The sequence below is a fragment of the Pseudomonas sp. CROZ-RG-20F-R04-15 genome, assembly GCF_022662375.1.
Lineage (GTDB): Bacteria > Pseudomonadota > Gammaproteobacteria > Pseudomonadales > Pseudomonadaceae > Aquipseudomonas.
On record NZ_JAKNQL010000002.1, the window covers coordinates 113032 to 169500 of the forward strand.

General features: G+C 59.2%; 61 protein-coding genes (2 of these 61 cut by a window edge). 49 read left to right on the forward strand and 12 right to left on the reverse strand.

Annotation, left to right across the window (positions count from 1 at the left end; all coding sequences use genetic code 11):
- The 26 genes from rpmF to L8H52_RS04985 all read left to right on the forward strand — a co-directional run.
- Positions 1-160: the 3' portion of a 50S ribosomal protein L32 gene (gene rpmF / locus L8H52_RS04860; protein WP_003179396.1), read on the forward strand. 23 nt of this gene lie to the left of the window's left edge; 160 of the gene's 183 nt are visible here — the last part of the coding sequence; its start codon lies off the left edge, out of view; the stop codon is at positions 158-160.
- A 4-nt stretch (positions 161-164) separates the two neighbouring features.
- Positions 165-1175, forward strand: a complete 1011-nt coding sequence (gene plsX, locus L8H52_RS04865; protein ID WP_277930286.1) for a phosphate acyltransferase PlsX — start codon at positions 165-167, stop codon at positions 1173-1175.
- 123 nt (positions 1176-1298) lie between these two features.
- Positions 1299-2237, forward strand: a complete 939-nt coding sequence (gene fabD, locus L8H52_RS04870; protein WP_242205863.1) for an ACP S-malonyltransferase — start codon at positions 1299-1301, stop codon at positions 2235-2237.
- Between the two features lie 16 nt (positions 2238-2253).
- Positions 2254-2997, forward strand: coding sequence for a 3-oxoacyl-ACP reductase FabG (gene fabG, locus L8H52_RS04875; RefSeq protein ID WP_008086267.1), 744 nt, complete (start codon positions 2254-2256; stop codon positions 2995-2997).
- A gap of 196 nt (positions 2998-3193) precedes the next feature.
- Complete coding sequence (acpP, locus tag L8H52_RS04880) at positions 3194-3430, forward strand: acyl carrier protein (protein ID WP_003175607.1); 237 nt, start codon at positions 3194-3196, stop codon at positions 3428-3430.
- Positions 3431-3538: 108 nt separating this feature from the next.
- Entirely contained in the window at positions 3539-4783 is a 1245-nt protein-coding gene (fabF, locus tag L8H52_RS04885; protein WP_242205861.1) for a beta-ketoacyl-ACP synthase II, read from the forward strand.
- A complete protein-coding gene (gene pabC, locus L8H52_RS04890; protein ID WP_242205859.1) occupies positions 4783-5598 on the forward strand; it encodes an aminodeoxychorismate lyase in 816 nt (271 codons plus the stop codon). Before fabF ends, pabC begins: the two co-directional genes overlap by 1 nt.
- A 3-nt stretch (positions 5599-5601) precedes the next feature.
- Entirely contained in the window at positions 5602-6783 is a 1182-nt protein-coding gene (gene mltG / locus L8H52_RS04895) for an endolytic transglycosylase MltG (protein ID WP_242205857.1), read from the forward strand.
- A gap of 19 nt (positions 6784-6802) precedes the next feature.
- Positions 6803-7435, forward strand: coding sequence for a dTMP kinase (tmk, locus tag L8H52_RS04900; RefSeq protein WP_180699707.1), 633 nt, complete (start codon positions 6803-6805; stop codon positions 7433-7435).
- Entirely contained in the window at positions 7428-8411 is a 984-nt protein-coding gene (locus tag L8H52_RS04905) for a DNA polymerase III subunit delta' (RefSeq protein ID WP_242205856.1), read from the forward strand. The genes tmk and L8H52_RS04905 overlap by 8 nt, the downstream gene beginning before the upstream one ends.
- A 42-nt stretch (positions 8412-8453) precedes the next feature.
- Positions 8454-8810: a PilZ domain-containing protein gene (locus tag L8H52_RS04910; protein WP_007950801.1), complete on the forward strand. Its 357-nt coding sequence runs from the start codon at positions 8454-8456 to the stop codon at positions 8808-8810.
- 15 nt (positions 8811-8825) lie between these two features.
- On the forward strand, positions 8826-9617 hold the full coding sequence (locus tag L8H52_RS04915) for a TatD family hydrolase (RefSeq protein ID WP_242205853.1): 792 nt from the start codon (positions 8826-8828) through the stop codon (positions 9615-9617).
- Positions 9618-9968: 351 nt separating this feature from the next.
- Positions 9969-10607 carry a TetR/AcrR family transcriptional regulator gene (locus L8H52_RS04920; protein WP_160059005.1) on the forward strand — a complete coding sequence of 213 codons (639 nt, stop codon included), beginning with the start codon at positions 9969-9971 and terminating at the stop codon, positions 10605-10607.
- Positions 10608-10744: 137 nt separating this feature from the next.
- Entirely contained in the window at positions 10745-11713 is a 969-nt protein-coding gene (locus L8H52_RS04925) for a radical SAM protein (protein ID WP_007908278.1), read from the forward strand.
- 171 nt (positions 11714-11884) lie between these two features.
- Entirely contained in the window at positions 11885-12490 is a 606-nt protein-coding gene (locus tag L8H52_RS04930) for a DUF4823 domain-containing protein (protein WP_064120365.1), read from the forward strand.
- 15 nt (positions 12491-12505) lie between these two features.
- Positions 12506-13066, forward strand: coding sequence for a DUF1285 domain-containing protein (locus L8H52_RS04935; protein WP_242205851.1), 561 nt, complete (start codon positions 12506-12508; stop codon positions 13064-13066).
- A gap of 195 nt (positions 13067-13261) precedes the next feature.
- A complete protein-coding gene (locus L8H52_RS04940) occupies positions 13262-13978 on the forward strand; it encodes a FadR/GntR family transcriptional regulator (protein WP_242205850.1) in 717 nt (238 codons plus the stop codon).
- Positions 13979-14113: 135 nt separating this feature from the next.
- Entirely contained in the window at positions 14114-14989 is an 876-nt protein-coding gene (locus tag L8H52_RS04945) for an SMP-30/gluconolactonase/LRE family protein (protein WP_242205849.1), read from the forward strand.
- Between the two features lie 271 nt (positions 14990-15260).
- Positions 15261-16079: an SDR family oxidoreductase gene (locus tag L8H52_RS04950; protein ID WP_242205847.1), complete on the forward strand. Its 819-nt coding sequence runs from the start codon at positions 15261-15263 to the stop codon at positions 16077-16079.
- Between the two features lie 136 nt (positions 16080-16215).
- Entirely contained in the window at positions 16216-17220 is a 1005-nt protein-coding gene (locus tag L8H52_RS04955) for a substrate-binding domain-containing protein (RefSeq protein ID WP_122842546.1), read from the forward strand.
- Between the two features lie 53 nt (positions 17221-17273).
- Positions 17274-18821, forward strand: a complete 1548-nt coding sequence (gene araG, locus L8H52_RS04960) for an L-arabinose ABC transporter ATP-binding protein AraG (RefSeq protein ID WP_242205845.1) — start codon at positions 17274-17276, stop codon at positions 18819-18821.
- A 12-nt stretch (positions 18822-18833) separates the two neighbouring features.
- On the forward strand, positions 18834-19802 hold the full coding sequence (gene araH / locus L8H52_RS04965) for an L-arabinose ABC transporter permease AraH (RefSeq protein ID WP_034155398.1): 969 nt from the start codon (positions 18834-18836) through the stop codon (positions 19800-19802).
- Between the two features lie 297 nt (positions 19803-20099).
- Positions 20100-20813 (forward strand): GntR family transcriptional regulator, encoded by a 714-nt coding sequence (locus tag L8H52_RS04970; RefSeq protein WP_242205842.1) that lies wholly within the window; start codon positions 20100-20102, stop codon positions 20811-20813.
- Positions 20810-21808 (forward strand): ADP-ribosylglycohydrolase family protein, encoded by a 999-nt coding sequence (locus L8H52_RS04975; RefSeq protein ID WP_242205840.1) that lies wholly within the window; start codon positions 20810-20812, stop codon positions 21806-21808. The genes L8H52_RS04970 and L8H52_RS04975 overlap by 4 nt, the downstream gene beginning before the upstream one ends.
- Positions 21809-22010: 202 nt before the next feature.
- Entirely contained in the window at positions 22011-23477 is a 1467-nt protein-coding gene (locus L8H52_RS04980; protein ID WP_242205838.1) for a cytosine permease, read from the forward strand.
- Positions 23470-24399: a PfkB family carbohydrate kinase gene (locus L8H52_RS04985; RefSeq protein WP_242205836.1), complete on the forward strand. Its 930-nt coding sequence runs from the start codon at positions 23470-23472 to the stop codon at positions 24397-24399. Before L8H52_RS04980 ends, L8H52_RS04985 begins: the two co-directional genes overlap by 8 nt.
- Positions 24400-24521: 122 nt before the next feature.
- Here the strand turns inward: L8H52_RS04985 and L8H52_RS04990 are convergent, their stop codons facing one another.
- From L8H52_RS04990 to L8H52_RS05010, 5 genes are all read right to left on the reverse strand, one after another.
- Positions 24522-24902 (reverse strand): Rho termination factor N-terminal domain-containing protein, encoded by a 381-nt coding sequence (locus L8H52_RS04990; protein ID WP_242205834.1) that lies wholly within the window; start codon positions 24900-24902, stop codon positions 24522-24524.
- Positions 24903-24964: 62 nt separating this feature from the next.
- Positions 24965-25222, reverse strand: a complete 258-nt coding sequence (locus L8H52_RS04995) for a hypothetical protein (protein WP_016986009.1) — start codon at positions 25220-25222, stop codon at positions 24965-24967.
- A 44-nt stretch (positions 25223-25266) separates the two neighbouring features.
- Positions 25267-25605 (reverse strand): hypothetical protein, encoded by a 339-nt coding sequence (locus L8H52_RS05000; RefSeq protein ID WP_242205832.1) that lies wholly within the window; start codon positions 25603-25605, stop codon positions 25267-25269.
- Between the two features lie 82 nt (positions 25606-25687).
- Entirely contained in the window at positions 25688-26884 is a 1197-nt protein-coding gene (locus L8H52_RS05005) for an MFS transporter (protein ID WP_242205830.1), read from the reverse strand.
- Between the two features lie 110 nt (positions 26885-26994).
- Entirely contained in the window at positions 26995-27648 is a 654-nt protein-coding gene (locus tag L8H52_RS05010; protein WP_242205828.1) for an HD domain-containing protein, read from the reverse strand.
- A gap of 227 nt (positions 27649-27875) precedes the next feature.
- Between L8H52_RS05010 and L8H52_RS05015 the strand changes: the two genes are divergently transcribed.
- The 9 genes from L8H52_RS05015 (at position 27876) to L8H52_RS05055 (ending at position 36458) form a co-directional block, all read left to right on the forward strand.
- On the forward strand, positions 27876-28355 hold the full coding sequence (locus L8H52_RS05015) for a GNAT family N-acetyltransferase (RefSeq protein WP_053122551.1): 480 nt from the start codon (positions 27876-27878) through the stop codon (positions 28353-28355).
- A 159-nt stretch (positions 28356-28514) separates the two neighbouring features.
- Positions 28515-29177, forward strand: a complete 663-nt coding sequence (locus L8H52_RS05020; RefSeq protein ID WP_242205826.1) for a hypothetical protein — start codon at positions 28515-28517, stop codon at positions 29175-29177.
- Complete coding sequence (locus tag L8H52_RS05025) at positions 29174-29668, forward strand: PAAR domain-containing protein (RefSeq protein ID WP_122842539.1); 495 nt, start codon at positions 29174-29176, stop codon at positions 29666-29668. Before L8H52_RS05020 ends, L8H52_RS05025 begins: the two co-directional genes overlap by 4 nt.
- 6 nt (positions 29669-29674) lie before the next feature.
- Positions 29675-30415 (forward strand): alpha/beta hydrolase, encoded by a 741-nt coding sequence (locus L8H52_RS05030; RefSeq protein WP_242205824.1) that lies wholly within the window; start codon positions 29675-29677, stop codon positions 30413-30415.
- Positions 30416-31276: 861 nt separating this feature from the next.
- Entirely contained in the window at positions 31277-32266 is a 990-nt protein-coding gene (locus tag L8H52_RS05035) for a 2-dehydro-3-deoxygalactonokinase (protein ID WP_242205822.1), read from the forward strand.
- A gap of 19 nt (positions 32267-32285) precedes the next feature.
- On the forward strand, positions 32286-32906 hold the full coding sequence (locus L8H52_RS05040) for a 2-dehydro-3-deoxy-6-phosphogalactonate aldolase (RefSeq protein ID WP_242205820.1): 621 nt from the start codon (positions 32286-32288) through the stop codon (positions 32904-32906).
- A 46-nt stretch (positions 32907-32952) separates the two neighbouring features.
- Positions 32953-34101 (forward strand): galactonate dehydratase, encoded by a 1149-nt coding sequence (gene dgoD / locus L8H52_RS05045; RefSeq protein WP_008085519.1) that lies wholly within the window; start codon positions 32953-32955, stop codon positions 34099-34101.
- 181 nt (positions 34102-34282) lie between these two features.
- On the forward strand, positions 34283-35593 hold the full coding sequence (locus L8H52_RS05050) for an MFS transporter (RefSeq protein ID WP_242205818.1): 1311 nt from the start codon (positions 34283-34285) through the stop codon (positions 35591-35593).
- Positions 35594-35654: 61 nt separating this feature from the next.
- Entirely contained in the window at positions 35655-36458 is an 804-nt protein-coding gene (locus L8H52_RS05055) for an IclR family transcriptional regulator (RefSeq protein ID WP_158960093.1), read from the forward strand.
- On the opposite strand, the gene L8H52_RS05060 is transcribed toward L8H52_RS05055, so the two are convergent.
- Positions 36455-37507 (reverse strand): NAD(P)-dependent alcohol dehydrogenase, encoded by a 1053-nt coding sequence (locus L8H52_RS05060; protein ID WP_242205817.1) that lies wholly within the window; start codon positions 37505-37507, stop codon positions 36455-36457. The two genes, L8H52_RS05055 and L8H52_RS05060, sit on opposite strands and share 4 nt — an antisense overlap.
- A 192-nt stretch (positions 37508-37699) precedes the next feature.
- On the opposite strand from L8H52_RS05060, the gene L8H52_RS05065 reads away from it, so the two are divergent.
- Positions 37700-38590 carry an AraC family transcriptional regulator gene (locus L8H52_RS05065; protein WP_110720362.1) on the forward strand — a complete coding sequence of 297 codons (891 nt, stop codon included), beginning with the start codon at positions 37700-37702 and terminating at the stop codon, positions 38588-38590.
- A gap of 184 nt (positions 38591-38774) precedes the next feature.
- Here the strand turns inward: L8H52_RS05065 and L8H52_RS05070 are convergent, their stop codons facing one another.
- Complete coding sequence (locus L8H52_RS05070; RefSeq protein ID WP_016985998.1) at positions 38775-40439, reverse strand: electron transfer flavoprotein-ubiquinone oxidoreductase; 1665 nt, start codon at positions 40437-40439, stop codon at positions 38775-38777.
- A gap of 550 nt (positions 40440-40989) precedes the next feature.
- Between L8H52_RS05070 and L8H52_RS05075 the strand changes: the two genes are divergently transcribed.
- From L8H52_RS05075 to L8H52_RS05120, 10 genes are all read left to right on the forward strand, one after another.
- The gene (locus tag L8H52_RS05075) at positions 40990-41739 is read left to right on the forward strand and encodes an electron transfer flavoprotein subunit beta/FixA family protein (RefSeq protein ID WP_007908338.1); all 750 of its coding nucleotides are present in this window, start codon (positions 40990-40992) and stop codon (positions 41737-41739) included.
- Positions 41740-41741: 2 nt separating this feature from the next.
- On the forward strand, positions 41742-42671 hold the full coding sequence (locus L8H52_RS05080; RefSeq protein ID WP_127929312.1) for an FAD-binding protein: 930 nt from the start codon (positions 41742-41744) through the stop codon (positions 42669-42671).
- Between the two features lie 81 nt (positions 42672-42752).
- Positions 42753-43574 carry a transporter substrate-binding domain-containing protein gene (locus L8H52_RS05085; RefSeq protein WP_242205815.1) on the forward strand — a complete coding sequence of 274 codons (822 nt, stop codon included), beginning with the start codon at positions 42753-42755 and terminating at the stop codon, positions 43572-43574.
- Between the two features lie 9 nt (positions 43575-43583).
- Positions 43584-43940 carry a DUF4398 domain-containing protein gene (locus tag L8H52_RS05090; RefSeq protein ID WP_077574046.1) on the forward strand — a complete coding sequence of 119 codons (357 nt, stop codon included), beginning with the start codon at positions 43584-43586 and terminating at the stop codon, positions 43938-43940.
- Positions 43937-44749, forward strand: coding sequence for an OmpA family protein (locus tag L8H52_RS05095; RefSeq protein WP_242205813.1), 813 nt, complete (start codon positions 43937-43939; stop codon positions 44747-44749). The genes L8H52_RS05090 and L8H52_RS05095 overlap by 4 nt, the downstream gene beginning before the upstream one ends.
- 202 nt (positions 44750-44951) lie before the next feature.
- Positions 44952-46391, forward strand: coding sequence for a PLP-dependent aminotransferase family protein (locus L8H52_RS05100; RefSeq protein ID WP_007908347.1), 1440 nt, complete (start codon positions 44952-44954; stop codon positions 46389-46391).
- A 78-nt stretch (positions 46392-46469) separates the two neighbouring features.
- Positions 46470-46940: a translation initiation factor 2 gene (locus tag L8H52_RS05105; protein WP_242205811.1), complete on the forward strand. Its 471-nt coding sequence runs from the start codon at positions 46470-46472 to the stop codon at positions 46938-46940.
- A gap of 166 nt (positions 46941-47106) precedes the next feature.
- A complete protein-coding gene (locus tag L8H52_RS05110; RefSeq protein WP_150648308.1) occupies positions 47107-47361 on the forward strand; it encodes a YkgJ family cysteine cluster protein in 255 nt (84 codons plus the stop codon).
- 41 nt (positions 47362-47402) lie between these two features.
- Positions 47403-48008 (forward strand): START domain-containing protein, encoded by a 606-nt coding sequence (locus L8H52_RS05115; protein ID WP_242205809.1) that lies wholly within the window; start codon positions 47403-47405, stop codon positions 48006-48008.
- 300 nt (positions 48009-48308) lie between these two features.
- Positions 48309-50402, forward strand: coding sequence for an LTA synthase family protein (locus tag L8H52_RS05120; protein ID WP_242205806.1), 2094 nt, complete (start codon positions 48309-48311; stop codon positions 50400-50402).
- Positions 50403-50478: 76 nt separating this feature from the next.
- Here the strand turns inward: L8H52_RS05120 and L8H52_RS05125 are convergent, their stop codons facing one another.
- A complete protein-coding gene (locus L8H52_RS05125) occupies positions 50479-50637 on the reverse strand; it encodes a DUF3309 family protein (protein WP_169432680.1) in 159 nt (52 codons plus the stop codon).
- Between the two features lie 299 nt (positions 50638-50936).
- Between L8H52_RS05125 and L8H52_RS05130 the strand changes: the two genes are divergently transcribed.
- The 3 genes from L8H52_RS05130 to csrA all read left to right on the forward strand — a co-directional run bounded on the left by L8H52_RS05130 (position 50937) and on the right by csrA (position 52471).
- A complete protein-coding gene (locus L8H52_RS05130; RefSeq protein WP_242205805.1) occupies positions 50937-51752 on the forward strand; it encodes an SDR family oxidoreductase in 816 nt (271 codons plus the stop codon).
- A 63-nt stretch (positions 51753-51815) separates the two neighbouring features.
- Positions 51816-52148, forward strand: a complete 333-nt coding sequence (locus tag L8H52_RS05135) for a YnfA family protein (RefSeq protein ID WP_008088571.1) — start codon at positions 51816-51818, stop codon at positions 52146-52148.
- 137 nt (positions 52149-52285) lie between these two features.
- Positions 52286-52471 (forward strand): carbon storage regulator CsrA, encoded by a 186-nt coding sequence (gene csrA / locus L8H52_RS05140; RefSeq protein WP_064391466.1) that lies wholly within the window; start codon positions 52286-52288, stop codon positions 52469-52471.
- Positions 52472-52478: 7 nt separating this feature from the next.
- On the opposite strand, the gene L8H52_RS05145 is transcribed toward csrA, so the two are convergent.
- From L8H52_RS05145 to L8H52_RS05160, 4 genes are all read right to left on the reverse strand, one after another.
- Positions 52479-52706: a YheU family protein gene (locus L8H52_RS05145; protein WP_003236706.1), complete on the reverse strand. Its 228-nt coding sequence runs from the start codon at positions 52704-52706 to the stop codon at positions 52479-52481.
- Between the two features lie 170 nt (positions 52707-52876).
- A complete protein-coding gene (locus tag L8H52_RS05150) occupies positions 52877-54067 on the reverse strand; it encodes an osmoprotectant NAGGN system M42 family peptidase (RefSeq protein ID WP_242205803.1) in 1191 nt (396 codons plus the stop codon).
- Positions 54068-54223: 156 nt separating this feature from the next.
- On the reverse strand, positions 54224-55969 hold the full coding sequence (gene ngg / locus L8H52_RS05155; RefSeq protein ID WP_242205801.1) for an N-acetylglutaminylglutamine synthetase: 1746 nt from the start codon (positions 55967-55969) through the stop codon (positions 54224-54226).
- 3 nt (positions 55970-55972) lie between these two features.
- Positions 55973-56469, reverse strand: partial view of an N-acetylglutaminylglutamine amidotransferase gene (locus L8H52_RS05160; protein WP_242205798.1) — the 3' end only. It continues 1276 nt past the right edge of the window; 497 of the gene's 1773 nt are visible here — the last part of the coding sequence; its start codon lies off the right edge, out of view; the stop codon is at positions 55973-55975.

Below are 56469 nucleotides of genomic sequence, written 5' to 3' on the forward strand. Positions count from 1 at the left end.
ATCCCGCTCTGCCCGTGACATGCGCCGTTCGCACGACGCTCTCGAGGCTAGCACCCTGTCTGTAGAAAAAACCACTGGTGAAGTTCACCTGCGTCACCACGTATCGCCAGAAGGCGTATACCGTGGCCGTAAAGTGATCGACAAGGGCGCTGACGAGTAATCACTTGTCCGCTCAAGTCATCGCGATTGACGCAATGGGCGGGGACTTCGGTCCCCGCAGCATTGTTCAGGCCAGCCTTGCTTGCCTGTCTGCTACGCCCTCGCTGCACCTGACCCTCGTCGGTCAACCCTCCCTTCTTGAAGAATTGATCAACGGCCAATCGGCTGCCGATCGCGCGCGCCTGACCATTATTCCGGCCAGCGAAGTCATCACCATGGACGAAAAGCCGACACAGGCCTTGCGCGGCAAGCCGGACTCGTCGATGCGTGTTGCTCTGGAGTTGGTGCGTGATGGCAAGGCTCAAGCCTGTGTCAGTGCTGGCAATACCGGTGCGTTGATGGCGCTCTCGCGATTCGTGCTGAAGACGTTGCCGGGTATCGATCGTCCGGCGATGGTGGCGGCGATTCCGACGCAGAAGGGTTATTGCCAGTTGCTTGACCTTGGCGCCAACGTCGATTGCAGTGCCGAACATCTGCTGCAGTTTGCGGTGATGGGTTCTGTTGCGGCGCAAACGCTGGGCATCCATCGTCCCCGCGTCGCGCTGCTGAATATCGGCACCGAAGACATCAAGGGCAATCAGCAGGTCAAACTGGCTGCGACGCTGTTGCAGGCTGCGCGCGGCATCAACTACATCGGCTTTATCGAAGGCGACGGCTTGTATCGTGGCGAAGCTGATGTGGTGGTGTGTGATGGATTTGTCGGCAATATCCTGCTCAAGTCCAGCGAGGGCCTGGCGACGATGATTGCTGCGCGCATCGAGGCGTTGTTCAAAAAGAATCTGGCCACGCGTGCGGTGGGAGCTTTGGCGTTGCCGCTGATGAAACGCTTGCAGGCTGATCTGGCGCCGGCGCGACATAACGGCGCAAGCTTTCTCGGCTTGCAGGGCATCGTCGTGAAAAGTCATGGTTCGGCCGGGGTTCAAGGCTTTCAGAGTGCAATTTCCCGCGCGTTGATCGAGATTCAGGAGAACTTGCCCGAACGCCTCCACGGTCGTCTGGAGGATCTGTTGTCTTAGGCGTTTTCGTCGGACAATGCTTAAATGTGACCGCCCGGTTCAAAGGGCCATCCAACTGTCAGTTTCTTGCGTCCCCCAGCGGGGCGTCATTTTCCGACGACAAGATCATTAGGGGCTTGTTACATGTCTGCTTCCCTCACATTCGTCTTTCCGGGACAGGGTTCGCAGTCCCTCGGCATGTTGGCCGAGCTGGGCGCGGAATATCCGCTGATCCTCGAAACCTTCAAAGAAGCCTCTGAGGCTCTGGGCTATGACCTGTGGGCGTTGACCCAGCAAGGTCCGGAAGAGCTGCTCAATCAAACCGATAAAACCCAACCGGCCATTCTGACCGCTTCGATCGCCCTGTGGCGTCTGTGGCTGGCGGAAGGCGGTGCGCGTCCGGCCTTCGTTGCCGGTCACAGCCTGGGTGAATACAGCGCGCTGGTCGCTGCTGGCAGCCTGACACTGGCTGACGCGGTGAAGCTCGTTGAGCGCCGTGGTCAACTGATGCAGGAAGCGGTTCCAGCCGGGCAGGGTGGCATGGCTGCCATCCTCGGTCTGGAAGACGCTGACGTGCTGGCAGCCTGCGCCGAAGCGGCGCAAGGTGAAGTGGTCAGCGCCGTCAACTTCAACTCGCCGGGCCAGGTCGTTATCGCCGGTGCCAAGGCTGCCGTTGAGCGCGCCATCGAAGGCTGCAAGGCCCGTGGTGCCAAACGCGCCATGCCGCTGCCGGTGAGCGTGCCGTCGCACTGCGAGTTGATGCGCCCGGCCGCCGAACGCTTTGCTGAATCCATCGCCGCCATCGACTGGCAGGCGCCGCAGATCCCGGTGGTACAGAACGTCAGCGCGCAAGTGCCGGCCGATCTGGAAACCCTCAAGCGTGATCTGCTCGAACAACTGTACAAGCCAGTGCGCTGGGTCGAGTCGGTACAGACTCTGGCCGCCAAGGGCGCGACCAATCTGGTCGAATGCGGCCCGGGCAAAGTCCTGGCCGGTCTGAACAAGCGTTGCGCCGAAGGCGTGGCGACTTCCAACCTCAATACCCCAGACGCTTTCGCTGCCGCTCGCGCAGCGCAAGCCTGAATCAGGAGAAACTTGCATGAGTCTGCAAGGTAAAGTTGCACTGGTCACCGGTGCAAGCCGTGGTATCGGCCAGGCTATCGCACTGGAGCTGGGTCGTCAGGGCGCCATCGTTGTTGGCACCGCGACTTCCGCTTCGGGCGCTGAGCGTATCGCTGCAACCCTGAAGGAAAACGGTATTCAGGGCACTGGCCTTGAGCTGAACGTGACCAGCGATGAATCGGTCAGCGCAGTGCTGGCGAGCATTCAGGAGCAGTTCGGTGCGCCAGTGGCGATCCTGGTCAATAATGCCGGCATCACCCGCGATAACCTGATGATGCGCATGAAAGACGATGAGTGGTACGACGTGATCGATACCAACCTGAACAGTCTATTCCGCCTGTCCAAGGGCGTTCTGCGCGGCATGACCAAGGCTCGCTGGGGTCGAATTATCAGTATTGGCTCGGTAGTGGGTGCCATGGGCAACGCTGGCCAAGTAAACTATGCAGCCGCCAAGGCCGGTCTGGAAGGTTTCAGCCGTGCAATGGCGCGTGAAGTCGGTTCGCGTTCGATTACGGTCAACTCGGTAACCCCAGGGTTTATCGACACCGATATGACCCGCGAGCTGCCTGAAGCACAGCGTGAAGCCTTGCAGACGCAGATTCCGCTGGGTCGTCTGGGACAAGCTCAAGAGATCGCGTCTGTGGTCGCTTTTCTTGCATCCGACGGTGCGGCATACGTCACTGGGGCTACAATCCCGGTGAACGGTGGGATGTACATGTAAGTAAAATGTGACGGATTGCTTCAAAAAAATGTCATACGAGCTGTCTAAAATCCGTTATAAAGCTGCAATCTATTTATAGGCAGAGGGCTGCAGGGTTTGAGGAGTGAAGCTTTCAGTTGAAAAACTGAAAAGTCTTTCTATACACTTACCCACTGGCCAGCTGCCTGAATTTGTCCATTAGGAGTGAAAACAAGGTATGAGCACCATCGAAGAGCGCGTCAAGAAAATCGTTGCCGAGCAACTGGGTGTTAAAGAAGAAGAAGTGGTCAACACCGCTTCCTTCGTAGAAGACCTGGGTGCCGACTCCCTTGACACCGTTGAGCTGGTGATGGCTCTGGAAGAGGAATTCGAGACCGAAATCCCTGACGAAGAAGCTGAGAAGATCACTACTGTACAAGCTGCAATCGACTACGTTACTAGCCACCAGGCGTAATAGTTTGTAATCGTTGTTTGCTGTCATGGAAAAACCGCACTGCCATCATGGCGTGCGGTTTTTTCTTTAGGCCTGATGCAAAATCGTCATTTGAAAAAGGAGAGTGCTGTGTCGCGTAGACGCGTCGTAGTCACCGGTATGGGTATGTTGTCGCCACTGGGCACGGATGTGCCGAGCAGTTGGCAGGGCATTCTGGCTGGCCGCAGTGGCATTGGTCTGATCGAACACACCGACCTTTCTGCCTATTCCACCCGCTTTGGCGGCTCGGTAAAGGGCTTCAATGTCGAGGAATACCTGTCGGTCAAGGAAGCACGCAAGCTTGACCTGTTCATTCAGTACGGTCTCGCTGCAGGCTTTCAAGCCGTGCGCAACGCCGGTCTGGAAGTTACCGATGCCAACCGTGAACGCATTGGCGTGGCCATGGGTTCGGGTATCGGCGGTCTGACCAACATCGAAGAAACCAGCCGTACCCTGCATGAAACGGGCCCGCGTCGAATCTCGCCATTCTTCGTGCCAGGCTCGATCATCAATATGATTTCCGGTTTCCTGTCCATCCATCTGGGAGCACAGGGACCTAACTACGCCATCGCCACTGCATGTACCACCGGTACGCACTGCATCGGCATGGCGGCGCGCAACATCATGTACGACGAAGCCGACGTGATGATTGCCGGTGGTGCCGAAATGGCCGCGTGCGGTCTGGGTATGGGCGGCTTCGGCGCGTCCCGTGCGCTGTCGACCCGCAACGATGAGCCGACCCGCGCGAGCCGTCCATGGGACAAGGGTCGTGACGGTTTCGTGTTGTCCGACGGTGCCGGTGCACTGGTTCTCGAAGAGCTGGAACACGCCAAAGCTCGCGGTGCGACCATCTACGCCGAGCTGATCGGTTTCGGCACCAGCGGCGATGCATTCCACATGACTTCGCCTCCTGCCGACGGCGCCGGTGCAGCCCGCTGCATCACCAATGCACTGCGCGATGCGAAGATCAACGTCGATCAAGTGCAGTACATCAACGCCCACGGTACTTCGACCCCGGCCGGCGACCTCGCCGAAGCCAACGCGATCAAGTCGGTGTTCGGTGAGCACGCCTACAAGCTGGCAGTCAGCTCGACCAAGTCGATGACCGGTCACCTGTTGGGTGCGGCGGGCGCGGTCGAAGCGATCTTCAGCGTACTGGCGATCAACAGTCAGGTGGCGCCGCCGACCATCAACCTCGATGAGCCGGACGAAGGCTGCGATCTCGATTTCGTGGCGCACACTGCGCGCAACATGGACATCGATGTGGTGCTGTCCAACTCCTTCGGTTTTGGCGGCACCAACGGCACTCTGGCATTCCGCCGGTTTGCAGGCTGATGGACTGCTGGGTCGACGGTCAACCGGCTGACGCTCTGTCGCTGAAAGATCGCGGCCTGGCTTACGGCGATGGTCTGTTCGAGACCATCGCCGTGCGTGGCGGCCAGCCGATCCTGCTGGATCGACACCTGACGCGATTGGCCGATGGCTGTTCGCGTCTGGCCATCGCGGCCGATATCGAGCTGATTCGCCAAGAGCTGCTGAGCTACGCCGCCGCCATGGGCGCTGGCGTGCTCAAGCTCATCCTCACCCGTGGTGACGGTTTGCGCGGTTATGCGCCTGATCCGGCGGCACCGGGCCGACGCATTCTGCAAGGCAATCCTCCTGCTGCTTATCCTGCTGTTCATGCCGAGCAGGGCGTGCGCCTGTTCCCGTGCAGCACGCGCCTGGCTACGCAGCCAATGCTCGCCGGGCTCAAACACCTCAATCGCCTTGAACAGGTTCTCGCCCGTGCCGAATGGCAGGACAGCGAGCACGCCGAAGGCTTGATGCTCGATCAGGCCGGTCGAGTGATCGAGGGCGTGTTCAGCAACGTGTTTCTGGTACGCGACGGTGTGTTGATCACACCGGATCTGAAGCGCTGCGGCGTCGCCGGAGTGATGCGCGCCGAAATATTGTTTCAGGCCGAGTCATTGGCCATCCCCACCCAAGTCGCCGATATCAGCCTCGAACAGCTGCAATGGGCCGACGAAGTCTTTATCTGCAACAGCGTGTATGGCGTCTGGCCGGTACGCGCCTACGCTGCACTGAGCTGGTCGGTTGGCCCGCTCACCCGTAAACTGCAAACCATCGCCCGCGCCCTACTGGATGCCTGATTTGTGAGACGTAAACTATTGCTGCTGCTGGAAACCGGACTGGTTCTGGCAGGGCTGCTGATGGGCGCCAGCGCCTGGAAGATTCACAGCGCACTGGAACAGCCTCTGAACATCACGCAGGAAGAACTGCTGGATGTGCCGAAAGGCTCCACCCCGACCCGTACTTTCCTTTCACTCGAAACCGATGGCGTCATCAAGGACGCGTTCTGGTTGCGGGTCTATTGGCGCTTCAACCTCGCCGGTACACCGATCCACAGCGGTGAATACCGCATGCAGCCGGGCATGACCGTTAACGGTCTGATCGACTTGTGGAAGCGTGGCGATGTGGTTCAGTACAGCCTGACGCTGGTTGAAGGCTGGAACTTCCATCAAGTGCGCGCGGCGCTGGCCAAAGACGAAAAGATCGAACAGACCCTGAACGGTTTGAGCGACAGCGACGTCATGGCGAAGATTGGTCATAAAGGGTTGTTCCCGGAAGGGCGTTTCTTCCCCGATACCTATCGCTTCGTGCGTGGCATGTCCGATGCCGAACTGCTGAAGAAAGCCTTTGATCGTCTCGACGAAGTGCTCGCCAATGAATGGGAAAAGCGTTCGGCCGATACGCCGTACACTGAGCCCTATCAAGCATTGATCATGGCGTCGCTGGTCGAGAAGGAAACCGGCGTACCCCAGGAGCGCGGGCAGATCGCCGGGGTCTTCGTGCGTCGCATGGCTCTGGGCATGCAATTGCAGACCGATCCGACCGTCATTTATGGCTTGGGCGATCGCTACACCGGCAAGTTGACCCGCGCCCACCTGAAGGAGCCGACGGCGTATAACACCTACGTGATTCCCGGCTTGCCACCGACGCCGATTGCGATGGTCGGTCGTGAGGCGATTCACGCGGCGCTGAATCCAGTGGAAGGGACAAGTCTGTACTTCGTTGCACGTGGCGACGGCAGTCATGTCTTCTCTGATGATCTCGATGCGCATAACAATGCGGTGCGTGAGTATCAGCTCAAGCGCCGCGCGGATTACCGTTCCAGCCCCGCGCCGGCGGTAACGCCTGAAGCGGCTCCGGCGACGGAAGAAGCGATTCCAGCCGCATCACCGGATACGGCGCCGGAAGCGTTGCCGCAGGTTCCAGCTCAGGAGTCTGCGCCGACCCCGGCACCGGAAGCCGCCGCCCCACAAAACACGCAATGACTTTGATTAAGGACTGCCTGTGACTGGCTTGTTTATTACGCTGGAAGGCCCGGAAGGCGCCGGCAAAAGCACCAACCGTGAATACCTCGCCGAGCGCCTGCGCGCCGCCGGTATTGAAGTCGTGCTGACCCGCGAACCAGGCGGCACACCCTTGGCCGAGCGGATTCGCGATGTGCTGCTGGCTCCGGCCGACGAAGTCATGAATCCCGACACCGAGCTGTTGCTGGTGTTCGCCGCACGCGCCCAGCATCTTGCCGAAGTGATTCGCCCGGCGCTGGCCCGTGGTGCGGTAGTGCTGTGTGATCGCTTTACCGATTCGACCTACGCTTATCAGGGCGGCGGTCGCGGTTTGTCGCTGGAGCGCATCGCTGCGCTGGAAGCGTTCGTGCAAGGCGATCTGCGCCCGGATCTGACGCTGATTTTCGATCTGCCGGTGGAAATCGGTCTGGCCCGCGCCAGTGCCCGTGGTCGTCTGGATCGTTTCGAACTGGAAGGCCGGGCGTTTTTCGAGGCCGTGCGTAGTGCCTTCCTCAAGCGTGCTGAAGCGGATCCTGCGCGTTATGTGCGCATCGATGCCGGTCAGCCGTTGGTCAAGGTTCAACAATCGCTGGATACCCTGATTCCGAACTTGCTGGAGCTGGCCCGTGGCTGAGGCCTACCCGTGGCAGGACAGCCTCTGGCAGCAACTGGCCGGGCGCAAGCAGCACGCGCACGCCTATCTGCTGCACGGCCCGGCGGGCATCGGCAAACGCGCGTTGGCCGAGCGCTTGATGGCCAGCCTGCTTTGCCAGCGCCCGACGCCGGACGCGTGCGGCGAATGCAAATCCTGCCTGCTGCTCAAGGCCGGCAGTCACCCGGATAACTACATTCTTGAACCGGAAGAAGCCGACAAGGCGATCAAGGTCGATCAGGTGCGCGATCTGGTCAGTTTCGTGGTGCAGACTGCGCAGATGGGCGGGCGCAAAGTGGTGCTGATCGAGCCGGTCGAGTCGATGAACATCAACGCCGCCAACGCCTTGCTGAAAAGCCTTGAAGAGCCGTCCGGCGATACGGTTTTGCTGTTGGTCAGCCATCAGACCAGCCGTTTGCTGCCGACCATCAAAAGCCGTTGCGTGCAGCAGGCCTGCCCGCTGCCGGGCGAGGCGATGAGCCTGCAATGGCTGGCGCAGGCGCTGCCGGACTGCTCCGAAGACGAGCGTGTCGAATTGCTGACGCTGGCCGCCGGTTCGCCGTTGATGGCGGTCAGTTTGCAATCTCAAGGCGTTCGCGAGCAGCGTGCGCAAGTGGTCGAAGGCGTGAAGAAGTTGCTCAAGCAGCAGCAATCGCCGACGCAATTGGCCGAAGAGTGGAAAAGCATTCCGATGCTGCGCCTGTTCGACTGGTTCTGCGATTGGTCGAGCCTGATCCTGCGTTATCAGTTGACCCAGGATGAAGCGGGCCTCGGTCTGACCGACATGCGTAAAGTCGTGCAGTACCTGGCGCAGAAAAGTGCGCAGGGCAAAGTTCTGGAGATTCAGGACTGGATTCTCGCCCAGCGCCAGAAAGTCATGAGCAAGGCCAACCTCAATCCGGCGTTGCTGCTGGAGGCGTTGTTGGTGCAATGGGCGGGATTGCCTGGTCAAAGATAAGAATGTGTACCTAGACTCTGAACATCAGCAGTGGAGGTCAACATGAATGAACCCGTCAGCCCGGGGCCGCGCAACGGCATTTTGTCCCTGACCATCAAGGACAAGTCGGTGCTCTACGCCGCTTACATGCCGTTCATCAAGAACGGTGGCTTGTTCATCCCTACCAACAAGAGCTACAAGTTGGGCGACGAGGTGTTCATGCTGCTCAACCTGATGGACGAGGCCGAGAAAATTCCGGTGGCCGGCAAGGTCGCCTGGATCACGCCCAAAGGTGCGCAGGGCAATCGCGCCGCCGGTGTCGGCGTGCAGTTCAACGATGGCGACAACACCGCGCGCAGTCGCATCGAAACCCATCTGGCCGGAGCCCTTAAATCCGACCGTCCCACTCATACGATGTAAGTAGCCGTCTTTTTTATGCTCGTAGATTCCCATTGTCACCTTGATCGCCTCGACCTCGCCGCCCATGACGGTTCGCTGGATGCTGCACTCGATGCAGCCCGGCAGCGCGGAGTAGGGCACTTCCTGTGCATCGGCGTCAGCGCCGACAACGCTGCGGACGTCAAAGCCCTGGCTGAGCGTTATGACGACGTTGATTGTTCGGTGGGTGTGCACCCGCTGGATGTGAAGCCGGGCGCGGCGCCTGCGCTGGACTGGCTGCTGCACGAACTCAATCACCCGAAAGTGGTGGCGATCGGTGAAACCGGCCTCGACTATCACTACGAGCCTGAAGCTGCCGAATTGCAGCAGGAGTCGTTCCGCTTGCACCTGCAAGCGGCGCAGCAGACCGGCAAACCGGTGATCATCCACACCCGTGGCGCCCGTGCCGATACCCTTGAGTTGCTGCGTGATGCAGCCTTGCCGCAGGCCGGTGTGCTGCATTGTTTTACCGAAGACTGGGACATGGCCAAAGCTGCACTGGACATGGGTTATTACATTTCCCTGTCGGGCATCGTCACCTTCCGTAATGCCGACGCTCTGCGTGATGTGGCGAGCAAGGTCCCGGCGGATCGCCTGCTGGTGGAAACCGATTCACCGTATCTGGCGCCGATTCCTTATCGCGGCAAGCCCAACCTGCCGCAATACGTGCGCGAGGTGGCGGAATTCCTGGCGATGTTGCGCGGTGAAAACTACGAGCGTTTTGCCGAACAGACCACCGATAACTTCAAGCGCCTGTTCCCGCTGGCGAGTGTTAAATCTGCGGTGTAGCCGATTGCCAAATCGCAGGCAAAAAAAACCCGGGTTCTGGGGGGTGAATCCGGGTTAAGACCATTAGGAGTAAAACAAAGGCACGCGGTCCCTTGGTACCTTTATCGGCGCGACACTTGGGGGAGATGTCGCCCGACAGTTCAAGTATTGATCAGTCTGGCGTGCAGTCCAGTGAGCCGGTCGGGGTTTTTAAACAAATTTGGAATACGTTTGCTTCAGTTGAGTTCTCATTGCGCCCAAAACGTTCTCAAAACGAACAAGAAACACAGATATGGTCGGATGATCCGTGCATTTTTGCGCAAGTTAGGCATAATACGCGGCTTCGAATTTTGACCCTTCAGACCTTTTCTTATGCACAAAGAACCTCGTAAGGTCCGTGAGTTTCGTCGCCGCGAGCAAGAAATTCTCGATACCGCGCTCAAGCTGTTCCTCGACCAAGGTGAAGACAGTGTCACCGTCGAGATGATTGCTGATGCCGTGGGTATCGGCAAAGGCACGATCTACAAGCACTTCAAATCCAAGGCCGAGATCTATCTGCGCCTGATGCTCGATTACGAGCGTGATTTGAACGAGCTGCTGCATTCGGCCGATGTCGACAAGGACAAGGAAGCGCTATCCCGCGCCTACTTCGAATTTCGCATGCGTGACCCGCAGCGCTATCGCCTGTTCGACCGCCTCGAAGAGAAGGTGGTCAAGGGCAATCAGGTGCCGGAGATGGTCGAGGAGCTGCACAAGATCCGTGCCTCGAACTTCGAACGCCTGACCTTGTTGATCAAGGGCCGTATCAGCGAAGGCAAACTCGAAGACGTGCCGCCGTACTTCCACTACTGCGCAGCCTGGGCGCTGGTGCACGGCGCTGTGGCGCTGTATCACTCGCCGTTCTGGAGCAATGTGCTGGAAGATCAGGAAGGTTTCTTCCAGTTCCTGATGGACATCGGCGTGCGCATGGGCAACAAGCGCAAGCGCGATCCGGAAATCCCAAGCAGCTGAACCATTCAGTTGCCTTATTGCGCCATGATTTCGCTACATGACGCAGTACCGCAGGAATATACTCAGGCATAGGGCTTGCTAAAACTTGATTTGTGAGTCAAGTTTTAGCGGCTCGAAATTCTTTCGCCGGAGTGATCATGATCGTTGACCGTCAAGGCAGGCGTTTTCGCAATTTGCGGATCAGCCTGACCTCAGCCTGCAATTACGCGTGTACCTACTGCGTGCCCAACGGCAAGCGGTTGGTGGCTGCGCAGGATGAATTGTCGGCCGAAGCCATGGCGCGTGGCGTGGCGTATCTGATCGAAGCCGCCGGCATCGAACGGCTACGCATCACCGGCGGCGAGCCGCTGGTAAGTCCCAAACTCGAATCGTTCATGACCGCTGTCGGCAAGATGGGCCTGGAGGACATCAGCCTGACCACCAACGGCCAACTCCTCGCTAAAAAACTGCCGCTGCTGGTAGACGCCGGTCTGCGCCGTATCAACGTTTCTCTCGATACCCTCGATGCCGGCGCTTTCCGCAGTATTGCCCGTGGCGGCGATCTGGCGACCGTGCTCGATGGCATGGATCAGGCGAAAGCAGCGGGGATGAAGATCAAGGTCAACATGGTGCCGTTGCGCGGGCAGAACCTCGATCAGGTGATGCCGCTGCTCGATTACTGCCTGGAACGCGGATACGAATTGCGTTTCATCGAGCTGATGCGCATGGGCCACCTGGCCAAGGACAACAATGCGTTCCTGCAGCAGTTCGTCAGCCTGCAGCAGTTGCTGGAGCTGATTGGCGAACGTTATGAGTACGCCCAAACCGACGCACCAGTGGACGCTACGGCCGTGCGCTATGCGATCCCGGGGCTGGGCAACTTTGGTGTGATCGCCAACGAAAGCGTGCCGTTCTGCCGGACGTGTTCGCGTTTGCGCCTGTCGTCGACCGGTTGGCTGCATGGCTGCCTGTCGTCGAGTAACCGCCACTATGTCGGCGATTTGCTCGACAAACCGCGTCATCAGGCTTTGCCGGCGCTCCAGCGCTTGTTGGTCAAGGCGTTGGGCGATAAGCAGGAAGTGGCGTTCTCGGGCGGCGCGACCGTCATGAAGATTATCGGCGGCTGAACAACCGCTTTCGCGAGCAAGCTCGCTCCCACATTTGGAATGCATTTCGAATGTGGGAGCGAGCTTGCTCGCGAATACGATTTATCAATCAACGAAGAACCAGAGCTGGCGCAAAAGCTGCATTCAACGGCCATTCGCCGGTTTTCCGTCACCGGCCTCTGGAGGAATAGGATGCGTAGCCTGGTTTTGCTGCTGGCCGTTTTGGCACTCGGCGGCTGTATGACTGTCAGCGATATGGCCGAAGGCACTCGCTATCAGATGAGCGACGCAGGCTTGCTGGATCACAGCGACAGCCGTCGCGTGAACAACTTCCGCATTCAGCCGGACTCGTTCATCTACATCGCCCAAGGCGCGTTCGCACCACCGGGTGGTTCTTACCCGCGCCCCAACGTCGTGGCCGAAGAAGCCTTCAAAGGTTTCGTCGAATACTTCCCGATGGTCCGCCGCGCCCGTGCGCCGGAAGGTCTCGATCAGGCGATGGGCGAAGCTCGCGATGCCGGCGCGCATTACTTGCTGTACACGCGTTTCGCCAAGGCTGACGACCGCATCGGCAACTCCGATGAGTGGCTTGATCAGGAAGCCGTGGATCGTCTGGGGATCGACGGCGGTGTGATTCAGATCATGTTGATCGAGACCAGCACCCAGTATTTGATTGATACTGCACGCATCAAGAGTCGTGGCGGTTTACTGACGTTCCACGACAGCAAGCCCGAAGACCTGATCGGCCCGCCGCTGGCACAGTACGCGCGCAGCCTGTTGGGAGTCGGCGACCAATAATTCAAGGAGAACGCCATGAGTGGCCCGCAAAAAGCCAATGACCTGTTGGGACAAATCCCCAAAACCAAAGGCTTGCCGCCGGTGCATTTGTGGAACCCGGACTTCTGCGGCGACATCGACATGCGCATCGCCCGCGACGGCACCTGGTATTACCTGGGCACGCCGATCGGGCGCAAGCCAATGGTCAAATTGTTCTCCACGATCATGCGCCGCGATGGCGATGACTATTTCCTGATCACCCCGGTCGAGAAGGTCGGGATCAAAGTCGACGATGCGCCGTTTGTGGCGATTGCGGTCGAGGTTGAAGGCGAAGGGGAGGCGCAGTTGTTGCGCTTCACCACCAACGTTGAAGAAACCGCCGAGGCCGGGCCGGAGCATCCGATCCGCGTCGAGATCGATCCGGCGACGCAGGAGCCTGCACCTTACGTGCATGTGCGCACCAACCTTGAAGCGTTGATTCATCGCAATGTGTTCTATCAGTTGGTGGAACTGGCGGTCAGCCGCGAAATCGACGGGCAGCGCTGGCTCGGTGTGTGGAGCGGCGGCGAGTTCTTTCGCATCGGCCTCGAACCCTGAAACACGAATCCCTGTGGGAGCGAGCCTGCTCGCGAAAGGGGTGTATCAGTCAGCCTAAGTATTGAGTGACATACCGCTTTCGCGAGCAGGCTCGCTCCCACATCTGGTTTCGTGGGTTGCCTGAAAAATCCTGATTGACTGTTAATCGTATGATGATTAGCTTGATCACCCATCGCGATCCGCTTTGAGGTGTTCATGTCCAGCAGCTATCACGCATCCACGGTCGACTGGCTGGGCAGCTGGATCGCCGCTGGCCAGGTCAAACCCGGGCAGACCATCAAGGTCGAGGCCGATCTCGGCGAACAGCTCGGCGTCAGCCGCACGGTCATCCGCGAAGCGATCAAAACCCTCGTCGCCAAAGGCATGCTCGAAGTCGGGCCGAAAGTCGGCACCCGCGTATTGCCGGTGCGGCGCTGGAACCTGTTCGATCCGCAGGTCGTCGGTTGGCTGTCGCGTAATGGCTTGCCGGAAAACTTCGTCGATGACTTGCTCGACTTGCGCCGCACCATCGAACCGATGGCCGTGCGCTGGGCGTGCGAGCGCGCGACGCTGGAACAGATTGAAGCGGTGCAACTGGCCTACAACGCCCTCGAGCGCGCGGTCGACAGCGGCACCGATTACAACCGCGCCGATCAGTCCTTCCACGAATGCATCCTTGCGGCGAGCCACAATCAGTTCATTGAACAAATGGTCCCGGCGCTCGGCGCCTTGCTCGCGGTGTCATTTGAAGTTTCTGCGGCCGACCCGGATGAACTGCGCCGAACTTTGCCGATCCACAAAGACATAGCGGATGCCATCGCCGCCCGCGATTCCGCGCGTGGAGTGTGGGCGTGCATGACCCTGATCGACAATGCGGATCTGGCGATCAAACGCTTTTACCCGAAAGTCATGGCCGACAGAAAAGCCGGCTGAATACACCGAGATCCCTGTGGGAGCGAGCCTGCTCGCGAATGCGGTGCATCACGCAACTCATGCATCGACTGACAAGACGCTTTCGCGAGCAGGCTCGCTCCCACATTTAAAACAACAACAAAGAAAGGAGTTGCCATGACCTGGACCGCCCTGACCCAACACCGCGCCCAGCTCGGTGAAGGCCCATTCTGGGACGCACCGACCCAGGCACTGTACTGGGTTGATATCGCCGGTAAACAGGCCCTGCGTCTGATCGGCCAGAACGTACAGATCTGGCAGATGCCCGAACATGTTTCCGCGTTCATCCCCTGCGCCAGCGGCGATGCCTTGGTGACCCTGAGCAGCGGCGTCTATCGTCTCGATCTCGACTCTCCGGGCCTCGAACCACGTCTGACGCTGTTCTGCGTCGCCGATCCGCAACCGGGCAATCGCCCCAACGAAGCACGCTGTGATGGTCAAGGTCGTCTGTGGCTCGGCACCATGCAAAACAACATCGGCGAGCAGGGCGAAGATCTGCCAATCGTTCGTCGTTCTGGTGGTTTGTTTCGCATCGATCCCGATAAGCGCGTCACACCGTTACTGCGGAATCTGGGAATTCCCAACACCTTGTTGTGGAGCGACGACGGCACCACGCTGTTGTTCGGCGACAGTCTCGACAGCACGCTCTACCGATATTTCATTCACACCGACGGCAACCTTGGCGCGGCTGAAACCTGGTACGGCCCCGACCAGCAGGGCGGCCCGGATGGATCCGCAATGGACGCCGAAGGCTACATCTGGAATGCCCGCTGGGACGGCAGTTGCCTGCTGCGTCTGTCACCGGATGGCAAAGTCGTGCGCAAAATCGACCTACCCGTCAGCCGCCCGACCAGTTGTGTATTCGGCGGTGAAGACCTGAAAACCCTGTTCATCACCAGCGCCAAGAGCCCGCACAACCATCCACTGGATGGCGCGGTACTGACCATGCGCGTTGATGTTGCAGGAAAACTCTGTACGCGCTTTGCAGATTAAATCCCAAAATATGGGATGCAAAATTATATATTGAGATTATTTGGCGGTCGGGTTTATAGTCGGCAACAGCAGTAACACGCACTCACACTTAAAAAGAACAAAACAGGTGAAGTGATGCAGCGAATGTCTATCGCACTCCCGTGTGGAGTCCGCGTCTCGCAACGGCCCCAAGCTGTCGGCCGCGCCTGCCTGTTTCGTTCCAACCGCCTTCCAGACCGGACATCGGCAGATGCCCGGTTTTTTTGTGCTCGCGAAACAGGAGTCCTGTTCCATGGCTGAACCTCTTTCCCTGCCGCCGGTGCCCGCACCGCCGAAGGGCGAGCGTCTGAAAAACAAGGTCGTGCTGCTGACCGGCGCCGCTCAGGGCATCGGCGAGGCCATCGTCGCTGCTTTCGCTTCGCAGCAGGCGAAACTGGTCATCAGTGATATCCAGGCTGAGAAGGTCGAAAAGGTTGCCGCGCATTGGCGCGAGCAGGGTTTTGATGTGCAAGCGTTGAAGGCTGACGTTTCCCGTCAACACGATCTGCACGCCATGGCCAAACGCGCCGTTGAGCTGCATGGGCGCATCGACGTGCTGGTCAACTGCGCCGGGGTCAATGTGTTCCGTGATCCGCTGGAGATGACCGAAGAAGACTGGCATCGCTGCTTCGCCATCGATCTCGATGGCGCCTGGTTCGGCTGCAAAGCCGTGCTGCCGCAAATGATCGAGCAGGGCGTCGGCAGCATCATCAACATTGCCTCGACCCATTCCAGCCACATCATTCCCGGCTGCTTCCCGTACCCGGTGGCCAAGCATGGTTTGCTCGGCCTGACTCGCGCGCTCGGCATCGAGTACGCCGCAAAGGGAATTCGCGTTAACGCCATCGCGCCTGGTTACATCGAAACGCAGTTGAACGTCGATTACTGGAACGGTTTCGCCGACCCGCACGCCGAACGTCAGCGCGCCTTCGATCTGCACCCGCCGAAGCGCATCGGTCAGCCGCTCGAAGTGGCAATGACCGCCGTATTTCTGGCCAGCGATGAGGCGCCGTTCATCAATGCTTCATGCATCACCATCGATGGTGGGCGCTCGGTGATGTACCACGACTGAGCGCAGTGGCTTTCACGCGGAAAAATCCGTTTGCAATCCAATCATCATACGATATGACTATTGTCAGAAGATTTTGCAGGAACACGCTTTAACGCTTTTCAAACATTGCTCAAAAAAAATAACAAGGAGTCAGCTTATGAAACGTCGTTTCGGGATTCGTACCCTGTGCAGTACCGCCCTGGCGGTTACCGCGTTCAGCCTGAGCAGTGCGCTGCTCGCTGCCGACACCGTGAAAATCGGTTTCCTGGTCAAGCAGGCGGAAGAACCGTGGTTCCAGACCGAGTGGGCCTTCGCTGAGAAGGCCGCCAAGGACAAGGGCTTCGAACTGATCAAGATCGCCGTGCCGGACGGCGAGAAAACCCTTTCCGCGATCGACAGTCTCGCCGCCAACGGTGCCAAGGGCTTCGTCATTTGCCCGCCGGATGTCTCGCTCGGCCCGGCGATCATGGCCAAAGCCAAACTCAATGACCTGAAAGTGATTGCCGTCGATGACCGTTTCGTCGACGCCAACGGCAAATTCATGGAAGACGTGCCGTACCTTGGCATGGCCGCGTTTGAAGTTGGCCAGAAACAGGGCAACGCCATGGTCGCCGAAGCGAAGAAGCGTAACTGGGACTGGAAAGACACTTACGCGGTGGTCAACACCTACAACGAACTCGACACCGGCAAGAAACGCACCGACGGCTCGGTGAAATCCCTTGAAGACGCCGGCATGCCGAAGGATCACATTCTGTTTGCCGCGCTGAAAACCCTCGACGTACCGGGCAGCATGGACGCCACCAACTCGGCACTGGTGAAGCTGCCAAGCGCGGCGAAAAACCTGATCATCGGCGGCATGAACGACAACACCGTGCTCGGCGGCGTGCGCGCCACTGAAGCGGCCGGCTTCGCTGCGGCCAACGTGATCGGCATCGGCATCAACGGTACCGACGCCATCGGCGAACTGAAAAAGCCTAACAGCGGTTTCTTTGGCTCGATGCTGCCAAGCCCGCACATCGAAGGCTACAAAACCGCCGAGATGATGTTCGAGTGGGTGACCACCGGCAAAGAACCGCCGAAGTACACCGCGATGGACGACGTCACCCTGATCACCCGCGAGAACTTCAAGCAAGAGCTGGAAAAAATCGGCCTGTGGAACTGATGCCGCGACGGCCCGGGCAGCCGGGCCGTTTTTCGGTGTGAAGAGGTGGCTTTATGCACGCGCAAGTACAGACACAAGCACAACACAGCTCCAGCGGCAGCCTGCGCTTCAACGGGATCGGTAAAACCTTTCCTGGGGTGAAAGCGCTGGATGCGATCAGCTTCGTCGCGCATCCGGGCCAGGTTCATGCCTTGATGGGCGAGAACGGCGCTGGCAAATCGACTCTGCTGAAAATTCTCGGCGGCGCTTACATCCCGAGCAGCGGCGAGCTGCAGATCGGCGAGCAGACCATGGCGTTCAAGTCGACCGCCGACAGCATCGGCAGCGGCGTCGCGGTGATCCATCAGGAGCTGCATCTGGTCCCGGAAATGACCGTCGCCGAAAACCTGTTTCTCGGCCATCTGCCGGCCAGTTTTGGCTTGATCAATCGCAGCACACTGCGCCAGCAAGCGCTGAATTGCCTGAAAGGCCTGGCCGACGAAATCGATCCGCAGACCAAGGTCGGACGGCTGTCCCTCGGCCAACGGCAACTGGTGGAGATCGCCAAAGCGCTGTCGCGCGGCGCCCATGTGATCGCTTTCGACGAACCGACCAGCAGTCTTTCGGCCCGCGAGATCGACCGCTTGATGGCGATCATCGGTCGTCTGCGTGACGAGGGCAAAGTCGTGCTCTACGTCTCGCATCGCATGGAAGAAGTGTTCCGCATCTGCGACGCCGTGACGGTGTTCAAGGACGGTCGCTACGTGCGCACCTTCGATGACATGAGCCAGTTGACCCACGATCAACTGGTGACCTGCATGGTCGGTCGCGACATTCAGGACATCTACGATTACCGCCATCGTCCACGCGGCGCCGTCGCGCTGAAGGTCGACGGCCTGCTCGGCCCGGGCCTGCGCGAACCGATCAGTTTCGAGGCGCACAAAGGTGAAATCCTTGGCCTGTTCGGATTGGTCGGGGCAGGGCGCACCGAGCTGTTTCGCCTGCTCAGCGGGCTGGAACGCAACACCGCCGGGCGCCTCGAATTGCGCGGCCATGAACTGAAACTGCGTTCACCGCGCGATGCCATTGCCGCCGGGATTCTGCTCTGTCCGGAAGATCGCAAAAAGGAAGGCATCATCCCGCTGGCCAGCGTCGCCGAGAACATCAACATCAGTGCGCGCGGTGCCAACTCCGGCCTCGGTTGCCTGATTCGCGGCTTGTGGGAAAAGGGCAACGCCGACAAACAGATCAAGGCGCTCAAGGTGAAAACCCCCCACGCCGGCCAGCAGATCAAATTCCTTTCCGGTGGCAATCAGCAGAAGGCCATTCTCGGTCGCTGGCTGTCGATGCCGATGAAGGTCCTGCTGCTCGACGAACCGACGCGCGGCATCGACATCGGTGCCAAAGCGGAGATCTACCAGATCATCCACAACCTCGCCGCCGACGGCATTTCGGTGATCGTGGTGTCCAGCGACCTGATGGAAGTGATGGGTATTTCCGACCGCATTCTGGTGCTCTGCGAAGGCGCCCTGCGCGGCGAAATCAGCCGTGACCAGGCCAATGAATCCAACCTGCTGCAACTGGCTTTGCCGCGCCACCGCGCTGACGGCGTGGCGAACTGAGAGGTGACTATGATGACAACCCAAAACGAAACCCTGCCGACTGCGCGCAAACCCTTGGACATGCGTCGCTTCCTCGATGACTGGGTCATGTTGCTGGCGGCGATCGGCATCTTCATCGCTTGCACACTGCTGATCGATAACTTCCTCTCGCCGCTGAACATGCGTGGCCTGGGCCTGGCGATTTCCACCACCGGGATCGCCGCGTGCACGATGTTGTACTGCCTGGCGTCGGGGCACTTCGACTTGTCGGTGGGCTCGGTGATTGCCTGCGCCGGCGTGGTCGCGGCGGTGGTGATGCGCGACACCAACAGTGTGTTTCTGGGTGTCAGTGCGGCATTGGTGATGGGCCTGATTGTCGGGCTGATCAACGGGATTGTGATTGCCAAGCTGCGCGTCAATGCCTTGATCACCACGTTGGCGACCATGCAGATTGTTCGCGGTCTGGCTTACATTTTTGCCAATGGCAAAGCGGTGGGCGTGTCGCAGGAATCGTTCTTCGTGTTTGGCAATGGCCAGTTGTTTGGTGTGCCGGTGCCGATTCTGATCACCATCGTCTGCTTTCTGTTTTTTGGCTGGCTGCTGAATTACACCACCTACGGGCGCAACACCATGGCTATCGGTGGTAACCAGGAAGCTGCGTTGCTGGCGGGTGTGAACGTTGACCGGACCAAGATCATTATCTTTGCCGTGCATGGCGTGATTGGTGCGCTGGCCGGGGTGATTCTGGCGTCGCGGATGACCTCCGGACAGCCGATGATTGGTCAGGGTTTTGAGCTGACGGTGATCTCTGCTTGTGTGTTGGGCGGGGTGTCGCTGAGCGGCGGGATCGGCATGATTCGGCATGTGATTGCCGGGGTGTTGATTCTGGCGATTATTGAGAATGCGATGAACTTGAAGAATATCGATACGTTTTATCAGTATGTGATTCGTGGTTCGATCTTGCTGCTGGCCGTGGTCATTGACCGACTGAAGCAACGCTAGAATCAAGAGCCCCTCACCCCAGCCCTCTCCCGGAGGGAGAGGGGGCCGACCGAGGTGTCTTGCGTAATCCGTTGACCTGAAAGTTCTCGTCGACTATGAATTCGGAACAGCACTTTCGGGTGGATTGTGGATTCGGCGAAGCACGCTCAGGTCGGCGAACCTCTTGAATATCCCCCATTCAGTCCCCTCTCCCTCCGGGAGAGGGCTAGGGTGAGGGGCTTTTGATTCTTCCGCCTTTCGTCACTACCCCTAAATTTACCTTGCTCGACCGCACCCGTTTCGGTTATCAATTTGTACATGATTAGACAGGTACGATTTGACAAGAAACAACGGGTGGTCGACGAGCTCGTCCGGCGCATCGAAAGCGGCCTCATGGAGGACGGCTTTCTGTTGCCCGGCGAACATCAGTTGGCTCAAGAATTCAAAGTCAGCCGAGGTACGCTGCGCGAAGCGCTGGCCGAACTGAAACGGCGCAATTACATCGCCACGCAAAGCGGCGTCGGCTCCATCGTTACCTTCGACGGTGTTGCCCTCGACCAGCGCAGCGGCTGGGCGCAGGCGCTGGCCGACAGCGGGGCGATGATCAATACCGAAGTGTTGCGTCTGGAAGCCGTGACCCGGCCCGATCTGCTGGCGCGTTTTGGCACCGATCAATTCATCACCCTCGACCGTCGCCGCCGTTCCAACGAAGGCACGCTGGTCTCACTTGAACGCTCTTTGATGCCGGCCACCGGCGGCCTGGAAAGCCTGCCGCGCGTTGGTTTGATCGACAACTCCCTGACCATCACCCTGGCCGCCTACGGCTACATTGGCGAGCGCGGCGACCAGTGGATCGGCGCCGAACCGTTGAATGCCGAAGACGCCGCACTGCTCGGGCGTCCGGTCGGCACTGTTTTCCTCAAAGCGCTGCGCACCACCTACGACCGGCAGAACCGCTTCATGGAACAGGTGGAAAGTTTGCTCGACCCGGTGCATTTCCGTCTGCACCTGCAATTTGGAGAATCGAAATGACCGCGCTCAACCGTGCACTCGGCGCTTTCTATGGCCTGGCCCTCGGCGACGCGCTGGGCATGCCGACGCAATCGCTAAATCGCGAAACGATCAAGACCCGCTTCGGCACAATCACCGATCTGCAGGATGCCGGCCCCCTGCAACCGATCGCCGCAAACATGCCCAAAGGCTCGATCACCGACGACACCGAGCAGGCGATTCTGGTCGGCGAGTTACTGGTCGAAGGCAAGGGCCGCATCGAGCCAGCAATCCTCGCGCAACGCTTGATCGAGTGGGAAGCCGAAATGCAGGCCAAGGGCTCGCAGGATTTGCTCGGCCCATCGACCAAACGCGCCATCGAAATGATCCTCGCCGGGCACTCGCCGGAAGAGGCCGGGCGTTACGGCACCACTAACGGCGCGGCCATGCGCATCACGCCAGTCGGGATCGCGGCGGATGTTGCCGATCCGGAGCGGTTTATTGCTGCGGTGGTGCAGGCTTGCCAGGTAACCCACAACACCACACTGGGGATTTCCAGCGCGGCGGCGGTGGCGGCGGTGGTCTCCGCCGGCATCAATGGCATGGACCTGGGGGGGGCGTTGAACCTCGGTCAGCAAATCGCTCAACAAGCGGAATCACACGGCCATTGGGTGGCCGGTGGGCGGATCGCCTCGCGCATCAGTTGGGCGCGCACCATCAGTGTCGACAGCGACAAGGCTTTGCTCGCGGATCTGCTCTACGACGTGATCGGCACTTCGGTGGCGTCGCAGGAATCGGTGGTGGTCTCGTTCGCCTTGGCGCAGCAAGTCGCGGTCGGTGAGATGAGCGCGTTTGATGCGCTGTGCATGGCCGCCAGTCTTGGCGGTGACACCGACACCATCGCCGCGATTCTTGGCGCCATGCTGGGGGCCTGCCTGGGTCTTGAGAGCTGGCCGGTGCCGATGATCGACACGGTGAAAGTCGTCAATCATCTGGAGCTTGAGCCGTTGGTGCAGGGGCTGTTGGCTTTGCGCTGATTGGGCTGACGCCTTCGCGAGCAGACTCGCTCCCACAGGTACGGCGTGATCCCTGTGGGAGCGAGCCTGCTCGCGAAGGCCGCACCGCAAAACTTGAATATTCACCCGCAATGGATCGCGCAGACAGGCCGAGGACGGCCGCGATGTCTTGTCGTTTTGCATCATTGCCACAACCACAAAAAAGGCAAACAGGAGCACCTTCATGAGTTCATCAAACGCCGGGCAAAGCGCCGGGCAACTGGAAACCCGCGGCATCGAACCGGTGCCGGAAGCTGAGTGCAACGGTCATCCGCTGCAACTGTTCTGGGTCTGGTTCGCCGCCAACATCTCGATTCTCGGCCTGCCACTGGGCGCCACCCTGGTCGCGTTTCGCGGCTTGGCGATCTGGCAGGCGATCATCGTTGCAATCATCGGTGCTGCCGGTTCGTTTGCCGTGGTCGGGATCATCTCGATTGCCGGGCGCCGTGGCCGCGCGCCGAGCCTGACCTTGTCGCGAGCGATCTTCGGTGTGCGCGGCAATATCGGCCCGACGCTGGTCTCGCTGATGTCGCGTCTGGGCTGGGAAACCGTCAACACCACCACCGCCGCCTTCGTGCTGCTGTCGCTGTGCTCGATTCTGTTCGGCTCACCGGTTGAGGCGAAAAGCGCACCGGTACTGACGCTGATCTTCATCGCCATTTTCGTCCTGCTGACCTTGTCGGTTTCTGGCCTCGGCCACGCGACCTTGCTGGTGATCCAGAAGTGGGCGACCTACGTGTTCGGCGCGCTGAATCTTCTGGTCGGTGGCTTCCTCTGCGCGACCATCGACTGGAGCGCGGTGTTCAACGCTACGCCAGCGCCGATGAGCGCAATGATCATTGGCATCGGCACCATGGCCGCCGGCACCGGCATCGGTTGGGCCAACGCTGGCGCCGACATGTCGCGCTATCAGCATCGCAGCGTCAAGGCTGTGCGTCTGGTCGCGTCTGCGGCGTTTGGTGCGGGGATTCCACTGGTGCTGTTGATCACCCTCGGCGGCTTGCTGTCGGTGGGTAACAACGACCTCGCCTCGGCGACTGACCCGATTGTGGCGATTCGCGACATGTTGCCAACGTGGATGGCGGTGCCGTACCTGATCACTGCATTCGGTGGCCTGCTGCTGTCGAACAACCTGTCGGTGTACTCCGCTGGTTTGACCACGCTGACCCTCGGCCTCAAAGTCAAACGCGTCTACGCGGTGGTGGTCGATATCGTCGCGATCTTCGCCGGTTCGATTTACTTCATGCTGATCGCCGACAGCTTCTACGGCCCGTTCATTACCTTCATTTCCCTGCTGGCAGTGCCGATCACTGCGTGGGTCGGGATCTTCGTCGTCGACTTGATTCACCGTCACTACTACAGCCCGAAAGACCTGCTCGACGTCAGCCCGAGCAGCGCCTACTGGTATCGTGGCGGCATCGAATGGCGCGCATTTGGCGCATGGGCAATCGCCATTGTCCTTGGTTTCAGTTTCACCACTATTGGCACCACTGCCGAGAACGTCTGGTTCAAGGGCTTCCTGTCCGACTCGTGGCTAGGCCACAACGGCCTCGGCTGGATCGTGACCTTCGTGGTCGCCGGTGGCATTTACTTCGTCCTCGGCGGGGCGAAAGATCGCCGCGCCGCGCAAACCGAGAATGCTCATGCCTAAGATGTTGCACACCGGCCAGGTCATCATCGACCTGGTCATGGCCGTGGATAAACTGCCGCAGATTGGCGGTGACGTACTGGCGCAGTCGGCCGGTTTCGAAGCCGGTGGCGGATTCAATGTGATGGCGGCAGCGGTGCGTAATGGCCTGCCGGTGGTGTATCTCGGTCGCCATGGCCGCGGGCGTTTCGGCGATCTCGCGCGTCAGGCGATGAACGCCGAGGGGATTCACATCGGCATCACCGAAGCCGCACAGAAAGACACCGGTTTATGTGTGGCGCTGACCGATGCGTCGGCGGAGCGCAGTTTCATTTCCTACATCGGCGCAGAAGGTGAAGTGACGGAGGCGGATCTGAACAGCGTTCCGGCCGAGCCGGGCGACTACGTTTATCTGAGCGGCTACAGCCTGCTCCACGAAGGCAAGGCCCAGGCGTTGCTCGACTGGACGCTGGCACTGCCGGATTCGATCAACGTGGTGTTCGATCCGGGCCCATTGGTCGAGTCGCCGGACTCGCTGATGATGCAGGCGTTGCTGCCGCGCATCGATGTGTGGACCAGCAACAGTGTTGAAGCACTGCGGTTTACCGGCGCTGATGATATTGGCGCGGCGCTGGATCGCCTCGCTGAGCACCTGCCCAACGATGTGTTGATGGTGGTGCGCGACGGCCCGCAGGGTTGCTGGATTCATCAGCGCGATGAGCGTCGGCATGTGCCCGGGTTTGCCGTGAAAGCGGTCGACAGCAATGGCGCCGGTGATGCCCATGCCGGAGTGTTTGTTGCCGGACTGGCGCAGGGTTTGTCTGCCCATGAAGCGGCGCGGCGGGCGAATGCGGCAGCGGCTATCGCGGTGACGCGCTGGGGGCCGGCGACTTCGCCGGCAGCGGCAGAGGTGGATGCGTTTATCCGAGAGTCCAGCGGCGATTGATCTAGCGCTTTCGCGAGCAGGTCGAATCGTCGCACCGTCGCTCCCACAGGTGATTTGTGATCGACATAAATTTAATGTGGGAGCGAGCTTGCTCGCGAAGGGGCCGTCAACCTCACGCAAAGTCAGCCGGCCTTGCGCAACGCCTCAATCAACTCTTGCTTGCGCATCGAAGAACGCCCCGGAATCTGCTTCGCCCGGGCCTCCTTCATCAAGCTATCGACTGTCTGCGTATTCTTCGAAGCCTTGCTGTTACGCGAATGCCCCTCGCGACTGGCCACCGCCCGCCGCGAAGACTCTTTACGATCCTCAGCCTTGGCACTCGCCGGTTTTCTGCGCCCGGAACCGCCGGCCTTTTCGCCGCCGCCCGATTGCTTGTTCACCGTCGCCCAGGCCCGCGTCTCGGCGTCATCCTTCGACAGACCTTTCTTTTCGTAGCTGTCTTCGATGTGCTCGGCTTTGCGCTTTTGCTCGGCGGTGTATTTGTCTTTGCTTCCACGAGGCATAGGATTTCTCCTCTTGTGTGCAGATCGACCGCTCGCCGCATCGGCAGCGAGCGGCCGCAGGACTACTGCAGATCCAGCTTGCGCGCCGCCTCAACGCCAGCGGCACTGAGCTTGATCGGCAGGTTCAACGAATGTTCGCCAGCCTCGTTGCAGGTCACATGCCCGTGGTGAATCAGTCCACGATCCTGCAAAGCGGCGAGGGCGCTGGCCACGACCTTCTCGCCCCGGTAATTGTCCAGCACCTCCTTGCCCAGTCCACTCGGATGAGCGTGCAGCAGGCGGGTGAGGACTTCTTTTTCCAGGTTTTTATCGACGTTCATGGTTACCTCTTCATTGAGTTGAACAGGACGCTCGCGTCGGCGAACTACTGACCGGAGCCTTCGGAACCGGAGCCACCGGTGGTGGTTTTCGAGCCGATGCCGGGGCCCGCGTTGTCTGGCGTGGCGGCGTCGGGGGTATTCATGCCGCCCTGCCGGCCCGGGTCACTGCCCTGCGTGCGCGGGTCGGTGCCGGTGGCGGGAGGCTGATTGATCAGGGGTACGCCGGAGCCATCGGTATTCATGCCGGGGGCACTGTTGATGGCGGGTGCGCGTGGCGGGGTCGGATCGGTAGGGCCGGTGCCCGCAGCGGTGGCGGATGCGGCGAAAACCGCAGGGCAGAGCAGGGCGCTGAATACGAAAGCGGTCAACCTTGACGGGATCATAGGGCTTCTCCAGTGATTGGAATCCTTACCTGTCGTTGGTCTGCCCGCTGATCGGATTGGTGCCTGATGAACGACGAACGGTCTAGCTTGCCTGCGCGGCATTCAGACTGAACCGCCGCCAGAACAAGCGGCCAAGGGTAATCAGCCAGTTGGCCAACGCGACGATCAAAACCGTCAAAAGCAGCGTGCTCATGCCGTGCTCAACGATGATTTTGCCGGCCAATAGCGGGAAACCAAACACGCCGATGAAGTACGAAAGACTGAACAGCAACAAGGCCTGCGATGTAGTACCGGCCGGTGCTTCGTTGGCCGCCAGGCCGTTGATCACCGAATAGGTCAGGCCATAACCGACACCGAGCATCAGCGCCGCCAACAGATAACTGAATCCGCTGTGCACGCCGAACGTGAACAGCGCAATCGAACCCAGCATCAGCCCCGACAGCAGGCACGATGCGCGCAAAGGATCACGCTTGACGACATATCCGGCGATCAGCATCCGACTGCTGATCGCGGCGCTCATGAAGCCGAGAAAGAACAACGAATAATCCAGCGAGCGGGCGGCGGCATAGCTGGTCTGAAAGCTCGACAATCCACCGAATACGCAGCCGCCGAGCCCAACCATGATGATCGGAAGCAGCGCACGCGAGCTGAGCACTTGAGTGGTTGCTTGCCAGCTGATTTTTGCCGCCGTCGGGGCCAGCGTGCTTTTCAATCGAGTACCCAGCTGCCAGAACAGCAGCACCCCGATCAGGCTTGCCAGCGCCGCCAGATAAAACGCCGAGGTCACTGGCAAGCCCAGCGCACTGGCTGCCCGTCCGAGCAAAGGGCCGCTGCCAATCCCGGTCATCATGCTGCCCGACAGCAGCGCAAAGTATTTGGCGCGCTGCGCCGGGGTTACCAGGCTCGCGACGATGATCGGCCCCAAGGTGTAGAAAACGCCCCAGCCCAATCCCAGCAACAAACCGAAAACCAACAACAGATGACCAAACCCCGGTGTCAGCGCAAAGCCCAGACTCGCCGCCACCAGCAATAGACCAAACAGGGCAATCGAACGCGCCGCGCCGAGCCAGTCCGACAGATGCCCGGACACCAGCACTGCGACAAACGTACTGAGCATCGCCGCCGAAATCACACTGCCGGCATCGTGTTCATTGCCCCCGCGAGAACTGATCAACAGCGACAATAAAAACGTCGAGCCGTAAGACAACGACAGCAGATAACTGGCGAGGCAGAACAGACCGAACAACTTGCCTGAGACTTTGGGTGTTGCTGGCGGCATGACGCGAATCCTTGAGCGGAAAAATTCAGCGTCATCTGTTTAACACGGCAGGCTGGCGGGTTAGGTCTGAGCTTGGCGAAGTCAGGATCGTTGTGCGCCGGAGTAAAGCATCAGGCGATGCCGATCTCTTCCTTGAACTGCTCCATGAAACCCTTCAGGCGTTGATGGCGGATTTGCGCCAGACGCCGGCCGGTGGCGGTCTGGAAACCGTCGGCGAGGTGCAGCAGTTTTGTCTGGAAATGATCGAGGCAAAACCGCTTGTCGTCGTAGTCGCGCTGTTTCGCTTCGGGATCCTGCGGGTCGTACAGCGCCGAGCCCATGCGCCCGGCAATGTAGAAGGTACGGGCGACGCCGAGCATGCCGAGTGAGTCGAGGCGGTCGGCGTCCTGGACGATTTTCGCTTCGCGGGTGCGTGGGGTGATGTTGGCGGAGAAACTGTGGGCTTCGATGGCGTGGGCAACTTCACTGATTTTCGCTGTCGGCCAATTCATACCGGCTAATACTGCAGAAGCTTTTTCCGCCGCAAGACGCGAAGCCTGCGAACGCAGTGGCGAATTCTTCTCGACGGCGACGCAATCGTGCAAGAGTACGGCGGCCAGCAACACCTCAAGATCGCCGCCTTCTTCTTCGTGCAGCGTACGCACGTTGTGCCAGACCCGTTGCAGGTGGGCGAGGTCGTGAGCGCCGTCGTCGGACGGCTCCAGAGCGTGCGGCAGTAACTCTGCTGCCAGTGCCGCCACGGGTGTAAAAAACTCAAGGTTCATAAGCATCCTTTCAGATTGTCGAAGTCCCTGTGGGAGCGAGCCTGCTCGCGAAGGCGCCCTTACAGTCACTTGCATTGTTGAATGACAGAATGCATTCGCGAGCAGGCTCGCTCCCACAGGGAACTGCAGCGTTTGCAACATTGCGCAGGGTAGTGTGTGTTTTGCCATGTGACGAGCGCCGCCCACGGCCTTAGTATGGCGTTTTCCTTTTCCGACAAGGCCCGTCCATGACGATCGAAATCCGCCCGGCGACCCCCAGCGATGCCCCGCAAATCCTCGCCTTCATCACTGAACTCGCCGATTTCGAAAAGGCCCGCCACGAAGTCATCGCCAGCGTTGCCGACATCGAACGCAGCCTGTTCGGCGAAGGCGCCACCGCCCACGGGCTGATCTGCCTGCGCGATGGTCTGCCGATCGGTTTCGCGGTGTTCTTCTTCAGCTATTCGACCTGGCTCGGCAGCAACTGCCTGTACCTCGAAGACCTCTACATCACTCCCGAACAACGCGGCGGCGGAGCCGGCAAAACCTTGTTGCGTCACTTGGCGAAAATCGCCTGCGACAACGACTGCGGCCGCTTCGAATGGAGCGTGCTGGACTGGAACACGCCGGCCATCGATTTCTACAAGTCCCTCGGTGCGCAACCGCAGGAAGAATGGGTGCGCTACCGCATGGATGGCAAAGTCCTGCGTGAGTTTGCCGAGGGCTGAGCACCATGATGGCAATCCGGCAGTAAAACGATTGTAGCCAGCGCTCTAGTCCGGCATCCTACGCACCATTTTTGCGCGCTCATGGATGACACTTGCAATGCCTCTGGCACAATTTCTCCACGCCCGTGGAGCCTTCGCTGCGTCAACGAGTGACCAGCGATGAGCGGACTACGGGCGACAATGCGTCTGTACGGCCTGGTGAAAAACTCGGGCTCGAGCGACAACCCCCAGCGCCAACCGGTCGACATTCTCTGCATGACAAATCGTACGGGGGGCACAGCCATTCGTGCGTTCGTGTCACGCCTCGATGCCGAGTTGATGAGGCGCAGTGCCGGGCTTGACGATTACCGCGTGATACCGCTGCGCACCTTCGATCCGACGGCGTTTATCGACGCCCATCAAGGTTGGCTGACGCTGCACATCTGTTGCGGTTTCGTCGCCCCTGCCGGGCATTCGCTGCTCAAGGACGGCGGGTTGATGCCGATGGGTTGGTACGTCTATTCCGAGATCGTCCAGTGGACGGCCCAGCATCATCTCGACCTCGGCACACAAATGGCCGATTTGCTGCAATCGACTTACGAACGCAATCACCTGCGCAACTACAACGCCTGGCTCAACGAGCTGGATGACGCGACGCCTGCCGAGCTGGCATGGCATGTCGATCAAGCCTGGCAACATCTGCAGATCGCTACATCCCCCGACAGCCGTGAACACTGCCACGCCCTGTTCGACCCCGTCGACAACCGCTGGCGCTTCGCCGCGACCGACATCGATATTCATCAGCCGCACCCGGAACCCCTGAAGCAAGGAGCTTTGAATTGAGTGGTAAACCCGCTGCACGCGTCACCGACCCGACCGCCTGCCCATTGCCAGGCCATGGCACCAACCCGATTGCTTCCGGCTCGCCGAACGTATTCTTCGACGGCCTCGCGGCTGCGCGCATGACCGATAAATCGGCGTGTGGCAGCCCGATTACCGGCGCCGTTTCCGGCACGGTTTTCATCAACGGACTGAATGCCGCAACGCTGGACAGCACCGGAGGCCACGGCAATGTCGTGGTCGGTGGTTCGGGTACTGTGATTATCGGCCAGAGCGGCGGTGGGGCGGCGTTTAGTGGGTTGTTGCCGATGCCGGTGCATTTCACGGACAGGTTGCAAGTGGTGAATGAGGACACCGGAGAGCCGGTGCCCTATCACCCCTACACGATTCAGCGCGGCGATGGCAGTGAGGAGCCGGGAATTACGGATGCGTTGGGATTCACCCATACCGTCAGCTCGCATTTGGCTGAAACTATAAATTTGTTTGTGGAGTGATGATAAATGGCAGAAGGAAGTGCGACAGCAGACACTCCAGAAGTGCCGGTAGCTAGAAGGAATCCAGTTACCCATACGCTCACTTGTAAGACTGACCAGTCTGTTAAGCAAGCATCGGTAAAATTGCGGGATGTAATGGTATTTCTTGTTGGCGGAGCGGGCGATCAGGAAAGATATTATGTTGATGGCCCTAACCACAACGTCGATTACGTTCGAGACATGGTTGATGCAGATATCGAAGCTCTAGAAATCAAGAAGTACTGCACTACCTTGCCTCTTGGTTATAACGCGTTCATGAGTGAAGAGGATCTGGAAAAGAATGTAATTGGTAAGATTTCAAACTGTAATACCGCCGTTTACATTATCGGTCATAGCTTGGGTGGGTGGAATGGCGCGCACCTATCGGCTGTTTTGTCCGATCGTGGATTTAAAGTCAAGATGCTGGTCACCCTAGACCCTGTAGGCCACGGAAAAATTGTCTACGGTATTTCGAAGATATATAGGAAGGTTCCTCAGCCAAAAGCGGAATACTGGGTGAATATCAGAGCCGCTGCAGTTGATTGGAATTTATCGGACGTCGTTGCGGATTTTGGTGAGCAATGGGAAATTTCCGCTGGACCTAATGTAATGGGGCGGCTGGACATCAATCACGCGGATGCTAACTTTATGTACGCGCGACCTTTGCCTGGTGGCAAGTCAGCTCGACAGATTTTAAGGGAATCAATTTTGAAATGGACCAAGGAGTAACGTTTTGTGAGATTTATAACGTTGGCAGTTATGATTCTGATGGTCTCTGCGTGTTCTTTGAATCATGGTCGGCCTATCGCTAATTTACAGTACTCAAAGACTGATCGGCTTCGCAGTACCGGGATTTATCAAATTTATTTTTCGTCAGATGTAGAACTGCTTCAGTTGTTCAAGTCGTCTATTGGTCAGGGTCTTGTATGTTCGTTAACGGACGATCAAGATTTTTCACAGGCGCACCGTATAAAGCAATCCGGTTTCGGGTTCATTGAAAGAGTGTCAACTGATTCACTGCTCTATAGGGCGGATGTTCTTTTCGATGAACAGGTAGATGATAAGGGTGAGGAAAGACGTCTCAAAGGAGATTCGTTAGTTCCGTTTTTGAAATCCAGAGATTCCATTTCTTGTGTGTTTAGAGTTCATTCGACTACTTACAAAACGTATTTCTCGAAGATTATGCAAATCCCGAGTGTCGATTTGATGAATCCAGGAAGTGCAGAGTAGCCGCATATTTCATCGGCCTTGCCTACTTTGAAGGCCGTTTCCACTATGACCAGTTCGTGCCTATATTATGGGTTTACTACCATTGGGTAATAATAAGACGGCTCGCAGTATTTTTAATAAATTGGTTTCGAGTTTCTTCAAGGAGTGAAGCTCGCACCACGATATTTTTTTGATCTGTTCGGTAAATAACGATCATCACTACTTCTTCGACTCGAATGTGCATGAACTCCGGTTTGCAGAGGAAGAATTTTTAACTTGGCCTATCCCAAAATATGGGATGCAAAATTACATATTGAGATTTTACGTCTGAGAGGTCTATAGTCCGTCGCACTCACTGCCAAAAACAAAACAGGTGAAGCGATGCTGGCGCAATTGATCGCGCTCGACTGGGGGACGACCTCATTACGTGCTTACAAACTCGCGGCGGACGGTGTGGTGCTGGAGCAGCGCGCGCTGTCGTCCGGGATCATGCAGTTGCCCAAGACCCCGCGAATCATCGCCGGTCGCGAATGCACCGACGGTTTTGAACTGGCCTTCGATGAGGCCTGCGGCGACTGGCTCGAGGCGCAGCCGGATCTGCCGGTGATCGCTTGCGGCATGGTCGGCAGTGCGCAGGGCTGGCGTGAAGCGGCCTACTGCGAGACGCCGGCGAACGTCGCCAATCTCGGAAACTCCCTACAAACAGTGATCAGTCTGCGCGGCACCGTGGTGCATATCGTGCCAGGCGTGATTCAGCGTTCGCGGCTGCCGAACGTGATGCGCGGCGAAGAAACCCAAGTGCTCGGCGTGCTGCAGAATCTGCCGATTGAGGCGGGTGCTGACCTGTTGATCGGCCTGCCGGGCAGCCACTCGAAATGGGTGGACGTGGTCGATGGCTGCATCACTCATTTCGATACCTTCATGACCGGCGAAGTGTTCGCCGTGCTCAGTGAGCACAGCATTCTCGGCCGGACCCTGAAGCAAGGCGCGACGTTCGATGCTCTGGCGTTTGACCGGGGCGTGCAGATTGCGCAGTCGGCGGACGGCGAGCTGGGCGTGCTGTCGACGTTGTTCAGCGCCCGTACCTTGGGTCTGACCGGCGAACTCAGCCCGACCGCGCAGGCGGATTATCTGTCCGGCCTGATGATCGGCCATGAACTGGCGGCGCTCGCCAGCGTTCAGCGCCGGCGCCGTAACAATCCGAATCTTCCTTCGATCATCCTCATCGGTAACGCACAACTCTGCGCGCGCTACAGCCGCGCGCTCGATGCCTGTGGTTTCGCCGACGTGACGCTGGCCGAGCAGGCCACCGAGCGTGGCTTGTGGCAACTGGCGCTGGCCGCCGGACTGATTGATTCCTCATCCCGTTAACCCTGACTGGAGGCCTGACATGCTCAAGCAAGCACTGGCACAAAACGGTCTGATCGCGATTCTGCGTGGCCTGCATCCGCAGGAAGCCGCCGCTGTCGGAGAAGTCCTGTATGCGGCCGGATTTCGCGTCATCGAAGTACCGCTCAATTCCCCGTCGCCGTACGAAAGTATCCGCATTTTGCGTACGACCTTGCCCGCCGATTGCCTGATCGGTGCCGGCACGGTGCTGACGCCGGAGCAGGTCGAGTTGGTGAAAGAAGCCGGCGGCCAAGTGATCGTCATGCCGCATAGCGATGCCAAGGTGTTGCGCGCGGCGAAAGCGGCGGGGCTGTTTCTGTCGCCGGGTGTCGCCACGCCGACCGAGGCCTTCGCGGCACTGGAGGAGGGCGCGGACATTCTCAAGATGTTTCCGGCTGAGCAGATGGGCCCGGCGGTCGTCAAAGCCTGGCTCGCAGTGTTGCCGACGGGAACGGTACTGGCGCCGGTCGGCGGTATTACACCGGACAATATGCAGGCGTTTATCGATGCCGGTGTAAAAGGTTTCGGCCTCGGTTCCGGACTGTTCAAACCGGGCATGACGCCGGAGCAAGTGGCGGTGAACGCCAAGGCTTACGTGGCTGCGTGGAAGGCCCTTCGCTAAGACTTTTTGGCGCTGTGTGCGCTGCATCTACAAGAGAGACAAAAAGATGAAAATCACCAAACTCACCACCTTCATCGTCCCGCCGCGTTGGTGCTTCCTAAAGGTCGAAACCGATGAAGGCGTGACCGGTTGGGGCGAACCCGTTGTTGAAGGGCGCGCGCATACCGTCGCGGCTGCCGTTGAAGAATTGTCCGACTACCTGATTGGCAAAGACCCACGCAATATCGAAGACATCTGGACCGTCCTGTATCGCGGCGGTTTCTACCGTGGCGGCGCGATTCACATGAGCGCGCTGGCGGGTATCGATCAGGCGTTGTGGGACATCAAGGGCAAGGCCCTCGGGGTGTCGGTCAGCGATCTGCTCGGCGGCCAGGTGCGCGACAAGATTCGCGTGTATTCGTGGATCGGCGGTGACCGTCCGGCCGACACCGCGCGTGCGGCGAAAGAGGCGGTGAGCCGTGGTTTCACAGCGGTGAAGATGAACGGCACCGAAGAGCTGCAGTTCCTCGATACCTTCGAGAAAGTCGATCTGGCGCTGGCCAACGTTGCCGCTGTGCGTGATGCGGTCGGGCCGAACGTCGGCATCGGCGTCGACTTCCATGGCCGCGTGCACAAGCCGATGGCCAAGGTGCTGATGAAGGAACTCGACCCGTACAAACTGATGTTTATCGAAGAGCCGGTGCTCAGCGAAAACTATGAAGCGCTGAAAGAGCTGGCGCCGCTGACCAGCACGCCGATTGCCCTCGGCGAGCGACTGTTCTCGCGTTGGGACTTTAAACGCGTGCTGAGCGAAGGCTACGTCGACATCATCCAGCCGGATGCTTCCCACGCTGGCGGCATCACCGAAACCCGCAAGATCGCCAACATGGCCGAAGCCTACGACGTGGCGCTGGCGCTGCATTGCCCCCTGGGGCCGATTGCACTGGCAGCGTGTTTGCAACTGGACGCGGTTTGTTACAACGCGTTTATCCAGGAGCAAAGCCTGGGCATCCATTACAACGAGAGCAACGACTTGCTCGACTACGTGAAGGATCCACGGGTGTTCGATTACGACAAAGGCTTCGTGAAGATTCCGAACGGGCCGGGGTTGGGCATCGAGATCAACGAGGAATACGTGATCGAGCGCGCGGCGGTCGGGCACCGCTGGCGCAACCCGATCTGGCGCCATGCCGATGGCAGCTTTGCCGAGTGGTGATTTGTCTCTGACACACCCGATGAGATCGTTCCCACGCTCTGCGTGGGAATGCCTCAATGGACGCTCTGCGTCCGCTTTTGGGACGCGGAGCGTCCCGGGCTGCATTCCCACGCGGAGCGTGGGAACGATCAGATGCAAGGCCTCAGGCCGACCTCAATAAACATAAAAAGAGGCTCTCCCCATGCAACCGCAAACCCTCACCGGGCAGGCGTCTTTAGTCACGCCTAGCCGCAAGCGGTTTTTCATCATGGTGTTGCTGTTTATCACCGTGGTCATCAACTACCTCGACCGCAGCAACCTGTCGATTGCCGCGCCGGCGCTGACCAGTGAGCTGGGCATCGATCCGATTCACGTCGGCCTGATTTTCTCCGCGTTCGGCTGGACCTACGCCGCCATGCAAATCCCCGGCGGCTGGCTGGTCGACCGTGTGCCGCCGCGCATTCTCTATAGCGTCGCTTTGTTGTTGTGGTCGATTGCCACAGTGATGCTCGGTTTCGCGGCCAGTTTCATCGCGTTGTTCGTTTTACGCATGGCCGTCGGCGCGCTCGAAGCACCGGCCTATCCGATCAACAGCCGCGTGGTGACGACGTGGTTTCCCGAGCGTGAACGCGCCACGGCCATCGGTTTCTACACCTCGGGTCAGTTCGTCGGTCTGGCATTCCTGACTCCGGTGCTGGCCTGGTTGCAACACGAATTCGGCTGGCACATGGTCTTCGTCGCGACCGGCGCGGTGGGCATCATTTGGGCGGCGATCTGGTACGCGGTGTATCGCGAGCCACGGGATTTCAAAGGCGCCAACCAAGCGGAAATCGACTTGATCCGCGAGGGCGGTGGTCTGGTCGATATTCAACAAGAGTCCGCCAAGGTCAAAGCCAAATTCAGCTGGACCGACTTGGGCATCGTGCTGACCAAACGCAAGTTGTGGGGCATCTACCTCGGCCAGTTCTGCCTGAACTCGACGCTGTGGTTTTTCCTGACGTGGTTCCCGACTTATCTGGTGAAGTATCGCGGCATGGACTTCATCAAGTCCGGTCTGTTGGCATCGCTGCCGTTTCTCGCCGCGTTTATCGGCGTGTTGTGTTCGGGGTTCTTTTCCGACTTCCTGATCCGTCGCGGTTGCACCGTCGGCTTTGCGCGCAAGTTGCCAATCATTGGCGGGCTGCTGATTTCCACCTCGATCATCGGCGCCAACTTCGTTGAGTCGACGCCGCTGGTAATTGCCTTTCTGGCGCTGGCGTTCTTCGGCAACGGTCTGGCCTCGATCACCTGGTCGCTGGTGTCGACGTTGGCGCCGGCGCGTTTGCTCGGGCTGACTGGCGGGGTGTTCAACTTCATCGGTAACCTGTCAGCAATTGCCACGCCGATCGTCATCGGCTTCCTCGCCAGCGGCGATTCCTTCGCGCCGGCGATCACCTATATCGCGGTGCTCGCCTTGATCGGTGCATTGTCCTACGTGCTGCTGGTCGGCAAGGTCGAACGTATCGAGTTGTAGTGCTCAGCGTCGGGCGACCATAATGCCGCCCGTTCCTTCGCTCAACGGTAAAAGGCTGGATATGCAGGAAGACGCTCCGGAAAAAACCAAGGACGCCGCGCCCACTGGCACCCAGACGCTGTTACGTGGCTTGGGTGTGGTGCAAGCGGTGGCCAGCGGCGCCCGTGATCTCAAGGAGATCGCCCGGCTGATCGGCACCACGCGCAGCACCACCCATCGTCTGGCCAGTTGCCTGGTCGATGAGCGCTACCTGCGCGTGGTGCCGCAAGTCGGTTACCTGCTCGGGCCGAAGCTGATCGAACTGGGTTTCCAGGCGCGCGAAGAGTTGCCGCTGGTGACCCTGGCCGCGCCTTATCTGGACGAGTTGTCGGCGCTGACCGGCGACACTGTGCATTTGGGCATTCGTGAAGGCGATGAAGTGCTGTACCTGCTGAAAAATCCAGGGCGCAACGGCCCGGAAATGCGTTCGCGGGTCGGCCATCGCATGCCTTTGGCACGCACCGGGATTGGCAAGGCATTGATGCTCGATGACTCGCCGAAAGATTGGCAGCGTCTGTACGACATCAGTCTGCCGGCCGGTGGGAAAAGTCAGTTCTGGCCGCAGCATCCCCAACAGTCGTGGGAACAGCTGGAGCAGCGCATGACCGAATACGTCGCCGGTGGCTACGCGTTCGATCTGGAGGACAACGAACCGTCGATCCGCTGCGTGGCGGCGCCGATTCGCGATGCGAGCAAGGGCATTGTGGCGGCGATCAGTATCGCCAGCACCGTGCCGTACATGCCGCTGGAAAAAATGGCCGAGCTGATTCCCCTGATCAAAGGGGTCACAGCCCGGCTGTCGGCGGAACTCGGTCTGAAGATTTAAACCTTGAGCGTCGCCATGTCGATCACGAAACGGTACTTCACGTCACCGGCGATCATCCGGGCGTAAGCCTCGTTGATCTGGCGGATGTCGAGCATTTCGATGTCGCAGGTGATGTTGTGCTCGGCGCAGAAATCCAGCACTTCCTGGGTTTCGGCGACGCCACCGATCAACGAACCGGCCAAGATGCGGCGACCCAATACCAGTTTGGCGGCGTGAACCGGTGGATCGATCGGTTCGATCAGACCGACCAGAATGTGCACGCCGTCGAAGCGCAGGGTGTCGAGGTACGGGTTGAGATCGTGCTGCACCGGAATGGTGTCGAGCAGGAAGTCGAAGTAACCGGCAGCGGCTTTCATCTGCTCGGCGTCGGTGGAAACGATCACGTGATCGGCACCCTGACGACGACCTTCTTCAGCCTTGCTCGCCGAGCGGGTGAACAGCGTGACTTCAGCGCCCATCGCCTTGGCGAACTTGATGCCCATGTGGCCGAGGCCGCCCATGCCGAGAATCCCGACCTTATCGCCCGCTTTCACACCGTAGTGCTTGAGCGGCGAGTAGGTGGTGATACCGGCGCAGAGGATCGGCGCGGCGCTGGCCAAGGCCAGTTTTTCCGGGATGCGTACGACAAAGTGTTCGCTGACGACGATGCTGTCGGAATAACCGCCCATGGTGTTGCTGCCATCGACCCGATCCGGGGTGGCGTAGGTCATGGTCGGGCCTTCGAGGCAGTATTGCTCAAGGTTCGACTGGCAGGCTTCGCAGGTGCGGCAGGAGTCGACCATGCAGCCGACGCCGACCAGATCGCCGACTTTGTGCTGGGTGACATTCGCACCGATCGCGGTGACTTTTCCGACGATCTCGTGACCTGGCATCAGCGGGTAAACGGCGATGCCCCATTCGTTGCGCGCCTGGTGGATGTCGGAGTGGCAAACGCCGCAGTAAAGAATTTCGATCGCGACGTCGTCGGCGCGCGGGCTGCGACGTTCGAACTTCATCGGGGCGAGGGGGGTGGTGGCCGATTGGGCGGCATAACCGATGGCTGTGTACATGTGAAACCTCGCAAAAGCAGGAACAAGTGAGGCGGCGCATTCTGGGCGCCGACTGTCGGTCCGGCCATGACGATTCCTCCGGGTCTCATGCCTAATCCTCCGGCATGCGGGTTTGATCGGTCGCATTGGCAAAAGGATCTGCGATGATGCTTTCATCCCTTGTTTCCGTGATTTTTTGTGAAGAGCAATTCGATGCAATTGACCCGTCATCTTGATGCCAATGCCCGGCTGGTTTCGCTGATCGAACCGCTGGCGCTGCGCGATGGTTACAGTCAGACCGGGCTGCCCGGTGTGCAAGTGTTGCGCGCCAGTTGCGACGTCGCCCGTGGCCCGCACATTTATGAGCCGAGCCTGATGATCATCGCCCAGGGCAGCAAACTGGCGTTTCTCGGGCCGCGCACCATGGAATACGGCGCCGGGCATTACCTGATTCAGGCGCTGCCGGTGCCGTTCGAATGCGAGACGTTTGCCTTGCCGGATGCGCCGTTGCTCGGGGTGTCGGTGGCGATTGATCGGGTGTTGCTTGGTGAGCTGGTGCTGGCCATGGGGCTGGCGCCGGGGCGGCATATCCCGGCGCAGACGCCGGAGTCGATGACCTCGGTGGTGCTCGACGATGACATGCGTGGCTGTGTCGAACGTTTGCTCAGTTGCCTGCACGATCCGCTGGAATGCCAGATTCTCGGGCCGGCACGGGTGCGTGAATTGTTGTTCACCGCGTTGCGCGGGCCGCAGGCCGATGTGTTGCGCGCGTTGGTTGAGCAGCAGGGGCAGTTCGCCCGGGTGGCGGCGTCGATCAGTCATCTGCATGCGCATTACACCGAGCCGTTGAACGTGGAGACGCTGGCCGGTTGCGCGAACATGAGCGTGTCGACGTTCCATGAGCACTTCAAACGCAGCACGTTGCTGTCGCCGGTGCAGTATCTGAAGCGTTTGCGCTTGTTGAAGGCGCAGACCTTGCTGGTGGCGGAGGGCCTGGGTGTGGCGCAGGTGGCGCATCGGGTGGGTTATCAGAGTACTTCGCAATTCAGCCGCGAGTACAAGCGCTACTTCGAACGCAGCCCGGGTGACGAGCGCGCCGCCTGATTCGACGATAGTCCCCTGTGGGAGCGAGCCTGCTCGCGAAGGCGGTGTAGCAATCGACATCATCTTTATATGACACACCGCTTTCGCGAGCAGGCTCGCTCCCACAGTGTTTTTGTGGTGTTAGAGGAATTGTGGGCAACAAAAAGGCCCCCGGTTCGGGAGCCTTGTTGTTCAGCGTGTCGACTTACATGTTCGGATAAGTCGGGCCGCCAGCGCCTTCCGGCGTGACCCAGGTGATGTTCTGCGAAGGGTCCTTGATATCACAGGTCTTGCAGTGCACGCAGTTCTGCGCATTGATCTGGAAACGCTTCTCGCCGTCTTCCTTGGTGATCACTTCGTACACGCCGGCCGGGCAGTAGCGCTGCGCCGGTTCGTCGTACAGCGGCAGGTTCTTGCTGATCGGGATGCTCGGGTCGGTCAGCTTCAGGTGGCAAGGCTGTTCTTCTTCGTGGTTGGTACCAGAGATGAACACCGAGCTGAGTTTGTCGAAGCTGAGTTTGCCGTCCGGCTTCGGATAGTCGATCTTCTTGCAGTCGGCCGCGAGCTTGAGGCAAGCGTAGTCCGGCTTGGTGTCGTGCAGGGTGAACGGCAGTTTGCCGCCGAAGATGTTCTGGTCCAGCCAGTTGAAACCGCCGCCAACGATGGCGCCGAACTTGTGGATCGCCGGGCCGAAGTTGCGGCTGGCGAACAGTTCGTCGTAGAGCCAGCTCTTCTTGAACGCGTCCACATAAGTGGTCAGCTCTTCGGTGCCGTCCTTCTCGGCGAACAATGCGTCAGCCACCGATTCAGCGGCGAGCATCCCCGACTTCATGGCGGTGTGGCTGCCTTTGATCTTGGCGAAGTTCAGTGTGCCGAGGTCGCAACCGATCAGCGCGCCGCCCTTGAAGACCATTTTCGGCAGCGAGTTCAGGCCACCTTTGCAGATCGCACGGGCGCCGTAGCTGATGCGCTTGCCGCCTTCCAGGTACTGAGCCAGCACCGGGTGATGCTTGAGGCGCTGGAACTCGTCGAACGGCGACAGGTAGGTGTTGCTGTAGGACAGGTCGACGATCAGACCGACCACCACCTGGTTGTTTTCCAGGTGATAGAGGAACGAGCCACCGGTGTTCTCGGTGCCCATGATGTCCAGCGGCCAACCGGCGGTGTGCACCACCAGACCTGGCTGGTGTTTGGCCGGGTCGATTTCCCAGATTTCTTTCAGGCCGATGCCGTAATGCTGGGCGTCGGCATCGCTGTCGAGGTTGTAACGCTTGATCAGTTGCTTGCCGATGTGGCCACGGCAGCCTTCGGCGAACAGCGTGTATTTGCCACGCAGCTCCATGCCCGGGGTGTACAGGCCTTCTTTCGGATTGCCTTCACGGTCGACGCCGAGGTCACCGGTGATGATCCCGCGCACCACGCCTTGCTCGTCAATCAACGCTTCCTGAGCGGCGAAGCCCGGGTAGATTTCGACGCCAAGGTTCTCGGCCTGCTGAGCTAGCCAGCGGCACAGGTTGCCGAGGGAGATGATGTAGTTGCCTTCGTTGTGCATGGTCTTGGGCACAAAGAAGTCTGGAATCTTCTGCGCGTTTTCGGCGTTTTTCAGCACGAAAATATCGTCGCGGGTGACTGGCGTGTTCAGCGGTGCGCCGAGTTCTTTCCAGTCCGGGAACAGTTCGTTCAGAGCGCGTGGTTCGAACACGGCGCCGGACAGGATATGTGCGCCGACTTCGGAGCCTTTTTCGACCACGCAGACGCTGATTTCCTTACCGGCTTCGGCGGCCTTCTGCTTCAGACGGCAGGCGGCGGACAGGCCAGCGGGGCCGGCACCGACGATGACCACGTCGAATTCCATGTATTCGCGTTCCACAGGCTATCTCCTACTCAAGGCTCAACAGTTTTTTTTCTAATTTGGAGGTTTGATGTCGCATCCGCTATTCCTTTACGTTAACGTCAAGGGGAATATTGGAGAACAGACCTTTCTCTCTAGGCGGCGCATTATATCTACACCACTCCCAGCGTCCAATACAAACGTTTGTTTGAATCGGCTCCAGCCCAGAGAAATCAAAGAAGCGCGGCTTATGAATGGTCATTTTGCTGTATTGACCGGAATAGGCGTTCCGGTCAAGATACGGGCGGTTTTGCGCTCGTCGTAGGCAGACTGGCGGTTTCAAGAGCACGTCTAAAGACAGGGCACAGGCAGTAGAAGGTGATGCGCAGCGCAGTCTGGCGCGCAGTTTACACCGCGTGAAGATCAATGACCCGTCGGTCACCCCTGACGAACGGTCGCAGGTCTCCACAGCGTGTAGAGACCTGACACCCGAGTCGGCGTTTTTAGAGGTGCCCTTTTAGCCTGATGAGCATCAACCGCCAGGTTCGCCTAGGCGACTTTCTTTTCACCGGAGAGTAACGAGGAATCCATGAAGGTTCTTGTAGCTGTCAAACGCGTTGTGGATTACAACGTCAAGGTTCGCGTCAAGGCGGACAATTCCGGCGTCGATCTCGCCAACGTCAAGATGTCGATGAACCCGTTCTGCGAAATCGCAGTGGAAGAAGCCGTACGCCTGAAAGAGAAAGGTGTTGCGACTGAAATCGTCGTCGTCTCCATCGGCCCGACCACCGCTCAGGAGCAGTTGCGTACCGCACTGGCTCTGGGTGCCGACCGTGCCATCCTCGTCGAATCCGCTGAAGATCTGACCTCGCTCGCCGTGGCCAAGCTGCTCAAGGCTGTGGTCGACAAGGAACAGCCGCAGCTGGTGATCCTCGGCAAACAGGCCATCGACAGCGACAACAATCAGACCGGCCAGATGCTCGCTGCACTGAGCGGCTATGGTCAGGGCACGTTCGCCTCGAAAGTCGAAGTGTCCGGCGACAGCGTTGCCGTGACTCGCGAAATCGACGGCGGCGCGCAGACTGTTTCGCTGAAACTGCCGGCAATCGTCACCACCGACCTGCGTTTGAACGAGCCGCGCTATGCGTCTCTGCCAAACATCATGAAAGCCAAGAAGAAGCCTCTCGAAGTGCTGACTCCGGACGCTTTGGGCGTTTCCACCGCCTCCACCAACAAGACCCTGAAAGTCGAAGCGCCGGCTGCACGCAGCGCAGGCATCAAGGTCAAGTCGGTGGCTGAACTGGTCGAGAAACTGAAAAACGAAGCGAAGGTAATCTAATCATGACTATCTTGGTAATCGCTGAACACGACAACAAAGTGCTGGCCCCGGCCACACTGAACACCGTGGCTGCTGCTGCCAAAATCGGCGGCGACATCCACGTTCTGGTTGCAGGTCAGGGCGCTGGCGCCGTGGCTGAAGCCGCTGCGAAAATCGCTGGCGTGAGCAAAGTCCTCAACGCTGACAATGCCGCTTACGCGCATCAGCTGCCGGAAAACGTTGCTCCTCTGGTTGCAGAGCTGGGCGCTGGCTACAGCCATATCCTGGCTGCCGCTACCTCCAACGGCAAAAACATCCTGCCGCGCGTTGCTGCGCAGCTGGACGTTGACCAGATCTCCGAGATCATCTCGGTCGAAAGCGCTGACACTTTCAAGCGTCCGATCTACGCTGGTAACGCCATCGCTACCGTACAGTCGACCGCGCCAATCAAAGTGATCACCGTGCGTGCCACCGGTTTCGACCCGGTTGCTGCTGAAGGTGGTTCGGCTGCTGTTGAAGCCGTCGCTGCTGCGCACAACGCTGGCACTTCGAGCTTCGTTGGCGAAGAACTGGCCAAGTCTGATCGTCCAGAGCTGACCGCTGCCAAGATCGTCGTTTCCGGCGGCCGCGGCATGCAGAACGGCGACAACTTCAAACACCTGTACGCCCTGGCCGACAAGCTGGGCGCCGCCGTCGGTGCTTCGCGCGCTGCGGTCGACGCAGGTTTCGTACCGAACGACATGCAGGTCGGCCAGACCGGCAAGATCGTTGCGCCACAGCTGTACATCGCCGTCGGTATCTCCGGCGCGATCCAGCATCTGGCCGGCATGAAAGACTCCAAAGTGATCGTTGCGATCAACAAGGACGAAGAAGCGCCGATCTTCCAGGTGGCCGATTACGGTCTCGTGGCGGATCTGTTCGAAGCCGTACCTGAGCTGGAGAAGCTGGTCTAATCCAGCGGCTTCACTTATAAAGAGCCCGACCTTTTGGTCGGGCTTTTTTTTGTCTTGGATTTGAGTGAGGAGCGTTTTGCCATGGATCTGCGCTGCGGATGGTTGTTGGGGTTGGCCCTGTTGCCGGGGTTGGCGATGGCCGCTGGCAAATGCGAGCGCCTCGTCGTCACCGGTAGCCCGGATGCGCCGCCGTATCTGTGGCAGGACCCGCAAAATCCCAAACAGTTGATCGGTGCCAGTGCCGACCTGTTGCAACAAGTGGCCAAGGATCTCGGCATCAAAGTCGAGTTGCTCTACGCCGGAAAGCGCTCGCAAGCCCTCGACGAAGTGCGCAGCGGGCGCATGGACATGCTCGCCGACGCGCCGCTGTCCTTCAATGAACTGGAAAACCTCGACTACATCCATCCGCCGCTGCTGGAAAACGACTATCTGGTGTGGACGCGCAAAGGCTCGACACTGGTCTACAGCGAAGCCAGGGACCTGCACGGCCACGCCGGAGCATTGTCGGAAAAGTCTCGAATGACCCAGGCATTTGGCACTTTCGCCGAGCAGAATCTGACCCTGACCAAGACAGCCAACCTCACTCAGGCCCTGCAGAAATTGCTTCTCGGTGAAGTGGAATATGTACTCGCCGGACGCTACTCGGGCATGGCCGCCGCGCAGGCGTTGGGTATGGCCAACGACTTGCTGGCGTTCGAACAACCCGTCGACCGGCCGGGGCTGTTTCTTGCGGTTTCTCACAACTCGGCCTGCAACGATCCGTGGTTGCGCGGACAGCTAGCCAAAAAGATGACAGAATTGCCCGCGTCCGGACTGACGGAAGCCGCGCTGCAACGCAACATCGAGCGCTGGAAGGCGCAGCAGCAACAGCCGCAACAACCTGTCAGTGCCCCAAAACAGTAGGGATTCTTAGTGAGTATTCGACCTCTTTTCGCGGCTGTGGCCGTTCTGGCCCTGGCCGGTTGCGCGACCGATCCGGCACCCATCGAACAAATGCGCCTGACCGAGCAGGCCATCACCCAGGCCAAGGCTGTCGGCGCCACCGCTGATGATGTGCCGGAAATGAAACTGGCCGAAACCAAATACAACCGCGCCAAAGGCAACATGGCTGACGAGTCCTACCGCAACGCGCGCATGCGTGCTGAACAGGCTGAACTGGATGCACGTCTGGCCGAAGCCAAAGTGCTGACGCAAAAAAGTGAAGAACAGGTGAATGTGCTCAACACCCGCATCGTCCGTCTGCGCAAGCAACTGGGAGATGCCCAATGAGCCTCAAGTCCAAAGTTGTCGGCGGCCTGATCCTCGCCGGTTGCGCGAGCCTGTACGGCTGCGCCGGTCAACACAGCGAATCCGCGTTGCAAGAAGCCAGCGCCGACTTCCAGAAAGTCAAAGAAGACTCCAACGTGCTGCGTATCGCGCCGAAAGATGTGATCCGCGCCGGTGAGTCGCTTGCCCGCGCCGATCGTCTGTCGACCTATTGGGGCAGCGGATCGGACGTGGTGCATTACGCTTACCTGAGCCAGCGCTACAGCGAGATCGCTCGCGAGCACACCAATCAGGTGCTTAACGAAGAGCGCGCGGCCAAGCTGGAACTGGAGCGTCAGCGCCTGCAGTTGGCTTTGCGTGAATCGAAACTGCTCAGCGTGCAGCAGCAAGGCAAATGGCTCGAAGAGCAAATCGTCGCACTGGCCACCACGCAGACCGACCGTGGTCTGGTGATGACCCTTGGTGACGTGCTGTTCGACACCGGTGAAGCGGAGCTGAAAAACTCGGCCAACCGCGTCGTCCTGAAAATCGTGCAGTTCCTGCAACTGAACCCGAAACGCGTGGTGCGTATCGAGGGCTACACCGACAGCACCGGCGGCAAGCAGGAAAACATCAAATTGTCCCGTGACCGCGCGCAAGCCGTGGCTGATGTATTGATCGATCTGGGCATCGATGAAAAACGTATTCAGGTCGAAGGCTACGGTGACGAATACCCGGTGGACGTCAACGCTTCCGAGCGTGGACGGGCGCAGAACCGTCGGGTGGAAATCGTCTTCTCCGACGAAAAAGGCCAGCTCGGCGCTGCCCGTTAAGGGTTGCGTCTCTGGAAAGCCCGGGCTGTCATGCAGTGCCGGGCTTTTTTACGTCTGTCGAATGGCTCGCAAATCAGTACAGTCGGGGGCAGACACCGCACTGTATGGTCGAGTAATGTGGCAACTGTCCCAGTACACTTCTAAACTGTTCCGGTATTGTTTCACACAAGAATAAAATGCCCGTGAAATCGAGTGCTGCGTCATGACCAATCTCTTGCTCTACCAACGTATTGCTCAGCAACTGGCCGAAGATATCCGCCGTGGTGTCTATCAACCGGGGGAGCGCGTGCCTTCGGTACGCAAGATGAGTTCGCAGCTCAACGTCAGCCATGCGACGGTGTTGCAGGCTTACGCCAATCTCGAAGATCAGGGCTTGATCCGGGCGCGTCCGCAGTCCGGGTATTACGTGCACCAGACGCCTGCGCTAACTGCGCCGACCCCAGACATTGCCCGGGTCGAACGGCCCGGGCTGGTCACTCGCAGCAGCATCATTCAACAGGTTCTGGTCGAATCACGCCGCGAAGGCGTATTTCCTCTCGGCGCCGCCGTGCCCAGCGTTGATTACTTGCCGGTGCGCGCACTGCATCAGCAATTGGCCAAGGTCACCCGCTTCCATAGCCCGCGTGCCTTCAGCTACATGTTCAGCCCCGGTTTCGAACCGCTGCGCCGGCAAGTGGCGATCCGCATGCGCGACGCCGGTGTGGTGGTCGATCCGTCAGAAGTGGTGATCACCCACGGTTGCGTCGACGCCTTGCAGATGTCGTTGCGTGTGCTGACCCGGCCGGGCGATCTGATCGCCGCCGAATCGCCGACTTATTACGGGCTGCTGCAACTGGCTGATCTGCTCGGCCTGAAAGTCATCGAAATCCCCAGTGATCCGGCGACCGGCATGAGCCTCGAAGCGCTGCAACTGGCCGCCAACCAATGGTCAATCAAGGCGCTGGTGCTGACCACACGCCTGAGCAATCCGCTGGGCGGCACCATGCCCGAAGAGCGCCAGAAACAGCTGCTGCGCCTGGCCTCGGACTTCGATATCCAGATCGTCGAAGATGACATCTATGGCGAACTGATGTTCGAGCAAGGCAAAACCAAAGCACTCAAGGCTTATGACCGCCTGGATCGGGTGATCTACTGTTCGAGCTTCTCCAAAACCTTGTCACCCGGTGTGCGCATCGGCTGGATGATCGCCGGCAAGTATCAGCAGGAAATCCAGCGCTTGCAGACCTTCAGCACCCACTCGGCGTGCAGCGTGACGCAGATGGCGATTGCCGCTTATCTGGAAAACGGCGGCTATGACCGGCATTTACGGTACATCCGCCAGGAATACCGAAAAAACCTCAGCGCCTTTCAGCTGGCGGTGCAGCAGTACTTCCCTGAAGGCACGCAAATGACCCGGCCCACGGGCGGTTTCATCCTCTGGGTGAGTTTGCCGGGGCGGGTGAATACCCAGGAATTGCATGTGCGTGCGTTGCAACAAGGCATCAGCATTGCGCCGGGGCTGATCTTCAGTAATACCGAGCAATTCAACCACTGTATTCGCCTGAACTGCGGGATTCCGTGGAATCGCGAGGCGGAGAGGGCGTTGATGACGTTGGGGATGCTGGCGACTCAACTGTGTCAGGAAACCGCTGGCGGATTCTGAACGAGCGGTGGCTGATGCTTGTCTTGTGGCTTCCAACAAGCGAGCATATGGCCCTCTGCCGTTAGTCTCGTTGGGTCCATGAAAGCGATTTTTCCTGCCGCTTGGGTTTTGTTGGGTTTGCTGATGATCGGTCATGCGCCTGGCGCTGTGGCCGCTGCGGTTCCGGAAAAACCGGCCGCGACGAGCCCCGCTAAAAAAACCACGCCTGCGCCAAAGGCTGCTCCCGCGAAGAAAACCCAGCAGAAAGTCATCAAGAAGCGCAAACCAGTCGCCTCCAAATCGAAACCCGCCAGTGAAGTGGTGAAAACCAGACTGCCGCCGGCCAGACTCGATTTGAGCCTGCCCAAGGACATGGTCCAGGAACTGAAACCCAAGGGCACGGTTGAGTTGCCGAAACGCGAGCCGATCCTGCCGCAGATGTTTGGCGAGAAAAACACCGGGTTCCAGCTCAACGGCCGTTTGCTCAGTAACGAAATGCAGTTGCAACTGCGTAACGAAGAGCGCCGCGAAGTCGAAGGCGCAGCGCTGGATTTTGAATTCAAGCAGTAAATCCAGAGACTCTGTGACCCGCAGAACAGACGCTTTGTCGGAGACTGGTCAGTCACATTCAGTTATCGCTAAAAACCCCGGTTCCGGGAATTTGAAACAGCCGTTTTAGCGGTTACTCTGTTCCGCGTCCCTTTTACACATCGCCCGTCGCGAGGAATTGTTCGTCATGAAATGCCGTGAAGGCTGTGGCGCTTGCTGCATTGCCCCATCCATCAGTTCGCCGATTCCCGGCATGCCTGATGGCAAGCCTGCCGGCGAACGTTGCGTGCAACTCTCGGTCGAAAACCTGTGCAGCATTTTCGGCCGCCCGGAGCGTCCGGCAGTCTGTTCCGGCTTCTCTGCCGACATCGAAGTCTGCGGCGACAGCTCGGAAGAAGCGATCAGGCTGATCGGCTGGTGGGAGCAAATGACGGCGGCGTGATGTGTCAAACGAACGGAACTTCAACAATAAGGAATAAGACTATGGGTTCGCTGCATCGTATCGCTGTGTTGTGTGGTTTGACCGCTGTGCTGGCCACCTCCGTCGCTCAGGCTGAAGACTGGAAAGTCGCCAAGAACGAGGACGGCATCAAGGTTTCCCTGAGTGAAGTACCGGGTTCGGACTACAAGTCCTACCAGGGCGTCGCGCTGATGAAGACCACTGTCGCCAAACTGCGCGCATTGCAGGAAGACGTTTCCGGCGCCTGCGCCTGGATTCACGAGTGCAAGACCCAGAAATTGCTCAAGCACGAAGGCGATCAGAGCTGGACCTACACTCAGTTCAACACACCTTGGCCGGTGACTCCGCGTGATTCGGTACTGCACATCACCACCGTTGAAGGCGCCGATGGCAGCCTGACCCGTAACCTCGAAGGCCTGCCGAAGTACCTTCCGGAAGAAAAAGGCTTTGTCCGTGTAGAACAGGTCAAAGGCTTCTGGAAGTTCGTGCCCAAAGGTGATCAGGTCGAAGTGACCTACCAGGTGCACACCGAGCCAGGTGGCAGCGTGCCGTCGATGATTGCCAACAAGTTTGTTGTCGATGCGCCGTTCAACACCCTCAAAGCTTTGAAAGAACGCGCCGAGAAGTAATCGGCCCGCGTTCAGCGAAACGCCCCGAACACCTCGGGGCGTTTTGTTTTGTATCTATATTGTGTTTCCAGATATGCGTTGCACGAAATTTTCACAAAGTGTTCCAGACAATTCGCCCGCGCTGTTTGCACGCTGCCATAAATGAAAGTGTCTGGCGGCGGGGCAGTAATCAATGGCAATGGTGCGGGTGATCGTGCAACATTTGCGCACCGCGCACGCCCCGGGGTCTGGAATGACCAATAGAGGGCATGGCGCCGCTGTATTTTTGCAACTTCAACTTCCAATGGGTCCTAAAACGACATGGCAAACCCGGACGCCCTGAATCAGCAGCGATCTTCTGCTCGCCTGCTGCAACCGACCGTCAAATCGCATCTGGCCTACACGCTGCTGTGTGCACTGGTCATGATGGTGATGTTTTCCGTGCTGCGCCTCGCGCTGCTGGTCTACAACCGCGAGATGATCCTCGACACCCCGGCTTCGACCTTCCTCGAAGCCTTCGCCAACGGCCTGCGTTTCGACCTGCGCCTGGTGGTCTACGTCTGTGTTCCACTGGTGCTGGCGCTGTTCAGTGCCCGCGCCATGGCTGCACGCGGTTTCTTCCGCCTGTGGCTGACGATCGCCTCGAGCATTGCGCTGTTTCTCGGCCTGATGGAGATGGATTTCTACCGCGAGTTCCACCAGCGCCTCAACGGTCTGGTGTTCCAGTACGTGAAAGAAGACCCGAAAACCGTGATGAGCATGCTCTGGTACGGTTTTCCGGTCGTTCGTTATCTGCTGGCTTGGGTCATCGGCACCGTCATTCTGACCCTGGCGTTCAAAGGCGCCGACCGTGCCACGCGTCCACGCGGACCGTTCAGCGGCGGCAGCGTCAGCACTCGTCAGGTTGCGCCGTGGTACACCCGTCTTGCGGTGTTCGTCGTCTGCTTGCTGATTTGCGTGGTCGCCGCCCGTGGCACTCTGCGTCAAGGCCCGCCACTGCGCTGGGGTGACGTGTACACCACCGAATCGAACTTCGCCAACCAGCTCGGCCTCAACGGCACGCTGTCCCTGATCGCGGCGGCCAAAGACCGCATGGGCGAGGATCGCAACAACATCTGGAAAGCCACACTGCCGCAGGAACAAGCGCAGAAAGTCGTGCGTGACATGCTGCTGATGCCGGACGACAAACTGGTCGATGCCGATATTGCCGCCGTGCGTCGTGACTACACGCCGCCAGCCGACAAGACCTTGCCGATCAAGAACGTTGTCGTAATCCTGATGGAAAGCATGGCCGGCCACTCGGTCGGTGCATTGGGTGCGCCGGGCAACATCACGCCGTACCTGGACAAACTGTCGAAGGAAGGCCTGCTGTTCGATCGCTTCTTCTCCAACGGCACGCACACCCACCAGGGCATGTTCGCGACCATGGCCTGCTTCCCCAACCTGCCGGGTTTCGAATACCTGATGCAGACCCCGGAAGGCAGCCACAAGCTTTCCGGCCTGCCGCAGCTGCTCAGTGCGCGCAAGTATGACGACGTCTACGTGTACAACGGCGACTTCGCCTGGGACAACCAGTCGGGCTTCTTCAGCAACCAGGGCATGACCAACTTTGTTGGCCGTAACGACTTCGTCAACCCGGTGTTCTCCGACCCTACCTGGGGCGTGTCCGATCAGGACATGTTCGACCGTGGTCTGGTCGAGTTGAAGAAGCGCGAAAACGGCAAGCCGTTCTATGCCTTGCTGCAAACCCTGTCCAACCACACGCCATACGCCTTGCCGACGCCATTGCCGGTCGAGCGCGTGACCGACCGTGGCAGCCTCAACGAACACTTGACCGCCATGCGTTACGCCGACTGGGCGCTGGGTCAGTTCTTCGAGAAGGCGCGCAAAGAGCCGTACTTCAAGGAAACCCTGTTCGTCATCGTCGGTGACCACGGTTTCGGCAACGAGCGCCAGATCACCGAAATGGACCTGGGCCGCTTCAACGTGCCGATGCTTATGATTGCGCCGGGCATTCAAGAGAAGTTCGGTACCCGTGACCATACCGTGGGTACGCAGATCGATATCGTGCCGACCATCATGGGCCGCCTCGGTGGCGAAGTGCGTCATCAGTGCTGGGGCCGTGACCTGCTCAACCTGCCGGAAGGCGACACCGGTTTCGGTGTGATCAAGCCATCGGGCAGCGAGCAGACCACAGCCATCGTGACGGCCGACCAGATTCTGGTTCTGCCGAAAGACAAGGAAATGGGCCCGAAAATCTGGCAATACCAGTTGGGCGCCAACCCACACGCCGAGATCGTTCCAAATGCACCGCGCACTGCCGAGTTGAAACTCAAACTCGAAGCGTTCCTGCAAACGGCGACCAAGAGCCTGATGGATAACACCGCCGGTGTGATCAATGGCAAGCCGGATTGATCGCTCAGCGATAGTGAAATCCGCGCAATAAAAAAGAGGCCCTGAACAGGGCCTCTTTTTTTTGCCGGTTACATCGTTATATCCGACCGAGTAACAGCAGCACCAACAGCACCACCAACACCACGCCGATAATGCCCGAAGGACCATAACCCCAACTTCTGGAGTGCGGGAAGACCGGCAGACCACCGATCAGCAACAGGATCAGGATAATGATAAGAATTGTGCCCATGTCGATTTCCTTGTTGATAGTGTTCGAAAAGTCTTGGTATTCAAGGGCGACTGGAGACTAAGTAATTCCAGACGGCTTACAAATTCCGACCGGTGCGCATGAAAGAAAATTCAATGTTTTTTTAATGTATTTGGATCGCAGACTTATTTCCTTTTCCGCTCGGCTAGTTCAGAACTCAGATCATTTTCGGGAATCCAACGCGCCACGGTTTGCCCTTACCATTCAGCAACTTGATGGAGCGTGGGCGCGCGCCGTTCCTTCGCTACACTCCGCGCATCTTCCCCGGAACAACAAGGCTGTCTGCTATGCAAAATCGCATGATGATCACTGGTGCGGGCTCGGGCCTGGGTCGCGAAATCGCGCTGCGCTGGGCGCGTGAAGGCTGGCAACTGGCCTTGTCCGACGTCAGCGAACCCGGTCTGCAGGAAACCCTGAAAATGGTCCGCGAGGCGGGCGGTGACGGTTTTGTTCAGCGCTGCGATGTGCGTGATTACAGCCAGCTCACCGCATTCGCTCAGGCCTGCGAAGAGAAACTCGGCGGCATCGACATCATCGTCAACAACGCCGGTGTCGCCTCGGGCGGGTTCTTCAGCGAACTGTCGCTGGAAGACTGGGACTGGCAGATCGCGATCAACCTGATGGGCGTGGTCAAGGGCTGCAAGGCGTTCCTGCCGCTGCTCGAACAAAGCAAAGGCAAGATCATCAACATCGCCTCCATGGCCGCACTGATGCAGGGGCCGGCGATGAGTAACTACAACGTGGCCAAGGCCGGCGTGGTTGCACTTTCGGAAAGCCTGTTGATTGAACTGGCGCAGCAGGAAGTCGGCGTGCATGTGGTTTGCCCGTCGTTCTTCCAGACCAACTTGCTCGACTCGTTCCGTGGCCCGACCCCGGCGATGAAAGCGCAGGTCGGCAAGTTGCTGGAGAGTTCGCCGATTACGGCGGCGGACATCGCCGACTACATTTATCAGCAAGTAGCGGCTGGCGAATTCATGATTCTGCCCCACGAACAAGGGCGCATGGCCTGGGCGATCAAGCAGAAGAACCCGCAACTGCTCTATAACGAAATGACTTCCATGGCCGAGAAAATGCGCGCCAAAGCCAAACAGAACAACAGCTGAGCTTGCCCGTAGCAGACAGCGTCGTTAGGGTGGCCGCAATGGTCACCCTGTCGAGACGCGTCAATGCTCAATTACTTGTGGTTTTTCCTCGCGGCGCTGTTTGAAATCGCCGGTTGTTTCGCCTTCTTCATGTGGCTGCGCCAAGGCAAAAGTGCCTTGTGGGTGATTCCTGCGCTGCTCAGTCTGACCTTGTTCGCGCTGCTGCTGACCCGTGTCGAAGCCAACTACGCCGGTCGTGCCTATGCCGCTTACGGCGGGATTTACATCGTCGCTTCGATAGGCTGGCTGATGGTGGTCGAGCGCGTTCGTCCATTGGGTTCGGACTGGATCGGCGTGGCGTTGTGCGTGATCGGCGCCAGCGTGATTCTGTTCGGCCCGCGGTTCTCCGCTGCCTGAATGGCTTGTTTGTGAGAAACGTCTTACGGCTATGTGTCACGGGGTCTGTAAGGCAAAACTGAATTGCCTGCCGCGCATTGTAGAGCCGCCTCAAGCCGCGCATCTTCAGGGTTCGCTAACCCTGAAGGACGAATCTCATGCTTGTACTCAGCCGTGTCGTTGGTGAGTTGATTTCAATCGGTGACGACATTTCCCTGCGCGTGCTGTCGGTAAACGGTTCCAGCGTGCGCTTTGGCGTCGAAGCGCCGCAAAAGGTCAATGTGCATCGCGCAGAGGTCTATGACCGGATCAAGCGCAAGCAGGCCACCGAGAAGGCCCGCTGAGGGTTTTTCAGTCGAACAGATGCTTGGGCACATCGTGCTTGAGCATCAACTGGCACTGCTCGCTGTCCGGGTCGAAGACAATCAGCGCCTGACCCTTGGTCAATGCCTGACGCACCCGTAATACGCGGGTTTCCAGCGGCGTGTCATCGCCGTTGTCGGTGCCGTCGCGGGTGACGAAATCTTCGATGAGGCGGGTGAGGGTGTCGACTTCAAGAGCGTCGTAGGGAATGAGCATGGGCACCTCGGTCAAATCAATGTCGGGATGCTACGGCGATTGCTGATTGCCTGCCAGTTTTGTGTTGCCTGTAGCTACGCCATCGCGAGCAGGCGAAGGCCTGCATTTGGAATGCGTTCCCCTGTGGGAGCGAGCCTGCTCGCGATAGCGGTATTTCAAACAACGATGATCTAACTATCGTTACGCTGCCCCACCAGACTGTCCACCGACGGCACCCGCGTATCGCTCTCCATCTGCGTGTCATGTTCGATTTGATGACTGAAGCGATCCAGCGAAGCATTCGCCGGCGCCGCATCGCTGGCGAATACCGGCGGGCTCAGAATATAAGCGCCCAACAACCGGCTCAACGCCGCCAGACTGTCGATGTGCGTGCGCTCATAACCATGCGTTGCATCGCAGCCAAACGCCAGCAGCGCCGTACGGATATCGTGGCCGGCCGTCACTGCCGAATGCGCATCGCTGAAGTAATAGCGGAACAGGTCGCGGCGCACCGGCAACTCGTTTTCACCGGCCAGACGTAACAAATGCCGCGACAAGTGATAGTCGTACGGTCCGCCGGAATCCTGCATCGCCACACTCACCGCGTGTTCGCTGGAATGCTGCCCCGGTGCGACCGGCGCGATGTCGATGCCGACAAATTCACTGACGTCCCAAGGCAATGCCGCCGCCGCACCGCTGCCGGTTTCCTCGGTGATGGTGAACAGCGGATGGCAGTCGATCATCAGTTCCTGACCGCTGTCGACAATGGCTTTGAGTGCCGCCAGCAGCGCGGCGACACCGGCCTTGTCATCCAGGTGACGAGCGCTGATGTGGCCGCTTTCGGTGAACTCCGGCAGCGGATCGAAGGCCACCACGTCACCGACGCTGATGCCCAGCGAATCGCAATCAGCCTTGGTCGCGCAATAAGCGTCCAGACGCAGTTCAACGTGATCCCAACTGATCGGCATTTCATCGACTGCAGTGTTGAAGGCATGCCCGGACGCCATCAGTGGCAAGACACTGCCGCGAATCACGCCGTTGTCGGTAAACAGGCTGACGCGACTGCCCTCGGCAAAACGGCTCGACCAGCAGCCGACCGGGGCGAGGGTCAGGCGACCGTTGTCTTTGATCGCGCGAACGGCGGCGCCGATGGTGTCCAGATGCGCGGAGACTGCGCGGTCAGGGCTGTTCTTTTTGCCCTTGAGCGTGGCGCGAATGGTGCCGCGCCGGGTCATTTCAAACGGAATGCCAAGTTCTTCCAGACGCTCGGCGACATAACGCACAATGGTGTCGGTAAACCCGGTGGGGCTGGGAATGGCGAGCATTTCCAGGAGGACTTTTTGCAGGTAGTTGAGATCCGGTTCGGGGATTTGCGTGGTCATGGAAACTCCTGATGGGTTGAGCACTGATCGTTCCCACGCTCTGCGTGGGAATGCAGCCGGGGACGCTCTGCGTCCCAAGAGTGGACGCAGAGCGTCCGGTGAGGCGTTCCCACGCAGACGGTTCGACGCCTCGACGTGGGAACGATCAGGAAAGGGTTAAATAGCCGGCTGACTGTGCGGAAACAACAAATCGACAAAGCGCTCGGCCGTCGGCTGCGGCTCATGGTTGGCCAGCCCGGCGCGTTCGTTGGCCTCGATAAACACGTACTCCGACTGATCCGCCGCCGGCACCATCAAGTCGAGCCCGACCATCGGAATGTCCAGTGCCCGCGCGGCTCGCACCGCGGCGTCGACCAGGGTCGGATGCAGAATCGCCGTGACATCTTCCAGCGTACCGCCGGTGTGCAGATTGGCCGTACGGCGCACAAACAGATGCTCGCCAGCCGGCAGAATGCTGCTGTAGTCATACCCGGCCGCATGCAAGGTGCGCTGGGTTTCGTGATCCAGCGGGATCTTGCTTTCGCCGCTGGTGGCCGCTTGCCGACGACGGCTTTGCGCCTCGATCAACGCACCGACCGAATGCTGACCGTCGCCGACCACTTCCGCCGGTTTGCGAATCGCTGCCGCGACCACTTCAAAGCCAATCACCAGAATCCGCAGATCGAGACCTTCGTGGAAGCTTTCGAGCAGCACGCGGCTGTCGAATTGCTTGGCCGATTCGATGGCTTGCTGCACCTCTTCGATGCTCTGCAAATCCACCGCCACGCCCTGGCCCTGTTCACCGTCGAGCGGCTTGACCACCACCCGTTGATGCTCATCGAGAAAGGCCAGATTATCGTCGGCGTTGCCCGCCAGTTGCTGCGACGGCAGATTCAGACCGGCGGCTTTCAGCACCTTGTGCGTCAGGCTTTTGTCCTGGCACAGGCTCATGCTGATCGCGCTGGTCAGGTCGCTCAGGGATTCGCGGCAACGCACGCGCCGGCCACCATGACTGAGGGTGAACAGCCCGGCATCGGCGTCATCCACCTGCACATCGATGCCGCGCCGATGCGCTTCTTCAACAATGATCCGCGCATACGGATTGAACTGCGCCTCCGGTCCCGGCCCGAGAAACAACGGCTGGTTGATGCCGTTCTTGCGCTTGATGGCGAAGGTCGACAGGTTGCGGAAACCGAGCTTGGCGTAGAGGTTTTTCGCCTGACGATTGTCGTGCAGCACCGACAGGTCGAGATAACTCAAACCGCGACTCATGAAGTGCTCGATCAGGTGCCGCACCAACACTTCGCCGACACCCGGCCGGGAACACTGCGGATCAACCGCCAGGCACCAGAGGCTGCTGCCGTTTTCCGGGTCGTTAAAGGCTTTTTGATGGTTCAGGCCCATGACGCTGCCGATCACCGCGCCGCTGTCTTCATCTTCGGCCAGCCAGTACACCGGGCCGCCCTGATGATGCGGAGTGAGCCGGGTGGCGTCGATCGGCAACATGCCGCGCGCCGAATACAACTGGTTGATCGCCTGCCAGTCCGCCTCACTCTGTGCACGGCGGATACGAAAGCCGCGAAACACTCGGGTGGCCTGACGATAATCGCTGAACCACAGGCGCAAAGTGTCGGACGGGTCGAGAAACAGTTGCGTCGGCTCCAGGCCGAGAATCTGCTGCGGTGCTGCAACGTACAACGCGATATCGCGCTCGCCGGGCTGCTCTTTGAGCAGCTCCTGCGCCAGCGACGCCGGGTCGGGAAAGGTATGGCCGATCAGCAACCGGCCCCAGCCGCAATGCAGCGCAATCGGGTCAGCGACCCGTGCGCTGCCGTCTTCGGCCAGACGTGCCTGCAAGCGTTCATAGGACGGTGTCTGACCGCGTAGCAGCCGTTGGTTGATGGCCGTGGCGTGGGGTTTCATCGATCAGATTCCTTGTTCACTGAGCCACAGATTCAGAGCTGCCAGTTGCCACAGCTTCGAACCGCGCAACGGCGTTAACTGGCCTTGCGGATCGGTCAGCAATTTGTCGAGCATGGCCGGGTTGAACAGGCCACGATCCTGACTCGGATCGAGCAGCAGTTCGCGCACCCAGTTCAGCGTATCGCCCTGCAAGTGCTTGAGGCCGGGCACCGGGAAATAGCCTTTTTTGCGGTCGATCACTTCACTTGGGATAACCCGGCGCGCCGCTTCCTTGAGGACTTGTTTACCGCCATCGGGCAGCTTGAACTGGCCCGGCACACGCGCCGACAGTTCAACCAGTCGATAGTCGAGAAACGGCGTGCGCGCCTCCAGGCCCCAGGCCATGGTCATGTTGTCGACGCGTTTGACCGGGTCGTCGACCAGCATCACCGTGCTGTCCAGACGCAGGGCTTTATCGACGGCCGCATCGGCGCCGGGCTGGGCGAAATGTTCTTTCACAA

Bases quoted from the DNA above. Each gene is read 5' to 3' on its own strand.
- fabD (WP_242205863.1), top strand. From the start codon at position 1,299: ATGTCTGCTTCCCTCACATTCGTCTTTCCGGGACAGGGTTCGCAGTCC.
- fabG (WP_008086267.1), top strand. From the start codon at position 2,254: ATGAGTCTGCAAGGTAAAGTTGCACTGGTCACCGGTGCAAGCCGTGGT.
- acpP (WP_003175607.1), top strand. From the start codon at position 3,194: ATGAGCACCATCGAAGAGCGCGTCAAGAAAATCGTTGCCGAGCAACTG.
- pabC (WP_242205859.1), top strand. From the start codon at position 4,783: ATGGACTGCTGGGTCGACGGTCAACCGGCTGACGCTCTGTCGCTGAAA.
- L8H52_RS04910 (WP_007950801.1), top strand. From the start codon at position 8,454: ATGAATGAACCCGTCAGCCCGGGGCCGCGCAACGGCATTTTGTCCCTG.
- L8H52_RS04915 (WP_242205853.1), top strand. From the start codon at position 8,826: ATGCTCGTAGATTCCCATTGTCACCTTGATCGCCTCGACCTCGCCGCC.
- L8H52_RS04920 (WP_160059005.1), top strand. From the start codon at position 9,969: ATGCACAAAGAACCTCGTAAGGTCCGTGAGTTTCGTCGCCGCGAGCAA.
- L8H52_RS04925 (WP_007908278.1), top strand. From the start codon at position 10,745: ATGATCGTTGACCGTCAAGGCAGGCGTTTTCGCAATTTGCGGATCAGC.
- L8H52_RS04930 (WP_064120365.1), top strand. From the start codon at position 11,885: ATGCGTAGCCTGGTTTTGCTGCTGGCCGTTTTGGCACTCGGCGGCTGT.
- L8H52_RS04935 (WP_242205851.1), top strand. From the start codon at position 12,506: ATGAGTGGCCCGCAAAAAGCCAATGACCTGTTGGGACAAATCCCCAAA.
- L8H52_RS04940 (WP_242205850.1), top strand. From the start codon at position 13,262: ATGTCCAGCAGCTATCACGCATCCACGGTCGACTGGCTGGGCAGCTGG.
- L8H52_RS04945 (WP_242205849.1), top strand. From the start codon at position 14,114: ATGACCTGGACCGCCCTGACCCAACACCGCGCCCAGCTCGGTGAAGGC.
- L8H52_RS04950 (WP_242205847.1), top strand. From the start codon at position 15,261: ATGGCTGAACCTCTTTCCCTGCCGCCGGTGCCCGCACCGCCGAAGGGC.
- L8H52_RS04955 (WP_122842546.1), top strand. From the start codon at position 16,216: ATGAAACGTCGTTTCGGGATTCGTACCCTGTGCAGTACCGCCCTGGCG.
- araG (WP_242205845.1), top strand. From the start codon at position 17,274: ATGCACGCGCAAGTACAGACACAAGCACAACACAGCTCCAGCGGCAGC.
- araH (WP_034155398.1), top strand. From the start codon at position 18,834: ATGACAACCCAAAACGAAACCCTGCCGACTGCGCGCAAACCCTTGGAC.
- L8H52_RS04970 (WP_242205842.1), top strand. From the start codon at position 20,100: ATGATTAGACAGGTACGATTTGACAAGAAACAACGGGTGGTCGACGAG.
- L8H52_RS04975 (WP_242205840.1), top strand. From the start codon at position 20,810: ATGACCGCGCTCAACCGTGCACTCGGCGCTTTCTATGGCCTGGCCCTC.
- L8H52_RS04980 (WP_242205838.1), top strand. From the start codon at position 22,011: ATGAGTTCATCAAACGCCGGGCAAAGCGCCGGGCAACTGGAAACCCGC.
- L8H52_RS04985 (WP_242205836.1), top strand. From the start codon at position 23,470: ATGCCTAAGATGTTGCACACCGGCCAGGTCATCATCGACCTGGTCATG.
- L8H52_RS04990 (WP_242205834.1), bottom strand. From the start codon at position 24,902: ATGCCTCGTGGAAGCAAAGACAAATACACCGCCGAGCAAAAGCGCAAA.
- L8H52_RS04995 (WP_016986009.1), bottom strand. From the start codon at position 25,222: ATGAACGTCGATAAAAACCTGGAAAAAGAAGTCCTCACCCGCCTGCTG.
- L8H52_RS05000 (WP_242205832.1), bottom strand. From the start codon at position 25,605: ATGATCCCGTCAAGGTTGACCGCTTTCGTATTCAGCGCCCTGCTCTGC.
- L8H52_RS05005 (WP_242205830.1), bottom strand. From the start codon at position 26,884: ATGCCGCCAGCAACACCCAAAGTCTCAGGCAAGTTGTTCGGTCTGTTC.
- L8H52_RS05010 (WP_242205828.1), bottom strand. From the start codon at position 27,648: ATGAACCTTGAGTTTTTTACACCCGTGGCGGCACTGGCAGCAGAGTTA.
- L8H52_RS05015 (WP_053122551.1), top strand. From the start codon at position 27,876: ATGACGATCGAAATCCGCCCGGCGACCCCCAGCGATGCCCCGCAAATC.
- L8H52_RS05020 (WP_242205826.1), top strand. From the start codon at position 28,515: ATGAGCGGACTACGGGCGACAATGCGTCTGTACGGCCTGGTGAAAAAC.
- L8H52_RS05030 (WP_242205824.1), top strand. From the start codon at position 29,675: ATGGCAGAAGGAAGTGCGACAGCAGACACTCCAGAAGTGCCGGTAGCT.
- L8H52_RS05035 (WP_242205822.1), top strand. From the start codon at position 31,277: ATGCTGGCGCAATTGATCGCGCTCGACTGGGGGACGACCTCATTACGT.
- L8H52_RS05040 (WP_242205820.1), top strand. From the start codon at position 32,286: ATGCTCAAGCAAGCACTGGCACAAAACGGTCTGATCGCGATTCTGCGT.
- dgoD (WP_008085519.1), top strand. From the start codon at position 32,953: ATGAAAATCACCAAACTCACCACCTTCATCGTCCCGCCGCGTTGGTGC.
- L8H52_RS05050 (WP_242205818.1), top strand. From the start codon at position 34,283: ATGCAACCGCAAACCCTCACCGGGCAGGCGTCTTTAGTCACGCCTAGC.
- L8H52_RS05055 (WP_158960093.1), top strand. From the start codon at position 35,655: ATGCAGGAAGACGCTCCGGAAAAAACCAAGGACGCCGCGCCCACTGGC.
- L8H52_RS05060 (WP_242205817.1), bottom strand. From the start codon at position 37,507: ATGTACACAGCCATCGGTTATGCCGCCCAATCGGCCACCACCCCCCTC.
- L8H52_RS05065 (WP_110720362.1), top strand. From the start codon at position 37,700: ATGCAATTGACCCGTCATCTTGATGCCAATGCCCGGCTGGTTTCGCTG.
- L8H52_RS05075 (WP_007908338.1), top strand. From the start codon at position 40,990: ATGAAGGTTCTTGTAGCTGTCAAACGCGTTGTGGATTACAACGTCAAG.
- L8H52_RS05080 (WP_127929312.1), top strand. From the start codon at position 41,742: ATGACTATCTTGGTAATCGCTGAACACGACAACAAAGTGCTGGCCCCG.
- L8H52_RS05085 (WP_242205815.1), top strand. From the start codon at position 42,753: ATGGATCTGCGCTGCGGATGGTTGTTGGGGTTGGCCCTGTTGCCGGGG.
- L8H52_RS05095 (WP_242205813.1), top strand. From the start codon at position 43,937: ATGAGCCTCAAGTCCAAAGTTGTCGGCGGCCTGATCCTCGCCGGTTGC.
- L8H52_RS05100 (WP_007908347.1), top strand. From the start codon at position 44,952: ATGACCAATCTCTTGCTCTACCAACGTATTGCTCAGCAACTGGCCGAA.
- L8H52_RS05105 (WP_242205811.1), top strand. From the start codon at position 46,470: ATGAAAGCGATTTTTCCTGCCGCTTGGGTTTTGTTGGGTTTGCTGATG.
- L8H52_RS05110 (WP_150648308.1), top strand. From the start codon at position 47,107: ATGAAATGCCGTGAAGGCTGTGGCGCTTGCTGCATTGCCCCATCCATC.
- L8H52_RS05115 (WP_242205809.1), top strand. From the start codon at position 47,403: ATGGGTTCGCTGCATCGTATCGCTGTGTTGTGTGGTTTGACCGCTGTG.
- L8H52_RS05120 (WP_242205806.1), top strand. From the start codon at position 48,309: ATGGCAAACCCGGACGCCCTGAATCAGCAGCGATCTTCTGCTCGCCTG.
- L8H52_RS05130 (WP_242205805.1), top strand. From the start codon at position 50,937: ATGCAAAATCGCATGATGATCACTGGTGCGGGCTCGGGCCTGGGTCGC.
- L8H52_RS05135 (WP_008088571.1), top strand. From the start codon at position 51,816: ATGCTCAATTACTTGTGGTTTTTCCTCGCGGCGCTGTTTGAAATCGCC.
- csrA (WP_064391466.1), top strand. From the start codon at position 52,286: ATGCTTGTACTCAGCCGTGTCGTTGGTGAGTTGATTTCAATCGGTGAC.
- L8H52_RS05145 (WP_003236706.1), bottom strand. From the start codon at position 52,706: ATGCTCATTCCCTACGACGCTCTTGAAGTCGACACCCTCACCCGCCTC.
- L8H52_RS05150 (WP_242205803.1), bottom strand. From the start codon at position 54,067: ATGACCACGCAAATCCCCGAACCGGATCTCAACTACCTGCAAAAAGTC.
- ngg (WP_242205801.1), bottom strand. From the start codon at position 55,969: ATGAAACCCCACGCCACGGCCATCAACCAACGGCTGCTACGCGGTCAG.